Source organism: Aquibium sp. A9E412 (assembly GCF_030398335.1).
In the GTDB taxonomy this organism is placed as follows: domain Bacteria; phylum Pseudomonadota; class Alphaproteobacteria; order Rhizobiales; family Rhizobiaceae; genus A9E412.
This window is the reverse complement of record NZ_JAOAOP010000004.1, coordinates 57093-113167: the sequence shown is the minus strand read 5'-3', so window position 1 is coordinate 113167 and position 56075 is coordinate 57093. Positions and strand designations below refer to the sequence as shown.

Here is a 56075-nt window from a genome sequence, read left to right as displayed (position 1 = left end):
CGGGTTGGCCGCCTTGATCTCGATGTACTGTTCCATCATCGGCGTGGCGGCCGCGGCCGGAGCGGCCTCGGCGCGGGCGCGGATCGTCGTGTCGTCGTTCAACGGCTGCATCCCATGGCGGCTGACAATTCCTGCTTGGCCAATCGTTCGGCGAAAGTGTAGCCTTGTTGCCTCCCCGCCCGCAAAGCTCCACAAGAGACCGCCGAAACCGCCGCCGCGAAGGAACGCAACGCGCCATGTCATCCACAGAAACCAGCCGTCCGGGACCCTCCGTCAGCCCGCAGGAGGCGCTCGATTTCCACGCCATGGGCCGTCCCGGCAAGCTGGAGATCAACCCGACCAAGGCGATGGCCACGCAGCGCGACCTGTCGCTCGCCTATTCGCCGGGCGTCGCGGTGCCGGTGCAGGCGATCGCCGACGACCCGAGCCGCGCCTTCGACTACACGACGCGCGGCAACCTGGTGGCGGTGATCTCGAACGGCACGGCGATCCTCGGCATGGGCAATCTCGGCGCGCTCGCCTCCAAGCCGGTGATGGAGGGAAAGGCGGTGCTGTTCAAGCGCTTCGCCGACGTCGATTCGATCGACCTGGAGGTCGACACCGCCGACATCGACGCCTTCGTCAACTGCGTGCGCTATCTCGGCCCGTCCTTCGGCGGCATCAACCTGGAGGACATCAAGGCGCCGGACTGCTTCATCATCGAGCAGCGGCTGCGCGAGCTGCTCGACATTCCCGTCTTCCACGACGACCAGCACGGCACGGCGATCATCGCGGCGGCCGGGCTGATCAACGCGCTCGACCTCACCGGGCGCGACATGGCCTCGACGCGGCTGGTGTGCAACGGCGCCGGCGCGGCCGGCATCGCCTGCATCGAGCTCGTCAAGTCGATGGGCTTCACGCCGTCCAACGTGATCCTGTGCGACACCAAGGGCGTCGTCTACAAGGGCCGCGAGGAGGGCATGAACCAGTGGAAGTCGGCGCATGCGGTCGACACCGACATGCGCACCCTGGCCGACGCGCTGGAGGGCGCCGACGTCTTCTTCGGCCTGTCGGCGCGCGGCGCGCTGACCTCGGCGATGGTGCAGTCGATGGCCAAGCAGCCGATCATCTTCGCCATGGCCAATCCCGACCCGGAGATCACGCCGGAGGAGGTGGCCGAGATCCGCACCGACGCGATCATGGCGACCGGCCGGTCGGACTATCCGAACCAGGTCAACAATGTGCTCGGCTTCCCCTACATCTTCCGCGGCGCGCTCGACGTGCGCGCCACGACGATCAACGACGCCATGAAGGTGGCCGCCGCCGAGGCGCTGGCGGCGCTGGCGCGGCAGGACGTGCCGGACGACGTGGCGGCCGCCTATCAGGGCAACCGGCCGAAATACGGCCCCGCCTACATCATCCCCGTGCCGTTCGACCCGCGGCTGATCTCGGCCGTGCCGGTCGCCGTCGCCCGCGCGGCGATGGAATCGGGCGTGGCGCGGCGGCCGATCCTCGACATGGAGAAATACACCAACGAGCTGTCGGCGCGGCGCGACCCGATCGCCTCGACGCTGCAGCGCATCTACGACCGCGTGCGCCGCCAGCCCAAGCGCATCGTCTTCGCCGAGGGCGAGGAGGAGCAGGTGATGCGCGCCGCCGTCTCCTACGTCAACCAGAAGCTCGGCACCGCCATCCTGCTCGGCCGCGACGAGCAGATCCGCGAGACGGCGCGCAACGCCGGCGTCGACCTGTCGAAGCCCGGCATCGAGATCATCAATGCGCGGCTGTCGCGGCGCAACGGCATCTATGCCGACCATCTCTACGAGCGGCTGCAGCGCCGCGGCTTCCTGTTCCGCGACTGCCAGCGGCTGATCAACAACGACCGCAACCACTTCGCCGCCTGCATGGTGGCGCTGGGCGACGCCGACGGCGTGGTGACCGGCGTGACGCGCAACTACTCGACCGTGCTCGACGACGTGCGCCGGGTGATCGACGCCCGGCCCGGCCACCGGGTCATCGGCGCCTCGATCGCGCTTTGCCGCGGCCGCACGGTGATCGTCGCCGACACCGCGGTGCACGACATGCCGACCTCGGAGGAGATCGCCGACATCGCCGAGGAGGCGGCCGGCATGGCGCGCCGCATGGGCTACGAGCCGCGCGTGGCGCTGCTCGCCTACTCGACCTTCGGCCACCCGCCCGGCGAGCGCTCCGAGCGCGTGCAGGAGGCGGTCAAGATCCTCGACCGGCGGCGCGTCGACTTCGAGTATGACGGCGAGATGGCCGCCGACGTGGCGCTCAACCCGCGGCTGATGCAGCAATATCCCTTCTGCCGCCTGTCGGGGCCGGCCAACGTGCTGGTCATGCCGGCCTTCCACTCCGCCTCGATCTCGACCAAGATGCTGCAGGAGCTGGGCGGCTCGACGGTGATCGGCCCGCTGCTCGTCGGCCTCAACAAGCCGGTGCAGATCGTCTCGCTCAACGCCAAGGATTCCGACATCGTCAACATGGCGGCGATCGCCGCCTACAACGCCGGGCGCTGAGCCGGCCGCGGCCCGCGTCCCCGCGCCGGCCGCCGCAACCAAGGTTTCACCGCGCCGCGCAAAGCGCGTATGCTGGAGGCGGGCGGCGGCCGGTGCGGCGGGAACATTCCCCGCGGCTTGCGAATTGCGAGGCTGAAGCCCGAGACGCGGTCGAACCGGAGCCTGATGTGCTGATTGCGGCGAGCCTGCTGACGACCCTGCTGGCGGTGGCAACGGTGCTGCCCTACGTGCCCGCCGCGCACGGCCTGGTGCGCATCGGCGACTTTCCGCGCCAGCAGATCCTGGCGCTGGCGGCCGCACTCCTCGTCGCCACGGTCTTCGTCGGCGACGGCGGCGCGGCATGGCGCGCCGTGCAGGCGGTGCTCGTCGCCATGTGCGTGGCCCAGACGGTGCATATCCTCCCCTTCACGCCGCTGTGGCGCAAGCGCTCGGCGCGCTACGTGCCCGGCCGCGACGAGGGCGAGCCGTTCCGGCTGATGGCCTGCAACGTCAAGATGTCGAACCGGCGCTACGGCCTGCTCGCCGGGCTGGTCGAGCAGCACGAGCCGGACATCCTCATCCTGATGGAGGTCGACCGGCCATGGGTCGAGGGGCTGGCCGAGACGCTGGCGCGCTATCCGCAGATCGTCTCGCAGCCGCAGGACAACAGCTACGGCCTGCTGGTCGCCTCGCGCTTCCCGCTCGAGGACACGCAGGTGCGCCACGTGCTCACCGAGGGCGTGCCGTCGATCCTCGCCACCGTCGTGCTGCCGGAAGGACGCCGCTTCCGGCTCTACGCCATCCATCCCGAGCCGCCGGTGCCGCACGCCACCACCGCCGGGCGCGACGGCGAGACGGCGCTGGTGGCGCTGGAGACGCGCCGCGAGACGCTGCCGGTGCTGGTTGCCGGCGACCTCAACGACGTCGCCTGGTCGCGCACCACCGAGCGCTTCCGCCGGCTGAGCCGGCTGCTCGACCCGCGCATCGGCCGCAAGGTGTTCTCCACCTTCGACGCGCGCTACCCCCTGGTGCGCTGGCCGCTCGACCACCTGTTCCACTCGGCGCATTTCCGGCTCGCCGGCATGCACCGGCTGCCGGCCTGCGGCTCCGACCACTTTCCCGTGCTGTTCGAGCTGGCGCTGTGCGAGGACGGACGGGCGCTCAGCCGGCCGGAGGCGGCCGACCGCTCGGACCTCGCCGAGGCGCGCGACCGCATCGCCCGGGCGCGCGCCCGGGACGAGGAGCCGATCGGCACCGACTGGGAAGACTGACGGCGGGCCGGGCGGCGGCCGGGCCGCGCCGGCTCAGGAATGGGCGAAGATGTCCTCGCTCTCCCAGCCCATCAGGTCGAGCCGGGCGCGCGTCGGCAGGAAGGCGAAGCACGCCTCGGCCTCGCGTGTGCGGCCCTCGCGCGCCAGCCGGCCGACCAGCGCCTCGTGCAGCCGGTGCAGGTAGAGCACGTCGGAGGCGGCGTAGTCGCGCTGCTCCTGGCTCAGCGTCTCGGCCGCCCAGTCGGACGACTGCTGCGCCTTGGACAGGCCGACGCCGATCAGCTCGGCGCACAGATCCTTCAGCCCGTGCCGGTCGGTGTAGGTGCGCGTCAGCCGCGAGGCGATCTTGGTGCAGAACACCGGCTCGGCCATCGCGCCGAAGGCGTTCTCCAGGACGGCGAGATCGAAGCGCGCGAAATGGAACAGCTTGACGATCGACGGATCGCGCAGGAGCCGCACCAGGTTCGGCGCCTCGCTCTGGCCCGGCGCGATCTGCACCAGGTCGGCGGTGCCGTCGCCGGGCGAGAGCTGGACCACGCACAGCCGGTCGCGGTGCGGCTTCAGGCCCAGCGTCTCGGTGTCGATGGCGACCGCGCCGACGCGGTAGCGCTCGAGATCGGGCAGGTCGTGCTTGTGCAGCCGGATGCTCATCGCCGACGGTCCTCAGCCGGCCAGCGCAGCGAGAATGCGCGCCCAGGACCGCTGGCCGTGCTGGAACGAGCTCAGGTCGTACTTCTCGTTCGGCGAGTGCACGCGGTCGTCGCCGAGCGCGAAGCCGACGAGCAGCGATTCCATGCCGAGCATGGAGCGGAAGCTGCCGACGATGGGGATCGAGCCGCCCATGGCGATGGTCAGCGCCGGCTTCGGCCACTCGTCGCTCAGCGCGGCCTGCGCCTTTTCCACCAGCGGCGAATCGTAGGTAAGCTGGATCGCCGGCGCGCCGCCATGCGGCGCGAACCCGACCGAGCAGTCGGCCGGAATGCGGGCGCGCACGAAATCGCGGAAGGCGGCGCGGACGGCGTCGGGATCCTGCTCGTGCACCAGGCGGAACGACACCTTGGCCGAGGCCTCGGCCGGAATCACCGTCTTGAAGCCGTCACCGGTGTAGCCGCCGACGATGCCGTTGACCTCGGCCGTCGGCCGCGCCCAGATCAGCTCGAGCACCGAGCGGTCCTGCTCGCCGGAGGGCACCGACAGGCCGATCGGCGCGAGGAAGCTCTCCGCCGTCTCGCCGAGCCCGGCCCACATCTCCAGCACCTCCGGCGGCGTCTCGGCCACGCCCTCGTAGAAGCCGGGGATCGTCACCCGCCCGGCCTCGTCGTGCAGCTCGGCCAGGACCCGGGCCAGGATGCGGATCGGATTGGCGGCCGCACCGCCGAACATGCCCGAATGCAGGTCGCGGTCGGCGGCGCGCACCGTCACCTCCTCGCCGACCAGGCCGCGCAGGCCGACGCACACGGCCGGCGTCTCGCGGTCCCACATGGCGGTGTCGCAGACCAGCGCCACGTCGGCCTTGAGCTCGGCGGCATTGGCCTCGAGGAAGGGCTTGAGCGACGGCGAGCCGGACTCCTCCTCGCCCTCGAGCAGCACGGTCACCCGGCACGGCAGCCGCCCGTGCACGGCCTTGTAGGCGCGGCAGGCCTCGAGAAAGGTCATCAGCTGGCCCTTGTCGTCGGAAGCGCCGCGCGCGCGGATCACCTTGCGGCCGGGCTCGAGCTCGACCAGCGCCGGCGCGAACGGGTCGCTCTCCCACAGCGCCAGCGGGTCGACCGGCTGCACGTCGTAATGGCCGTAGAACAGCACGTGCGGACCCTCGCCGTCGTGGTGGGCGACGACCATCGGATGGCCGGCGGTCTCGCGCACCGAGGCCTCGAAGCCGATCGCCGACAGATCGTCGACCAGCCATTCGGCGGCGCGCCGGCACTCCGCCTTGAAGGCGGGGTCGGTCGAGATCGACGGGATGCGCAGCAGCGCGAAGAGACGGTCGAGGCTGTCGTCGAGCGACTGGTCGAGACGGTCGAGGACGGGAGCGAGCTCAGGCATGGGGCACCCTTGTGACGTGATGCGGAACGGCGACAGGCGCGGCGGTGCGCCGTCGTCTCGTAGCGGCCGGGCCGGGCCGACGCAAGCCGCCGGCCGCGCGGCGGGCGGCGCAACGCAAAAGGGGCCCGGACGGGCCCCTCGCGATGCGGCTTCGACGAACGATCACCAGTAGGGGCAGTCGTTGTCGGTCATGTAGTCGTGCACCTCGATCTTGCCGTCGACGATGTCGGCCTTGGCCTGCTCGACGGCCGCCTTCATCTCGTCGGTGATCAGGCTCTCGTTATGCTCGTCGAGCGCGTAGCCGACGCCGTCCTCGGCGAGGCCGAGATTGTTGACGCCGTAGGAGAAGGCGTCGTTGCGGGCGTCGGCGAAGGCGTCGTAGACGGCGACGTCGACGCGCTTGATCATCGAGGTCAGCACGCTGCCGGGATGCAGGTAGTTCTGGTTGGAATCGACGCCGATGCCGAGCTTGCCGGCGTCCGCCGCCGCCTGCAGCACGCCGACGCCGGTGCCGCCGGCGGCGTGGTAGACCACGTCGGCGCCCTGGTCGATCTGCGAGCGGGTGATCTCGCCGCCCTTGGTCGGGTCGTTCCAGGCCGCCGGCGTGTCGCCGGTGTAGTTGCGGATCACCGTGGCGTCGGCATTGGTCGCCTTGACGCCGCCGACATAGCCGCACTCGAACTTGCCGATCAGCGGGATCTCCATGCCGCCGACGAAGCCGAGCGTGCCGGTCTCGGAGGCCATCGCGCCGAGCACGCCGACCAGGTAGGAGCCCTCCTGCTCCTTGAAGACGACCGAGCGCACGTTGGGCTTGTCGACGACGATGTCGATGATGGCGAAGTCGGTGTCGGGGAACTCGTCGGCCACCTTCTCGAGCGCCGCGGCCCAGGAGAAGCCGGCCATGACGATCGGATTGCGGCCGTCCTCGGCGAAGCGGCGCAGTGCCTGCTCGCGCTGCGCGTCATTGGAGATCTCGAAATCGACGTAGTCGATGCCGGTCTCCTGCTTGAACTGCTCGGCGCCGTTGTAGGCCGCCTCGTTGAACGACTTGTCGAACTTGCCGCCCAGATCGTAGATGATCGCCGGCTGCACCTCGGCGGCGTAGGCGGCCGCGGTCATGGCGGTTGCGGCCATCAGGCCCAGGACAATACGCTTCATGTGCTCCACACCCTGTCGGTTTTCGTTACAGTGCACGCCACCCTGCCGCCGCCGGCCCGGCCGGCCGCGAACCCGGTCGCTGGCGAAAGCTCCCATCTCCCGCCGGAACCGGCACTGTGGCACGGGGCCGGGCAAATTTCACCTGGAAATTTGACCTTTTGGAAAAGGCCTCAGGGGGCCGCCGCGCCCGCCGCGCGCGGCACCGGACAGGCGACCCCCGTGCCCTTCAGGCCGCAGTAGCCGTAGGGATTCTTGGCGAGATACTGCTGGTGCTCGGCCTCGGCATAGTAGAAGGCGGGCGCCGGCGCGATCTCGGTGGTGATGCGGCTCAGCCCGGCATGCCCGAGCGCGGCGCCATAGGCCGTGCGCGAGGCCTCGGCGGCGGCGCGCTGCGCCTCGGTCGTGGTGTAGACGACCGAGCGGTAGGTGGTGCCGACATCGTTGCCCTGACGCATGCCCTGGGTCGGGTCGTGGCTCTCCCAGAACAGCCGCAGCAGATCCTCGAAGGCGACCTGCCGCGGGTCGTAGACGACGAGCACCACCTCGGCGTGGCCGGTCAGGCCGGTGGTCGTCTCCTGGTAGGTCGGGTTGGGCGTGTGGCCGCCGGCATAGCCGACCGCGGTGACGTGGACGCCCTCGGTCTGCCAGAACAGCCGCTCGGCGCCCCAGAAGCAGCCCATGCCGAACAGCGCCGTCTCCAGGCCTTCCGGGAAGGGCGGCTTGAGCGGCCGGCCGCTGACGTGGTGCGTGGCCGCCGTGGCGATCGGCTCGGCCCGGCCGGGCAGCGCCTCGGCCGCGCTCGGCAGCTTGAGCTTCTTGTTCAGCATGTCGCTCAGAAAGAACATGGGCCAATCCTCCGGTGGCGGGTTGCCGGCGCTTTAAGCGCACGCTGCGGCACGCCGGCGAGGCCCGGCCTCGCCGCGCCCGGGCCGGCCGGACAAGCCGGCATGGCCCGCGACGGCCGCGCAGCACCTTGTCACGGTCTAGCGCCGCGCCGCGATGCGCCGCCGGCGCCGCTCGGGCCGGCGGCCGACCGCATAGAGCAGCAGCGCCAGCCCGGCGAAGACGACGAACCCCGGCGCCGCCAGCACGGCGGTCGCCGCCGGATCCCACAGCACGCCGGGAAGATAGGCCGCGCCGCGGGCGCGGGCAAGGTCGAGGCTGTCGGGCGCGACCGCCGCCCAGCTCTCGGCGAGCGGCGTCAGCACCCAGGCCGAGGCGGCGATCGAGCGGGTGGCGTCGATCACCGCCAGCACGACGGCGACGGCGAGCGCCACGAGGGCGGCGAGGCGGAAGACGAAGCGGATCATGCGGGCCCCTGCGCGATGCCGGCCCCTGGGGCCGCTGCGCCTCATCTAGACCAAGTCGCGGCCGAGGGGAATCTCCCTGCGCGGCGCGGCCGGGCGGCGCCGCCGGAACCGCACGGCCGGGCGGCGCAGGCGCAGCCCCGGAGCCGACCGCGGCGCCGATCAAAAAGCGCGCCCGGCGCTTCACATCGCCGGCCAATTCGACTAGATGAGCCCGGCGCGCGGCTTGCCCGCGCGCCTGCGGAGAGGTGGCCGAGTGGTTTAAGGCGCACGCCTGGAACGCGTGTATACGGGAAACCGTATCGAGGGTTCGAATCCCTCCCTCTCCGCCACTTGCCCCAGCGAAAGCGTTCTCCCGGTCCGGCTGCGGCCGGATTTTTCCGTTTTATTCGAGGGTTATGTGGGAAGGGCCGAGCACTGGCCCCTGCGCTAGGAGGCCCGAAAGCGGTCTCTCCGGGCCGATATTCTCCGGACCTCATGACTGCGTAGTTTTGGTGAATTGCCTACAACCGACTGAAATTACAATATTTTATTGGGGGCGCAGCTCCGCACTTCGACGCCGGGGGCGTTCTTGAGAAGGAACAGAAATCGAACCTCCTGCAGGGCGATTTGCGAGAACTGCCTGACCGGGAGTGATCTGATTACAAAAAGACAAGCATTGCGTCGCTTCCTGTCTCGCTCGGAGACTAGTGAGTGAAGACGGCGCGGTTCCTGCTGGTTCCGCAGCGAATACAAAGGGGCCGACGTGGACGACCAAGTACAACAGGAAGGACCGGAAGAGCTCCTGCGGACTGCGACGACTGCCGCTGCCCGAGGCGACCCGATCGGAATGATCGAGGCGCTAACAGCTAGCGGTTTCCTGTTCGGTTTGGTCAGGAGGTTGCAGAAACAGTGGTCCAAGTTGCCGCCAACAGAAGTTGATGACTGTGTCGCAGTGGCGGTGGACTCAGCCTTTGCGGCCGTCTCTGCCGGCCGACCGGTTCGGAACCTAGGTGGTTGGCTTTGGAAGGTTGCGTCGAATGCCGCACAGGATCGTTGGGACGCTGATTTCAGTGAGCGCGCCCGTGGCGAGTTAGAAATCGATGGGATCGCCGGGCCGGAGGTCGAGGACACGGTCCGGCGACGAGAGCGGGAAGCTCTCGACGATCATCGGCGCGCCGAAGCAATCCGCTTAGCGCGAGCGCTGTTGCCGCTTATCGGCGAGGGACAGGTCGTAGACGTCATGGAGCTCGTAATCGACGCCGCCGCGCAAGGGCTTCCCGATCTCCCCTCTGCCGAAATCGCTGAGGCTCTAGGGATCAGCGAAGGGTCGGCGCGGAAGCTGGTCTCACGCGGATTGCAGCGGATGCGACGAGAGGCAGAGCGGGCCGGGGTCGAAATGCCAGAGGATCTGCCTGAAACGCGGATGGACGAAGAAGGAGAAGACGAATGGTGACTGCAAACGAAGTCAGGGCAGACCTGGCACAACTCCTCGACCTTGCGACGGCGATGACGGGAGAATTGGGGGCGACTGTGGGCGAGATCATCCGCGAGGGCCTTGAACAGCCTTTGGATGAGCGTGCTGCGGCCGCTTTGCTTGATCGCGTGATCCGTGTGATGCGGTTCGCTGCCGAGCAACGCGGCGATGCGCGGACAGTTGCAGTTCTCGACCGCGACGCAGAAGAGCTCATGGCCCGCACGGAAGCGATCAGAACTCAGCTTGCCGGCCGGCGAGCGTCAAGCACTGATGCTGGCGAGGGCGATGAACACCCTGACGCTGTTCCTGATGAGGGGCGCCGTCTTCACCTGAGAGCGTACGATGGCATCCAGCCGCAACCAGTGAAACCTAGCCCTGTCTTTCACGAACGTCCAGTTGCCGTCGTGGAAGGCTTCGTGAGAACCCGAGACATCCGACTGTGGGACGCGAACGAACGGCTCGACATCCACCTCAACCAGTTTCAGCAGAAATATGCGCGGCCGCCGAGCCCGGACGAACTCCTCGCGATCATGCAGGGCGAACTGCCCCTGCCGGGCATCGAAGGTTCAGACCAGTTCGCGATCCGGTCGCTCGCCAAGAGCATTGCGGTGAATGGTGTCCGGAAACCACCGATCATCGACATCGATGGTACCCTGCTCGATGGCAACCGCCGTGTGACGGCCTGCTACTACATCCTGAATAGCGAAGAGCAGGAGTTCACGGCTGAGGAACGGCAGCGGGCCGAATGGATTAAGGTTTGGCAGCTGACGGACCACGCAACGGACCAAGAGCGCGAGGCAGTCATCGTCTCCCTCAACTTCGAGCCTGACTTCAAGCAAGACTGGCCGGAATATGTGAAGGCCCAGAAGGTCTATGAACACTATGAGACGTTGGTAACGCTCGAGCCACGGGCCAACCCGACTGCCGCGCGTTTGGCTGATATCCGGCGGGAGATCGCGCGGAAATTCGCACTCTCGATGAACGAAGTCACGCGCTATATCAACATGGTGAAGATCGCCCGTGAGTTCGAGGAATATCACGTTGTTGATCGCTCCAAGGATCAGTATGCGACCAAGCACCGCGCGTCGGACAAGTTCCAGTACTTCGACGAACTCAACAAAGGCAAAAGCGCCGGCGGCGTGAACTGGTCCCTCAATCAGGACGACAGCTTCAAACACTTGGTCTTTGACCTCCTGTTCGACAACAAGTTCACGAACTGGCGTCAGATCAGGGATCTGAAATACGTCGCGCAGAATGAAGACGCACTAGAGGTTCTGCGGAAGGCTCGCGACGAGAGTGACGTCGAAGTCGCTCAGGAGGGCGTCGATGACGCGATCGGAGTGGCCCGATCCGCGCGGGCAGAACAACGGCAGACAGGGGTCAACCCGAGAATCAGAACGTTCACAGAGTGGTTTCTGAACCTGCCTGTCAAAGTATTCGATCCGGCCGAACCTGGGGCTGTCAAAGAAGAGAACCTCCGAGGTCTTGCAGACGCGCTGCGTCTGGTAGAACGCTATCTGGATCCGGACATGACGGAGGCAGGCGACGATGCTGCGTGAATGCCGTCTGCAGCGCGTCGAAGTGCGTGTACCCGAGTCGTTGGACGCGCTCTTCCTCGTCCCTGCGCCGGGCGAAGCACTGACGCTCCTGAAGCTGGTTCGAAGCCGCCTCGGTGCGCAGGGTCAGACGGTGACCCGCTCCACGGAAGGTCTCCGCGTGCCAATGTCGGCTATCCCCTCACTCGGGCAGCTCGAGGACGCAGTCGAGCTGCACTGGACCCCAGAGGCGCAACGGTATGTGGAGAACCGCTTGCTGATAGGAGCCCATCATGCCGAAGTCTTCGCGCGGCTGCGGGAGATCAAGGCAGGCGGCGCGGATCTCGCCACGCGACTGATCGCCGATAGTGATGGACTCGGGGTGCTCGACCGGCATCAAATGGTCAATGTCGCCGCCATGACCCTTCCACGGAGCCCTGGTCTCTGCGTCTTCGATGAACAGGGGGCTGGAAAGACCGTGACCTTCATCTTCGCGCTCGACCTCCTAGTCGAGCGGGATGAAGCCGACCAAGCGATCATTGTGGCACCGAAGAGTATGGTCGGGGAATGGCCCAAGGATCTGACTCGCTTCCGCGGTGACCTCTATCGCACCGTGGTGCTCAGCGGCACTGCGGCAGAGAAGAGAAGGAAGCTGGCGGAGGGCGCCGACGTGTTCGTGACAAACTTCGAGACGGCAGTCTCGATGGAGGGGGAACTGCGCGCTCTCATGCGCGCGCGACCTGGGCGGACAGTGCTGGCGATTGATGAGTCCTTCTTTATCAAGTCCATGGACGCTAAACGGACCCGGGCGCTGCGGCGGCTTCGAGAGTGGGCCGGGCGTGCCTACGTACTCTGTGGGACGCCCGCACCTAACGCGCCGGGAGACCTGGTCCAGCAGTTCAACCTCGTGGACTATGGGTTCTGCTTCGACGGCATCGACGTGCCGGACGATCGCGGTGCGGCCGCGCCAGTAATTCAAGAAGCCATAGAGGCGCGGGGATTGTTTGTCAGGCACCTGAAGGCAGAGGTCCTGCCGGAACTGCCCGCAAAGAGGTTTCAGCGCGTACTTGTCCCGATGGCCACCGATCAGGCGCGCCTGTATCGGACAACACTCGAGGGCTTGGTTCATGACGTCGAGGCCGCAGATGACGCCCAGTTCTCGCGGGAGCGAACGAGCTTCCTAGCGCGGCGGTCGGCACTTCTGCAGATCTGTTCCAACCCGGCGGCTGTTGATTCAGACTACCGGGAGACGCCGGCGAAGCTGGCGGCGCTGGATTCGCTGCTAGAGCGCATCGTGGAACGTGACCGGGAGAAGGTTGTCGTTTGGTCGTTCTACACCGCATCCGTCACTGCGATCGTCGAGCGCTACAAGGCCTATGGTGCGGTTCGGTATGACGGTCTAGTCAGCGATGTCGATGTTCGGCGAGAGGCGGTTCGGCGGTTCCAGGAAGACGACCAAACTATGGTCTTCGTCGCGAACCCCGCAGCAGCGGGAGCTGGTCTGACACTCCATCGTGCTCGGTTCGCGATCTATGAGTCGCTGTCGAACCAAGCCGCCCACTACCTCCAGAGCCTCGACAGGATCCACCGGCGCGGACAGGAGCGTGACGTGGAGTACGTCGTCATGCTTTGCGATGGTTCGCTGGAAACTGCTGAGTACGACCGACTCGTCGAGAAAGAACGCGCTGCTCAGGATCTCTTGGGGGATAGAGTGTCCGAACCAATGACCCGGGAGACATTCCTCGCAGACGTCCGACATGCAGCGGCATTGCTGGGGGCTGTGGTATGAGGCAGTCAGTTCACGACGCTAGGTATCCTTTGCGTATTCCAAGTTTGACCCACGAGGCACGTCGCGCCCACCTCCAGACGCTGGCAGATGTAGCAGGGTTCCGGATTGAGGTTCACTTTCCATCCGATGATCGCCCGGACGTCCTACGGCGCCTCGTGAATGGGCGGGCCGTCTTTCTTGGTGAGGCAAAGTACAGCGAAGGACCCTCTAACATGGCCAGCGTAGCTCGGCTGGACCGCTACCTAGGCTGGCTCCTTCCAGTACAGCAATCTGGTGGATCTGCAGTGCTTGCGGTGGCCCACTCGCCGGGCCTTGAGGCCGCATGGCGTGCGCGGCTGGTATGGTTGGCGGCGGGCCACAGAACTGACGTCAACGTCTGGAGCGCGTCACTAGCCAGAGGAATTGTTGTCAGTGTTCTTGCGCATCGCCAGTCTGTCTGTGAGGGCACGGTAGGAAGCTATGGCGCGCGCTATAGCGTGACTGAATCCTTGCCCCCGCTGACATCGACGGCAGCAGGATAAACAAGAGGTCATCGAGCAATTTATTTCAGTTACTCAGCTGCGGCAAGAGGTGCATCTTTTTCGGGATCGGGATCCCAATTGTCAGACAGACTCGCCACTGGCCCATGCGCTTCTTCCGTCGGTGCAGCCTTTTGAGCTCCTCCTCTCCGTCGACGACCGCCGTCGAGCAGAAACTGAAACTGCTCCTTGAGTTCATTGGGCACATAGTCGACAGCATCCTGACGCATCCTTGGAGCCTCACCGTACCAGTCGGAAAGCGAATTCTCGAAATCGTCTTTCCGCATGCGCGGAGGGTTCACGATCGTCGTGGGACGACGCGAAAGCTTCGCCAGAAGGTCGAGATTGAAGGATTCAAACCGACCCAAGCGTTCGGGGCGAGCGTGGCTGCGCGCGGCCTTTAGCAGAGCTCTCCCGACTGCTGCACCAAGGCCGATAGGGACCGCATTGCCGACCTGCTCATATTTTTTCCGAACGGTCCCCTCGAATACCCAATCGTCAGGAAACTGCTGGATGCGGGCGTACTCTGCGACCGTGAGCGGGCGCAGTTCTGTCGGATGGCACAAAGACGTCGCCTTGCTGTCGGGACGAGTGGTAAGCGCAGGGCTCGGACTGTCGAAAGACAGCCGACGAAAGAACCCTGACCTCCCCCCCCAAGAGTCGTGAGCGCTGCCGAGCGCCTCGCGTTGTACCTCCTTTGGGAGATCTCTCCAATTCCCTCCCTCAGGGACCAATCTCAAGTAGCGCTCCTTGGCTGGGCAGAAGCTGTAATACTCGGATGGATGATCATCGAGCCCTTCGAGGGCTTGTGCTAGTGTGCGCCATGCTGGAAGGCCATTGGTGCCATCAGCGTGATGGGAGGCGGACGGCATGCGGAGCTTCCGTCCATCGCGACTTCCGATGATCACAAGGCGTTGGCGGGTTTGCGGCACACCAAAATCGGCTGCGTTCAGGACGTCGAACACGCAATAGTAGCCGAGTTTCTTCAGGGTCTTGGCGACAACGGCGAAGGCAGATCCCAACTGCTCATCGTCAGCAAGAGGCGGGTAGCCAGGTCCGCGTTCCTTGAGTGGCCGATGTCTGACCGCAGCCGAGAGCAGTCCTCGCACGTTTTCCATCACAAAGAATGCTGGTCGCGTATCCTTGATCACCCGAACGAAGTGGCGAAACATGGTGCTTCGAGGATCATTCAGGGATTTGCGATGCCCCGCCGTACTGAAGACCTGACACGAGGGCCCTCCGACCACGGCGAAAGCCTCGCCTCGCTTCAAACCTGCCGCTGTGAGTATCTCGTCACTCGATACCTGCTCGATTGGGCGATCAATGAGTGGCAGATCTGGGCGATTGCGCCTTATCGTCGATACCGGGAACTTATTGCATTCCAAAGCCATCACGACATCTAGTCCCGCGCTTTCGAGACCGAGGTCAAGCCCCATTGCCCCACTGAACAGCGAGATGACTGGACGGGTTTTTATTCTGTTCTTAGTCATGGCGCGTCAAATCCAATTCAAACTGGCCGCGGTCTATTTCGTCAAATAGCCGCTTAAGTGCGAGCTCAATGACGTAGCGGCGTGGCAACCGAGGCGTTCGCCCGTCAGTTTCTCGATCCAGGCGTTCCGCAAGGTGTTCATCTATCGTCGTGTTGAGACGGCGTGTTTGCGACATCTTGCGGTCCATGGTTGCGCTGGCACACATGCTAGACAGACACACGCCGATACGCAACAGTGCGCATTCATGCGCAGGTCTGAGCCGCCCATCGGTGCGGACGGCGGTCGAAAGGCTGTCGCCCCTCCTCCAAACGAGATCGGTAACTTCATGTGCCGTTGTCATGGCGAAGATCCACCTTGAAGAGTCCAGGCCAATGGAAACGGCTCCAGCAGCCGCGCCAGCGTCACCTCCGGCCCCTGCTTCCCATCCAGGATCGCCTCGACGATATCGGGCGCGAGCAGTGTCAGGCGCAGAACGCGGGTCATGTAGGAGGGCGCGATGCCCTCCCGTTCGGCCAGTTCGGCGATCGTGGCGTATTCGCCCGACTCGAGCATCCGCTTCCATCGGAACCCACGGGCCAGCGCCTTGACGAGAGCGCTGTCCGTCCTGCGAGACTGCGTGGCGCCGTCAGGCAGCTGCATCTCCTTCCGCCCGCCGCGCTTCACGATGCGGAATGGCACGTGGATTGTGACCGTCTCGGGGACCGCCGTCGCACGGGTCATGCCATTGCTCCGATGCTGCCAGACAGCATCTCGCGCGCGAGCCCCCCGAGGCCGTCCATCCGGAGCCGGACCTTCAACCCGTCTGTGCCGATGTCTACGCGCTCGACCAGCAATGTCACGATGCGTGCCTGCTCCGCGGGGAAGAGTTCATCCCACAGCGGGTCGAGCTGCTGCAATGCCGCGCGGACGTCGGCCTCGGAGACGTCGTCGGCGTGGGCACGCGCCGCCTTCCAAGTCCCCGCAACAATCTCTGGCTGCCGGAACACGGCACGGAGTTGGTCGATGACCGCGGCCTCGATCTCCCCTGCTGGCACGCGGCCCACGGGGCATGACCCGGCACAGTGCTTCAGCACTGTCTGGCTGACGTAGTAGCGGTACAGCCTGTCGCCCTTGCGCGTATGGGTCGGCGAAAACGCGGCGCCGTCGGGACCGAAGAGCAGTCCTTTCAGCAGCGCGGGCGTATCGGCGCGAGTCCGGGCGGCGCGCTTGCGGGGATTTTCCTGCAAGATGGCGTGGACGCGGTCCCATGTCGCTCCGTCAATTATCGCGTCGTGCTCGCCGGGATAGCTTTCACCCTTGTGGACCGCCTCGCCGATGTAGGCGCGGTTGCTGAGCATGCGGTAGATGTATTTCTTGTCGACCCGGTTGCCGCGCGTCGTCCGGAGACCCCGGGTGCCGACCTCCCGCGCCAGTTCCGTGCAGGACCCGATCTCGAGGAAGCGGGCGAAGATCCAGCGCACATGCGCAGCGGATTCATCGTCGACGACCAGCTTCCGGCTCTCGACCCGATAGCCGTAGGGCGGCACCCCGCCCATCCACATGCCCTTCTTCCGACTGGCGGCGACCTTGTCGCGGATGCGTTCAGCCGTCACCTCGCGTTCGAACTGGGCGAAGCTGAGCAGGATGTTCAGCGTCAGCCGGCCCATCGACGTGGTCGTGTTGAAGGACTGCGTGACAGAGACGAACGTCACGCCGTTCCGGTCGAAGACCTCGACCAGCTTGGCGAAGTCGCCGAGCGAGCGCGACAGGCGGTCGATCTTGTAGACCACGACCACATCGACCAGTCCGTCCTCAATGTCGGCCATCAACCGTTTAAGGCCGGGGCGTTCCAGCGTCCCGCCCGAGATGCCGCCGTCGTCATACTGATCGCGAACCAGCACCCAGCCTTCGGACCGCTGGCTGGCGATGAATGCCTCGCAGGCCTCGCGCTGGGCGTGGAGGCTGTTGAACTCCTGCTCCAGCCCTTCCTCGGAGGATTTCCGAGTGTAGACGGCACACCGCAGCTTGCGGACAACCTTCGACTTTTCGGGCGGTTTCGTCATGCCCGCCCCCTGTGGTTCTTGAGGCCGAAGAACACCCAGCCATTCCAGCGCGTGCCGGTGATCGCTCGCGCGATGGCGGACAGCGACTTGTACGGCCGACCTTGCCATTCGAAGCCATCGGCAGTGACGGTGACGATCTGCTCGACGCCCTGCCACTCGCGCAGCAGACGCGTGCCGGTGATCGGGCGATCGCGGTCGGCGCGGATGCTCCGTTTCGTCCGGTCGCCGCCGTCCAGTTCCTCGCCGAGCCGTTCGAAGCGCCGGATCGTCTCGGGCTTCAGACCACCATAGGCGAGTTCCTGGATTCGGTAGGCCAGGCGGGACTCGAGGTAGCGGCGGTTGAACGATGGCGGCTCGCTGTCGAACAGGTCGCGCCACTGTTGCTTTAGGTCGGGCGTCGGCGTGGTCTTCAGCGCGGCCAGGCGCGCGGGGATGGGGTCGGGCTTGTTCATGCATCTCTCCGGTGAGTTGGAGTTGCATGACGGCATTGGTCGGGCGGATAGTGTAGGCAACGTTCTCCAGTATCGTCAGATACTTCGCGCCCATCCCGCATCCGCAACCGAACCAGCCCGAGCGCCAGCAGTCCGCACAGCTCGGCGCGACGCTCTGCGGGCGTCATCTGGTCGGGCGGGAGCGGATTGGGGCGTTTCATGCGGGCCTCGGCGCGGTGGTCTCCTCGGGCCTCTACTCACCGTGATCGCGAACCGTCCCACGGCCGCTGGAAGTGCACGGACCGCGCCCATCCGGACTCGACTCAGGGTTGTTTGGAATGATAGAACATAGAGGGAACAATCAAGCTTGAAAGAAAAGGGATTCCGTTGGGCTCCGACATCAAGAAATTCGTCAATCCGAAGTTTCTCAACAGCATCGATGTCGTGCTCATGCGCGATCTCTTCGCGCGCCATTTCAAGGAAGAGAAGCTTCCCCTCGCATTCGACGGTGACATTGCCGAAGTTCGCAAACAGATGGCGGAGTATTTCTCGACGCCGATCACCGACTGGTCGGAAGGGCTGATCGCGGATCTGCATCGGGTCGCCGAACTCGGAACGGGCGAAGGGATGCAGCTCATCCTGAACGAAGCGCGCCGCCGCAGCGTGATCCTCTATCCCGCGCCCGACGCGGAAGATGCCGGTTCCGCGCCGGTGAAGCACGAGGCCAAGCATGTGGCGCTGCACGCCTACCTGCATCATCATCAGATCTTCGAGGCTGCGGCCGATTTCCAGGCGCTTAGGGCGCCGACCGCAATGGCGGAATTTCGCGGCCCGGAGCGCGATGTCGGGGCCGATCTGACGGAGGAAGCGTCGGCGGCATTCAAGGCCGCCATCGTCAAGCTGTTCGCGCAGGATCTGCAGGGCGATTACTGCCGTCTCGGCCCGTACGAGGAAGATGGCGAAATCAACCTCGTCGTCAGCCATGGCGCGCCGGTCACGACCACGCCGGTCGTGGCCGGCGACCGCGAACAGATCATCACCCTGCGCGCGGTGAAATATGCGGCGCTGCGCTACGCACCGAACGAAGGGCTCCTGCGCATCGGCGGCGTGCCAAGGGCGCAGCAGGCCGAAGTGGCGGCGATCTTCGCCGAACACATCCTCGGGCGACCCGGTTTCTTCGCCGGCAAGGACGCGCGCGATCTCTACACCCTCGATCCCATCACGGCTTTCGGCCCGGACTTCGCATTCCAGCATGCGTTCGACGAGAGGATCCTCGAGGTTCGGATCGTGGCGGCAGCGGCCGATTTCTTCGCCGAGGACGAGGATGGCGCATGGCGCTATGTGCGCAGCTGGGAGTCGAAAGACGCATCCGGTGCAGCGCTTCGGCATTTCAAGGCCAGCGAGGTGCGTTTCGGCCGCGGGTGGCGTCTGGGAGAAATCACGTTCCGGGTGTTTTTCAAGAGCGATGCAAAACAGCCCGCCAAGGTGACCGTGCGTTTGAAGCCGCCCGGCACGCTCGCCTTCCGTCGAACCCGGTTCGAAAAGGCGATCCACGCGCTGGTCGCGCGCAACGGGCTCGAGAAGGATCGCGATGCTGATCTGGTTGTGGAAGCGGCTGAGTAACGGCGGGGCGGAGGCGAGTGTCTCCGGCCGGGCGCTGCGCCGCTTCCCTGAGCGGGAGATCGAAAGTCTGCTTCGGGCGCGGGTTCTGATAGAGCAGCGGAAGGCCGACAACTGGTCCGTGTGCGTGCATTGCGACTGCGGGCTCGATGCACGCCCGATCCGCGCCGTAGGAGATCAGTTCCTCGCCTGCTGTCCGCGCGACGTCGCGGCGGACGAGGTGCTGGAGCCGGACGACCTCCGCCGGTTTTGGATCGACGCCGACAAGCTGATCTCGGCCATTGCAGCATCCGGCGGATTGCCGGCGGCGGCCACCGTCGTCGCGGACGGTCTTTGGTTGCTGGGACGGCTGCCGACGGGTATCTGCGTGTTTCTCTGCCGCGACACGCATGTGCTGATGGCGCCTGCTACAGTTCTCGCGACCAGGATGGCCGCCGGATCGGCACCTATCACCGTCATCACCATCGACCTTGACCCGACAACCGAACTGCACTTGCGAGCGGCCGGTATCGAAGCCCGCTCGTTTGCCGAATGCGTCCAGGTGGACGATCGCGGCACGGAGAAAATCGCGTTTGACCGACTTTCGCCGATCGCCGTCACAGCGCCCCGCCTCGTCTTGAGCCGGAGCCGCCAGTCGGCAATGTTCGACGGACGCCGCCTCGATCTCGCGCCGCAGATGTTCGCACTGATCCGGCTTTTCGCGGAACAGGCCGGGCAGCGCGACCCCGTGCTGCGCAAGGAGACCATCGACGCGCAGACCGGGCGCCCGGCGAACGAGATCGTGCGGGATCTGCGTAAGGCCTTGGTCGGCTGCGGCCTGTCGCGGGCGTCCGCCGACGCTCTGATCGTGACCGTGCGAGGCTACGGCTATCGCCTCGGCATCGCTCCCGCCGAGGTCGTCGTCGAGGACTGAGTCCTCCACACACTTTCCGCACACAACAAGCACACGCCAAACACACCGAAGGCGTCGGCGGGTCCGGCAGTCTCGGAACAACAGCAATGATGTTCCGAGGTACGACGACATGCACCCCCCGATTACCCCCGCCGACCTTTCCACGCTGATCGCTGAAGCTGATGCGGCCGCGCGCCGTCTGCGCCGCAAGCTGGCTTTGCCCGTCGCCGATCATGACGATGTCCGCCAGGACCTGCTCGTCGACCTGATCTGTCGACTGCCTGGCTTCGACGCGCGGCGCGGCAGCATCGGCGCCTTCGCCAACATCGTGCTCCACAACCAGTCCTCGCGGATCGCGATGCGCCATCACCGCCAGCGCCGTGCGCAGGGTGGGTCGCTGCTCTCGCTCGAGGTGCCGCTGGCCGGAACCCGCGAGCCGGTCGGCGACACGCTGACCGAGGACGACGGGCTTGCCGCCTGGCACGGCCAACCCTGCTGCGCGGCGGCCGTCACCGAACTGCACCACGGCCTGCAGGCCGCCCTCGCGAGGCTCCCGGCCGAGGATCGCCGGTTCTGCGCGGCGCTGGCGCATCGCCCGGTCACCGCACTCGCGGCCGAGGGTTTCGGGAGCCGGTCCGCGCTCTACCGCCGCCTCGTCGATCTCCGTCACGTCCTCACCGCCCACGGTCTCGGTCCCGCCTGGGACGATCTCGCGGCGGCCTGAGTAGAGGCGAAAGGAGGAGATCATGTTCATGGGCACCACCCCCTTCGTCACGGTCCGCGCCCGCCGACCGCTCACCGAGATCGAGTTCTGCGCCTGGGTGGCGCAGGCCGTGCCGGGCGACCGGCTCGAATATCATCGCGGCTTTCTGGCCCTCGACATCTTCCCGATGTTCGCCCGGTTGCCGGATCGGGAGCGCGCGGAACTGGCCCGGCTCGGGTCGCGCGCCTTCTGGGCGGCCGAACAGGGCCTCGTGCACCTGGTGCAGGAGCGCACGGGCCCCGACCAGTTCGCCTACGTCGCCGTCGCCCGCCCCAAGCCGAAGGCCGCAGCCGTGTCGTTGTCCGCGCTCCTGCTCGCCGAGCAGGAGGCCGCCTGATGACCGCCTTCCAATCCCTTTTTGCCGATCATGGAGACCCTTACATGCCGTTCCCCGCGAACACCCCCACCGTCGACGACCTGACGGGCCTCGGCTTGCAGGACATCGCCCAGCTGCCCGTCGAACTGCTGGCGATCCTGCAGCGCGACGTCGACGAACGCATGGCGCGGACCAAGGCCGCGAAGGCCCGCCTCGATGGCGCGCTGACGGTCCGTTACGCCGCCCGCGCCGCCGAGGAGCGGCAGGCAGCGGGCAAGGACACCGGGACGATCCGCTTCGACGACGGCGATTTCACCGTGATCGCCGACCTGCCGAAACGGGTCGATTGGGATCAGGATCGCCTCGCCGCCATGGTCGAACGCATCCGCGCCGCCGGGGACGATCCTGCGCATTATGTCGACGTCGCCTTCAAGGTGCCCGAGCGCAAATACGCCGCCTGGCCCGATGCGATCCGCACCGGTTTCGAGCCCGCGCGCACCGTCCGGCCCGGGTCGCTGAAGATCGAGATCGTCCCGCAGGGGGCTGATCGATGAGCCTCCCGATCATCAGCGCCGACCAGCGACTGGCCGAGTCGCGGGGTATCAAGGGCTGCATCTTCGGCAAGTCCGGCATCGGGAAGACATCGCTCCTCTGGACCCTGAACGCGTCGACGACGCTGTTCATGGACCTCGAGGCCGGCGATCTCGCCATCGAGGGCTGGGCGGGGGACAGCATCCGGCCGCGGACCTGGACGGAATGCCGGGATTTCGCGGTGTTCATCGGCGGGCCGAACCCGGCGCTGCGCGACGAGCAGCCCTACAGCCCAGCACATTACAAGGCAGTCTGCGACCGCTTCGGCGATCCTACCGCGCTCGACCGCTACGACACGATCTTCGTGGACTCGATCACCGTGGCGGGGCGGCTGTGCTTCGGCTGGTGCAAGGGCCAGCCCGAGGCGCTGTCGGAGAAGACAGGCAAGCCGGATGTGCGCGGGGCTTACGGGCTGCATGGCCGCGAGATGATCGGCTGGCTCACCCATCTTCAGCACACACGGGCCAAGAACGTCTGGTTCGTCGGAATCCTCGACGAGAAGCTCGACGACTTCAACCGCAAGGTGTTCCAGCCGCAGATCGACGGCTCGAAGACCGGCTTGGAGCTGCCGGGGATCGTCGACGAGGTGATCACCATGGCGGAGTTGAAGGCCGATGGCGATCCGTATCGCGCCTTCGTCTGCCAGACGATCAACCCCTGGGGCTTTCCGGCCAAGGACCGCTCCGGCCGTCTGGATCAGGTCGAGGAGCCTCATCTCGGCCGCCTGATGACGAAGATCCGCACTCCCGTCGCGCCAGCGCCCAGGCGCCTGACCTACACCCCGCCGCCCGCCGATGCGGCGGCCGACGCCCCATCCCAACCGCAATCCTGATCAGAAAAGGAGGTTCCCCATGGGTTCCTGGAACGATTTCAACGACGCGCAGAGCAACACCAACCTGATCCCGAAGGGCACGCTGGCCAAGGTGCGCCTGACCATCCGACCGGGCGGCTTCGACGACGCGACGCAAGGCTGGACCGGCGGCTACGCCACGCGCGGCTCGACCGGCGCGGTCTATCTGAACGGCGAGTTCACGGTCACCGAGGGCCAATACGCCCGGCGCAAGATCTTCACCCTGATCGGGCTCTACAGCCCCAAGGGGCCGGACTGGGCGAACATGGGCCGCAGCCTCGTGCGCGGCATGCTGAACTCGGCCCGCGGGATTTCCGACAAGGACATGTCGGCCGAGGCGCAGGCGGCGCGGCGGATCGACGGCTTTGCCGATCTCGACGGGATCGAGTTCATCGCCCGCATCGATATCGGCACCGACGCCAGCGGCGACGACAAGAACGAGATCCGCAGCGCGGTCACACCCGATCACCGCGATTATGCGCAGGTCATGGGGTCTGCGGCGCTGCAGTTCGGCGGACACGGTGCAGCCGGGCATGCCCCGCAGCAGACCGCCCCTGCGGCACCGGCGCATCAGCCCGGCCAGCCCGCGTCCGCCCCCGGGTTCGCCGGGCGGCCGAGCTGGGCTCAGTAAGGGGGGGACCGGCCATGCGCCTGCGCCCCCGCCAGAAGACCTTCGTCGAGCGCAGCGTTGCTGCGCTCGCCTCCCGCGGCAACACGCTGGGCGTGGCGCCCACCGGCGCGGGCAAGACCATCATGCTCTCGGCGGTCACTGGCGAGATGATCGGCGACGGCGCCAGGGCCTGCGTGCTGGCGCATCGCGACGAGCTGACCGCGCAGAACCGCTCCAAGTTCCAGCGCGTGGTGCCGGGCATCGCCACCTCGGTCATCGACGCCACCGAGAAATCTTGGGGCGGCCAGGTCGCCTTCGCCATGGTGCCGACGCTGGCGCGGGCTTCGAACCTCGCCGACATGCCGCGCCTCGACCTGCTGGTCGTCGACGAGGCGCACCATGCCGTCGCCGACAGCTACCGCCGCATCATCGACCGCGTGCGGGAGGCCAATCCCGACGCCCGCATCTTCGGGGTCACGGCGACGCCGAACCGGGGCGACAGGAAGGGCCTGCGCGAGGTTTTCGACAATGTCGCCGACCAGGTGCGGCTGGGCGAGCTGATCGCCTCCGGTCACCTGGTGCCGCCGCGCACCTTCGTCATCGACGTGGGCGTGCAGGACGAACTGCGCTCGGTCCGCAAGACCATGTCGGATTTCGACATGGCGGAGGTGGCGGGCATCATGGACCGCGCCCCCGTCACCGACGAGGTGATCCGGCACTGGAAGGAGAAGACAGGCGACCGGCAGACCGTGGTGTTCTGCTCCACCGTCGCGCATGCCGAACACGTCACCGACGCATTCAGGATGGCGGGCGTTTCCGCCGCGCTGATTCACGGCGATCTGGCGGCCGAGACGCGGAAGGCGATCCTCGCCGACTATGCAGCGGGCAGCATCCGCGTCGTGGTCAACGTGGCCGTGCTGACCGAGGGCTGGGACCATCCGCCCACCTCCTGCGTCGTGCTGCTGCGGCCCAGTTCCTACAAGTCCACGATGATCCAGATGGTCGGGCGCGGCCTGCGCACCGTCGATCCCGAGGAACATCCCGGCATCGTCAAGACCGACTGCATCGTGCTCGACTTCGGCACTTCCAGTCTGACGCACGGCACGCTGGAACAGGATGTCGATCTCGACGGGCGCGTTTCGGCGCCGGGGGAAGCCCCCACGAGAATCTGCCCCGAATGCAAGGCCGAGATCCCGATCGCGGTCACCGAATGCCCGATCTGCGGGTGCGAGCTGCCGCGCGAAGGCGCGGAGCCCATCGACAGCTTCGTCATGACCGAGCTCGACCTTCTCGAGCGATCGAGTTTCGCGTGGGTGGATCTCTTCGGCGACGACGCCGCGCTGATGGCCAATGGGTTTCACGCCTGGGGCGGCGTGTTCTTCCTCGAGGGCCGCTGGCACGCGGTCGGGGGCGCCAAGGGCAAGGCGACGCGGCTCCTGAGCGTGGGCGAGCGCATCGTCTGTCTCGCGCAGGCCGACGACTGGCTTAACACTCATGAGACCGACGAGAGCGCCTTCAAGTCGAAGGGCTGGCTGAAGCAGGACGCGACGGAAAAGCAGCTGAATTGCCTGCCGCCGGAGTTCCGGCGCGATTACGGCCTGACGCGCTATCGCGCCTCCGCGCTGATCTCGTTCCAGTTCAACAAGCGCGACATCCGGCGCCTCGTCACGGCGGCCGAGCCCGAGCGGAGGGCGGCGTGAATCATGTCGCGCAAGTCCCATCCCCGCCCGCAGCGCCTGCGGATTGCCCGGAGCGTATTCGGCTCTGGCGCCCGCGCCTCAAGCCTTGCGCCGTCTGTCTGCGCCCCGCGCGCGGTTTCGGTTTCTTCAACCCCAACAGACCCCGCCCCCGCGAATACCGCTGGTTCTGCTCGATGCACTGCCAGGCATTCTTCGCGGCCCGCCACCGGAAAGGACTGACCATGCAGGGAACGCCCGATGAAGAACGCCTCGCCATAGCGATGGTGATGAAACGGCTGGGCCAGACAATGGACCTGATCGGCTGGGACAAGCGGCTGCGCGATCTCACCGAAACCGATGTCACCGCCCTGATTGAGGAGGTGCTGGAGGGCTATGGCGCCGAGATGTCGCGCATCGCCGCCAGGAGCGAGGTGCCGTTCTGATGCTGGATTTCAACCCGCGCCCCTCCATGGCCGAGCGGATCAACGCGCTGGTCGACGCTGCGCTGATCGCCGAGCGGGAGGCCACGCCGCCACGAACCTATCTCGGCGCGTCCCGTCTGGGGCATGCCTGCGAACGCGCGCTGCAGTTCGAGTTCGCAGGCGCGCCCAGGGATGAGGGCGCGGATTTGAGCGGCCAGACTCTGCGGATCTTCGAGATCGGTCATCAGCTCGAGGATCTCGCGATCCGCTGGCTGCGGGCAGCTGGGCTGGACCTCTACACCCGCAAGGGCAACCGGCCCGACGGGGATCAGTTCGGATTCTCCGTTGCGGGCGGTCGCATCCGTGGCCATGTCGACGGGATCATCGCCGGCGCCCCGGCCGCGCTCGGTCTTCGCACCCCGGCGCTCTGGGAATGCAAGACGATGAACGCGAAGAACTGGCGGGCCTGCGTCAAGGACGGGGTCGCCGTCTCCAAGCCCGTCTATGCCGCCCAGATCGCAATCTACCAGGCTTACATGGAGCCTTCGGTGCCGGGCATTTCCTCGGCCCCGGCACTGTTCACGGCGATCAACAAGGACACGGCCGAACTGCATCACGAGCAGGTCGCCTTCGATGCCGATCTGGCGCAGCGCATGTCCGACCGCGCGGTGCGGATCCTGCAGGCCACCGACGCGGGCGAGCTGCTGCCCCGCATCGCCGCCAGCCGCGACTTCTTTGAATGCCGGTTCTGCGCCCATGCCGAGCGGTGCTGGGGGTTGGCGGCATGAGCGACGACAAGATCATCCACTTCAATCCATGGCGGGATTTCAACGACGCGGCGCCGCTGCCCGATCCCTTCGCCGTGGAACCGGACCCTGCGCAGATCGCGCGCTTCGTCGACGTGGTCTTCGGCTATTCCGAGGGACTGATCCCTGTCCGTGGCTTCGTGGACAAGGGTCAGGGCAAGGACGGCCGGCCCCACAACATCTGGATCGACGCGAACGGCGCGGCGCCCGACAAGCTCGCTACCTTCGCCGCCTGGGGCGCGCGCGAGGGCGCGGCGGTCTATGTCATTCCCGGCACGGTGGCGGAAACCGGACAGGCGCGTGCCGCCGATGTCCTGCAGATGCAGAGCGTCGTCGTCGATCTGGACGCAGGCGACATTCCAGCCAAGCTCGATCACCTCGTCCGCCATATCGGGCGACCGACGCTGATCGTCGAGAGCGGCGGGCGCACAGCCGATGGCGCGACCAAGCTCCATGTCTGGTGGAAGCTGACCGAGCCCGCCGACGGCGCCGAACTCGCGCGGCTTTGCCAGTTGCGGGGCGATATCGCGCTCAAGGTCGGCGGCGACATGCATTTCCGCTCGGCGCACCAGCCGATCCGCGTGCCCGGCACGGTCTATCACAAGGGCGGCCAGGAACGGCTCGTACTGATCCGTGAAGCCAGCGATCTCGAGTTCGATCTGGCCGACATGCTCGAGCGCGCGGCCGAAATGCCGCCCATGCTTGGCGTCGGCATGGCGACGGCCGAGCCGCGCGAGAAACCCGGCTTGGACGCATCCCTGATCACGCCGGTTCGCGAGGGCGGCCAGGATGCCTGGACGCGGTTCGAAGGCGTCAGCATGGCCATCGGACACTATGTCCGCATGGCGCATGAGGGGCGGATGAGCCGGGAGGAAGCCTGGCGCGCGATCGGCGAATACAACGCGGCGATGATCCGGCCGAACTGGCCGGAAGACCGTCTCTGGGTCGAATACGAGCGGCTTTGGGCGCTGCACATCGCGCGGAACGGCCCGCCACTCATTCGGAACGACGGCGCTCCGGCGGCAAGAGAGATCGCCACCTTCACCTTGGGCGCGCTGCTGGACGACGGCACGCCGATGCCCGACGACATCATCGGCCCGCGCGTTCTGACCCCGGGCGGCATGCTTGTGCTCGGCGGCGCGCCCAAGGTCGGCAAGAGCGATCTCGTCATCAGCTGGCTGGTGCACATGGCTGCCGGTGTGCCGTTCCTTGGCTTCACGCCGCCACGGCCGCTGCGCGTGTTCTATCTGCAGGCCGAGATCCAGTACCATTATCTGCGCGAGCGCATGCAGCAGATTGGCCTGCCACCCGAAGTGATGGCCGCCGCCCGCGAAAACCTTGTCGTCACGCCGAAGCTGAAACTGCTGCTCGATGAGGGTGGCAGCGCGCTGGTTGCACAGGCGATCCAGCAGGCGTTCCCGGCCGAGCCTGTCGACATCCTGTGCATCGACCCGATCCGCAACCTGTTCGACGGCGGACCTGACGGCGGTGGCGAGAACGACAACGCCGCGATGATGTTCTTTCTCAAGGACCGGGTCGAGGTGCTTCGCGACCACGTGAACCCCGACTGCGGGATCATCCTGATCCACCACACCAAGAAGCTGAGCAAGCATCAGGTGAAGGAGGATCCGTTCCTCGCGCTTTCGGGCGCCAGCGCGCTGCGGGGCTTCTACACCTCCGGGCTGATCCTGCACCGCCCCGACGAGGACGCGTCACAGCGCAAGCTGGAGATTGAGCTGCGCAACGGCCCCGCGCTGCCCTCGAAGCTGATCGACAAGGTGCGCGGCCAATGGGTCGAGATCAACCCGATGAACGAGCGCCTCGTGCGCGCCGAGGTGGGCGCCAAGCACGACGCCGAGCGCATGCGCAAGAACGACGTCATTCTCGGCCTGCTCTACGAGGAGGCGCGGCTCGGCAAGCTCTACACGTTCGCCCAGTTTTCCGAAGCCTTCGAGAATACCGGCGGCCTCGGCGGGCGGACCATCGTCCACGACCGGCTCAGCGTTCTCGCCACCAAAGGCAAGGTGAAGTTCATCCGCGGTCCTGCCGCCACGCGCATCGGCCTGGCCGCGGAACGGAGCAAATACGGCTATCTCTGCGTCGAGGGAATGCTGCTCGGCACGGGCGGCGAGACCGTCGATCCCGACACGGGCGAGGTCACGCCGGAGCTGATCCCGGCGCTGCCCAGCCACTACAAATGCCCGCAGACCGGGGCCGTCCTGCCCGTCGAGAACCCCTCCGTCTGGGTCTACCAGGAGGAGGACGAGGCATGACAATTCACGCCCTCCCGTGCCGCGAATTCTGGCTCGGCAGCCCCGGATTCTGGCCAGAATCCGCAGATTCTGCTCCCCGCGCGAAATCTGGATTCTGGCTTTTCCGATTTCATTTCAGTGGCTTGGAAGATGTTTTCCAGAATCCGGAAGGCACTTTCCGAATTCTGCTCCGGAGTCTGGAAGTTCTGTTTCGGATCAATGCCTTGGAGCAGATTTCAGAATTCGGAAAACGCCCCCCTAAAGGGGTAGGTGACCTCCCCGCCAAGCGCGGGAGGGTCACCACCTACCCCTGGGCAATCTCAAAGGCTGGATGTCCCGCCCGTCACCCCATCGAGCAGCAACCCGGAAAGGAGCCGATCATGGCCCACGTATCTCTGAACCCGACACCCATGAGCGCCCCGTTCCCCGGCGTGCCTGTCGTTCTCGCCCTCGATCTCGGCACCACGACCGGCTGGGCCCTGCAGGCTGCGGACGGTCTGATCACCAGTGGCACCGTGTCCTTCCGGCCAAGCCGGTACGACGGCGGCGGCATGCGCTACCTGCGGTTCCGGGGCTGGCTCGAGCAGCTGGCGAACGACGCCGGAGCCATCACCGCCATCCACTTCGAGGAGGTGCGCAGGCATGTCGGCACCGACGCGGCGCATGTCTATGGCGGTCTGCTGGCCACGCTGACGTCATGGGCGGAGACCGCGGGCGTCGCCTATCAGGGCGTGCCGGTCGGGACCATCAAGCGCCACGCCACCGGCAAGGGCAACGCGAACAAAGACGCCATGATGGCGGCCGCCCGGGCGCGCGGCTTCTCGCCCGCCGACGACAACGAGGCCGACGCCATCGCGATCCTGCTCTGGGCGCTGGAGACCCGGGGAGGTGTGCAATGAGCGGCATGCGGTTCACGCCCAAGGGCTACGGCGGTCACCGCCGCAATCCCGACGAGGTCAAGCGCGACGGCTGGAAGGAACAGGGCCTGCTGGCTGTCGCCGTCGACGACGACCGCCTGACCTGGCCCGAGCGCGAGCTGGTACGCCAGCTCGGCGAGCGGCTCTACGGCAAGCGGGAACGGGAGGCGCGTCATGGGTGAGTGGACCACAGCACAGGTGCAGGATCGGCTTGAGCTTGCGGCGGGCGTGATGCGGCAGATGCCGGGCGTGATGCCGCAGGGCTTCTTCAACGCATGGCCCGAGTATTTCCACAGCTTCGCCGACAAGGTCGGTCAGGAGCCGAAGATGCGGCGCCCGAGGCCCAGCCCACGCCAGATCACGCAGGCCGAGGAGGCGATGCTCTGGCTGCGCTGGCTGGAGCCCGAGGATGGGCGCCTGGTCTGGGCCCGCGCCGACGGCATGGCGTGGAAGCCGATCTGCTGGCAGTTCGGTCTGTCGCGCACGGCCGCGACCAAGCGCTGGCAGTACGGCCTTGCTGTGATCACCTGGCGGCTGAACGGTCGCGTGCCGTCGCCCCGGCGCTCGCAGCAGTTCGTCATCGAAAACGCCAATCGGCTGTCAAGAAAAATCGTCCTCTGAGGAAATTTTCGGGTGTACATCGCAGGACCTTACACATTTCGACGAGGCCGTTAGAAAACGAATATGCTCGGGAGAGGAGCGCGCAGGCAGAGGTCGCGCCGCTGGCTTCCGGGGTCCAGCGAAGGGTCCAGCCGGGGTCCAATGGGCTAACCCGTTGAGTTCTTGGTTCCTTCCTGGCGACATTCGTATGCTGGCGGGCGAAGCGCGGGACATCGCCAGCGACAGGGCCGGATTTTTGGGAAGCCACCCGGAAGCCGGAAACACTCTCGCGCCCTGCGCAACCACCAATGAACGCTGGCCTTCCGCCCGGACACCGCTGGTAGCCGCTGGACCCCGCTTGGAGTCCAGCTCGGCATCCGGAGTCCGGAAACCACCGGCATCCACCCGACCGAGGAACCTTGCCCACCATGACGCTGAGCTTCGCCCCGGACGCGATCGAGACGTGGCCGCTGGCCAAGCTCCAGCCCTACGCGAAGAACGCGAAGGCGCATGGCGCGGACCAGGTCGCCAAGATCGCCGCCAGCATGGCCGAGTTCGGCTGGACCGTGCCGTGTCTCGTCGCCGAGGACGGCGAGTTGATTGCGGGCCATGGCCGGGTGCTGGCCGCGACGCGGCTCGGGCTGACCGAAGCGCCGGTGATCGTGCTCGGTCATCTGACCGAGGCGCAACGCCGGGCGTACCGCATCGGGGACAACAAGCTGACCGAACTCGGCACCTGGGACGAGGCGCTGCTGTCGGCGGAACTGAACGACCTGTTGGCCGAGGACTTCGACCTGTCGCTCGTCGGGTTTTCCGACGGCGAGTTGGACAAGCTGCTGGCGTTCGTGCCGGAGGGCGACGGCGAGGACGGCGGTGGCGCCAGTGTTCCGCCGGTGACGATCCCCGAACCGCCACGCAATCCAGCGTCGCGGACTGGCGACCTGTGGATCCTCGGTGAGCACCGGCTGCTCTGCGGGGACTCGACTAGCCATGCCGATGTGCGCCGCCTGATGAACGGCGAGCGCGCGGTGCTGTTCGCGACCGATCCGCCGTATCTCGTGGACTATGACGGCTCGAACCATCCGACGCGTAACAAGGACTGGTCTGCGTCTTACGGCACGACCTGGGACGACAGTTCGCAGGGGGCCGAGCTTTACGACGGTTTCATCGCTGCGGCCGTGGCCGAGGCGATCACCGAAAACGCGGCCTGGTACTGTTGGCACGCGTCCCGCCGCCAGGCGATGCTGGAAGCCTGCTGGGAGAAGGCAGGCGCCTTCGTCCACCAGCAGATCATCTGGGTGAAGGACCGGGGCGTCTTGACCCGGTCGCACTACCTCTGGAAACACGAGCCCTGCTTCATGGGCTGGCGCCGTCCGAACCGCCCGCCGAAGGTCGCCGAGCAGACGCTCCCCTCGACGTGGGCGATGCCATCCTTCGCCAAGGACGAGCGCCCCGACCATCCGACGCCGAAACCGCTGGACGCGTTCGGGATCCCGATGCGCCAGCATGTGGCGCGAGGCGAGCTGTGCTACGAGCCGTTCTGCGGTTCGGGTTCGCAGATCATGGCGGGCGAGGCCAACGGTCGCCGCGTCTTCGCGATGGAGATCAGCCCCGCCTATATCGATGTCGCCGTGGAGCGTTGGCAGGCCGAGACCGGCAAGGAGGCATCCCTCGACGGAGACGGCCGCACCTTCGCGCAGGTAAAGACCGAGCGGCTGGGCGACCACTCTGACGCCCCCACCACTGCGTCCGACATTGACGCCGAATCCGAATCCGCGCGAAAGCGCAAGACCGCCGCGTGACATGCATGACCTGGCTCTACATCCCCCCGGACTTGGCTCCGGGGCCGGAGACGCATGCCTCTTCGGCCTCTCCCTCTGTTCCGGCGCAGGCGGGCTCGACCTCGGGCTTACCATCGCCATCCCCGAATATCGTGCTGTGGGCCATGTCGAACGGGAAACCTACGCCGCAGCCATCCTCGTGGCGCGGATGGAAGACGCGTCCCTGGATCAGGCACCTGTCTGGGACGACCTTGCCACATTCGACGGCCGCCCATGGCGCCGCGCGGTGGACATCGTCACTGCGGGCTATCCGTGCCAGCCGTTCAGCGTGGCGGGAAAGCGCCGGGGCGCGGACGACCCGCGCCATCTCTGGCCTCATGTCGCCCGTATTGTCGGCGAGATCGAACCGCCCTTCGTCTTTCTCGAGAATGTCTCCCATCATCTACGCCTCGGGTTCCCCGAAGTCGCCGCAGGATTGGTCGGCTTGGGCTACCGCCTTGCGGCAGGCCTCTTCACGGCGGCGGAAGTCGGCGCGCCCCACAAGCGCGAGCGCCTCTTCATTCTTGCCAGCCGCGAGGGAGACGAGCTGGCCGACCCCGCGCGCCTGCTCCGGGACCCGCTCGAGCGGCGGCAACCGGACGGAAATGCTGCGGCTCTGGCCGACACCGCAAATCGACAGTTTCCGCAGCCGCGGTGGCGAGCGGAAGGACGAGAAAGGTCTGAACCGGATGGCGAGGGACTGGCCGACACCGATGGCGAACGGCGGGTGCAAGCCGAGCGCGGGAAATCGCCGGACGGCCGACCTGACTCATGCGGCGGGGATGTGGATGACGCCAACGGCTCGGGACCACAAGGACGGGGCGACGAGCCTTGCCAACACACCGGTGAACGGCCTGCTTGGCCGCCAGGTCCTGGTGACGCTGATGGCTGGGAGCGATACCTCGCATCCGCGCCGGACCTTGAACCCGCTGTTCGTCGAGGCGCTGATGGGCTGGCCCACCGGGTGGACCGGCTTCGCCTCTGTGGCAACGGCGTGGTCCCCCTGGTTGCAGCGCATGCGCTGCGAACTCTGGCGGTTGAATTGCTGGCCGATGGATGAGGCTGCAGTATGAAGCAATCGCATACCATGTCGCTGGTAGAGTCTCTCGCCAACGTTGTGGTTGGCTTCGGCGTCGCGGTCGTCACGCAGATGCTGATCTTCCCGATCTTCGGGCTGCATACCACTCTGGCGCAGAACCTGCAGATGGGCGCGGTGTTCACCACTGTATCGATCGCCCGTTCGTTCGCCTTGCGGCGGATGTTCGAGGCCATCCGGATGCCGAGCGCCAAATGAGCAAACCGCCGCCCCGGGTAGGACGGCGGTCATCGACTTGTCCGGCTGGGTCTCGTCAATCGGCGGGGAGCTTGTAAACCCGTCCGCGCCCCTCGACCTTCTCCGAGGCAATCTCGAGCCCGAGTTTCTTCTTGAGCGCCCCCGCCATCGCGCCGCGCACCGTGTGCGACTGCCAGCCTGTCGCGGCCATGATCTCCTCGATGGTCGCGCCTTCCGGCGCGCGCAGCATGGCGATCAACGTGGCCTGCTTGGTCCCCTCGCGCGGTGTGCGCGCTTTGGGCGCAGCCTCCGTCTCTGTGGGGGCGTCCGGCGCGGGCTCCTCGGTCGGCGCTTCCGTCGCGCCCGCAGGCGCGGTGTTCGCGTCCTCCGGTGCGATGCCGATGGCAGCGAGCCCTGCGGCGGTCGCGACCAGAGTGACGCCATGACCTTCGCCGGTCTCGCGCCAGACGTGCTCACCCTTGCGCATGTTCGCATCGACCTCTTCGAGGAATCCCTTGGTGAGCATCGCGCCGACCACCTTGGCGGCGGCGCCCCCGCGAAGGCTCTCGGGCAGCGGCAGGGCGATGTGCTCGGGCCGCTGGGCGGCGGCGCTCAGGATCAGCGCCTGGGTGTCGGAAAGCTTGGTCATCGTCGTCTCCCGTATCGGGGCGCGCGGCATGCGGGCCCTTCTACGAGGTCGAGCCCGCCAGTCGGCGGGCCGGACCGGGAGCGGGTCGTCTCACTCGGCGTATTCGCCTTCCTTGAAGGCGCTGTCGGTGATCTCGCGGAGCTTCTCGCGATAGTGGTTCAGTGTGCCAACGTGACCCCAGTTGATCTCGTCGGGGTTGGTCTCGAAGTGGTCCGCGCTGAGGGCGGCGAGCCGCTCCAGCATCGCGTCGATCTCGAACTTGGCGGCGAGGAAGGCGTCGAGGGCATTCGTGTTGTCGGTCGTGCGGCAGGTCATCGGGGTGGCTCCTTGGGTCGAGTTGCATCGCGTCGTCGAAGTGACGTTCGCTCTGCGTGCTATGCTTATCAACTTGATAACCACCTGATTTTGAACGATAATCGGAGCCGTTGATGCAGGGCATGAGCGAGCGCCAGTACGCCGCGCATGTCGGGCTATCGCGTGGTGCGATCCAGAAGGCGAAGACGGCCGAGCGGCTGGTGCTATACGCGGACGGCTCCATCGATGCGGCTGCGTCCGACCGGCGACGGGCCGAGACCACGGATCCGTCGAAGACCAGAAAGCCACCTGCGCCGAGGCTCAAGCCCGTTCCTGAGGCGGCGGTTGCCGCGGTTGGCGACACGCTCCGCGAACAGGGGCTGGCGGTCCCGGCGGTGGGTGGCGGCACGACCTTTCTGCAGGCCAAGACGGCCAACGAGGTTCTGAAGGCGCAGGAGCGACGCATCCGGCTGCAGAAGCTGAAGGGGGAGTTGATCGAGCGGGCACGCGCGTTGGCGCTGGTGTTCCGATTGGCGCGGGAGGAACGGGATTCATGGGTGAACTGGCCCGCGCGTACGGCGGCGCTGATGGCGGCCGATCTCGGCGTGGAGCCCGCCGCGATGCAGAAGGTCCTGGAGAAACATGTACGCGCCCACCTCGACGATCTCGCCGAGGTCCGGCCCGACTTCCGATGAGAGCGGCGATGGCCTGACGGACTTCGACGGCGCGGGAGAGATCCTGCGCGCGTGGGGCAATGGGCTCCGGCCCGACCCGGACCTGACCGTATCGGAATGGGCGGACCGGCACCGGATGCTCTCGGGCCGCGCCTCGGCCGAACCGGGGCGCTATCGCACCGCACGCACGCCCTACATGCGCGAGATCATGGACCGGCTGTCGCCGGGCGACACGATGCAACGCATCGTGTTCATGAAGGCGGCGCAGGTGGGCGCGACCGAGGCCGGGAACAACTGGATGGGCTTCGCCATCCACCAGGCGCCCGGCCCGATGCTGGCGGTCCAGCCGACGGTGGAACTGGCCAAACGCAACTCGCGGCAACGGATCGACCCGCTGATCGACGAGAGCCCGGAACTGCGGGATCGCGTCAAACCGGCACGGTCGCGCGACGCCGGCAACACGATGTTGTCCAAAGAATTCGCGGGCGGCATCCTGATCATGACGGGCGCGAACTCCGCCGTGGGGCTGCGCTCGACCCCGGCGCGCTACATCTTCCTCGACGAGGTCGACGCCTATCCGGCCTCTGCCGACGAGGAAGGCGATCCGGTCACACTGGCCGAGGCGCGTTCGCTGACCTTCGCCCACCGGCGCAAGGTGTTCCTGGTCTCGACGCCTACCATCCGGGGGCTGAGCAGGATCGAACGAGAATATGAGGCATCGGACCAGCGGCGGTTCTTCGTGCCGTGCCCGCATTGCGGCGCGATGCAATGGCTGAAGTTCGACCGGCTGCGCTGGCAGAAGGGCCGCCCCGAGACGGCGGAATATCACTGCGAGGGCTGCGATGCGGCAATCGCGGAACACAACAAGACAGCGATGCTGGAGGGCGGTGAATGGCGGGCGACCGCCACGGCCGCCGATCCTACCACGGTCGGGTATCACCTTTCCGCCCTCTATTCGCCGATCGGCTGGCTGAGCTGGGAGCGGATCGTGCGGGCATGGGACGCGGCGCAGGGGTCGGACGAGGCGATCAAGGCGTTCCGCAACACGGTCCTCGGCGAGACATGGGTCGAGACCGGGGAAGCGCCCGACTGGCAGCGGCTCTACGACCGGCGGGAACGCTGGACATCCGGCAGCGTGCCAGCGGGCGGGCTGTTCCTGACCGCAGGGGCCGACGTCCAGAAGGACCGGATCGAGGTCGATGTCTGGGCCTGGGGTCGCGGGCTCGAAAGCTGGCTCGTCGATCATGTCGTCATCGAGGGCGGGCCCGATCGGCATGACGCGTGGTCGGACCTGACCGCGTTGCTGGACCGGTCCTGGCTGCATGAACGCGGCGCGCATCTCAGGATCGCGCGTCTCGCCATCGACACCGGCTACGAGGCTCCGGCGGTCTATTCCTGGTCGCGGGCGCAAGGAGCTGCGCAGGTGTCGCCGGTGAAGGGCGTCGAAGGGTTCAACCGCTCGAGCCCGGTGTCGGGACCGACATTCGTGGACGCGACCGAGGGCGGGAAACGTCTGCGGCGCGGGGCGCGGCTCTGGACCGTGGCGGTCTCGACCTTCAAGGCCGAAACCTATCGCTTCCTGCGGCTGGAACGGCCGACCGAGGAGGACATGGCCGACGGGGCAGCATTCCCGCCCGGCTCGGTGCATCTGCCGCACTGGGTCGAGAACGAATGGCTGAAGCAGTTCGTCGCCGAACAGCTGGTCACCGTGCGCACCAAGCGCGGCTTCGCCCGGCTGGAATGGCAGAAGCTGCGCGAACGCAACGAGGCGCTGGATTGCCGGGTCTATGCCCGCGCCGCCGCCTGGATCGCGGGCGCGGACCGCTGGCCGGACGAGAAATGGCGCGACCTCGAGGATCAGCTCGGGGCGGCCCCCACTGACAACGATCCCGCCGGGCAGATCAACCGGCCGGGACAGGCCCCGCAGGGCAAGCGCCGCTCCGACTGGCTCGGACGGCGCGGAGGATGGTTCTGAGCATGACCGACTGGACGGAAACCGAACTCTCGGCGCTGCGCCGGGCCTATGCCAGCGGCACGACCCGGGTCAGCTATGACGGCAAGTCGGTGGACTATGGCTCGGCCGAGGACCTGCTCGCCCGCATCCGCACCATCGAGCGCGCCATCGCGGGGACGACCCGGCCGCTGCCGATCGCCGGGCTGGCGGGCTTCTCGCGCGGGGACCGGTGATGTCGGCGAACTGGTTCGATCACGCCATCGCATCGGTGGCCCCGCGCATGGCCGCCCGGCGTGTGCTGGCGCGGCAGGCCTTCGAGACCTTGACGCGTGGCTATGACGGGGCGGCGCGAGGGCGGCGGACGGAGGGATGGCGCGCGCCGGGTTCTTCGGCCGACACCGAGATCGGCGCCGCCGGGGCGCTCTTGCGCGACCGGATGCGGGATCTCGTGCGCAACAACCCGCATGCGGCCAAGGCCGTGGCGGTGCTGGTCAACAACATCATCGGCGCGGGCATCATGCCGCGCGCCGCCAGCGGCGACGACACGCTTGATCGGAAGGTCGACGCGCTGTTCGAGCGCTGGACGGCGGAGTGCGACGCCGATGGCCAGCTCGATTTCTACGGTCTGCAGACGCTGATCTGCCGCGAGATGGTCGAGGCGGGCGAGGTCCTGGTGCGCCGCCGTCTGCGGCGCGCGAGCGACGGCCTGCCGGTGCCGCTGCAACTGCAGGTGCTGGAGGCCGACTTCCTCGACGCCGCGAAATCCGGGGCCATCGGTGCAGGACGGCTGGTCCAGGGGATCGAGTTCGACCCGGTCGGCAAGCGCCGGGCCTATTGGCTCCATGCCGAACATCCCGGCGACGCCTATGGCGCCTTGCAGAACGGATTGCAGAGCCGCCCGGTCCCTGCGAACGAGATCGCCCATGTCTACGAGAAGCAGCGCACGCAGGCGCGCGGCGTGCCCTGGGGTGCGCCGGTAATCAGATCCCTGCGCGACCTCGACGATTACGAGGTCGCCGAACTGGTCCGCAAGAAGACCGAGGCCTGCGTCACCGCCATCGTCTTCGGTGACGACGAGGCGCAACAGGGCATCGCACCCTCCGTGGTCGATGCCGACGGCAACCGGGTCGAGCAGTTCGAGCCGGGGCTGATCGCCTATGCCCGCGGCGGAAAGGACATCCGGTTCAACCAGCCATCGGCCAACGGCGGCTATGGCGAATACAAGCGGGCGAGCCTGCACACGATCTCGGCCGGGTTCCGGGTGCCCTACGAGTTGCTCACCGGCGATCTCAGCCAGGTGAACTATTCCTCGATCCGGGCGGGACTCGTCGAGTTCCGCCGCCAGATCGACGCGGTGCAGTGGCAGCTCTTCATCCCGATGTTCTGCGCGCCGGTCTGGCGTTGGTTCACGGAAGCCGCGTGGGCGGCGGGCCAGATCCCGTCGCCGACCGTGCCGGTCGAATGGTCGCCGCCGAAGTTCGAGGCGGTCGATCCGCAGAAGGATGCGATGGCCAACCTGCTGTCGATCCGCTCCGGTACCATGACGCTGGCCGAGGTGATCGCCCGGCAGGGTCGCAACCCGGACGCCGTGCTGGCCGAGATCGCGGCGACCAATGCCAAGCTCGACGCGCTCGGGCTGGTGCTCGACAGCGACCCCCGGCGCGTCACGAAGACCGGCAGCGCGCAGACGGGCGATCCGGCGACCGATCCGGCCGACGACGAACCGGACACCGACGACCCGGCCGCCGACGCGGACAATGACCCGGCGCAGGCCGACCAGCAGGACTGACCTTCATGGACACGATGATCGAACTGCCGGCCATGCGCCGGTCGGCGGAGCTTGCGCCGAACACGGCCGATGCCGACAGACGCACCGTCGAGGTGGTCTGGTCGGCCGGGGCCCGCGTCCGCCGCGCGACCTTCTTCGGCGAGCCCTATGATGAGGAGCTCAGCCTCGACCCGGCCCATGTCCGGCTCGACCGGCTGAACGCGGGTGCGCCGTTCCTGAAGGTGCACGAGCTCGACACGCTCGATGCGGTGATCGGTTCGGTCGTGCCGGGCTCGGCCCGGATCGAGAACGGGCGCGGCATCGCGCTGGTGCGGATCAGCGAGCGTGCGGACGTCGAGCCGATCTGGCGTGACATCCAGGCGGGCCACATCCGCGCGGTCTCGATCGGCTACCAGGTCCACCGCTTCGAGGTCTCCAAGCCCGAGGCCGCCCGCGAGCTTTGGCGCGCGGTGGACTGGACGCCGTTCGAGGTCTCCGCCGTCGCGGTCGGCGCCGACCCCGCCGCCGGTTTCCGCGCCCAGCACCCCCTTCAGGACTGCGTCCTTCACCGCCGGGACGCCCCTTCCACTACGAAAGGACCGATCCCGATGACGGACAAGACCGAAACCCCGGCAAGCGACGCCGCACCCGCCACCACCCAGCCGACCGCGCCGGTCGCAACCGAGGAGACCCCCATGACCGAGCCGAAAGCCGCTGCGCCCGACCCGAAGGTCGCGGCCAGCGATACGCGCAGCCAGCCGAAGACGCAGGCCACTCCCGCGCCCGACACCGAGGCGGTCGCCACCCGCGCCCGCGAGGCCGAGCGCGACCGCGTCTCCACGATCTACGATCTCGCGGGCCGCCTGAACCTCGAGCGCGGCTTTGCCGAGGATCTGGTCAAGCGCGGCGTCAGCGTGGACGAGTCCCGCCGCCTGATCCTCGATCAGGTCGCCGCGAAATCGGACGAGACCCGGACCTTTCCCCATGTCTCCGTCCCCCTCGGCGGCCGGGACGAGCGCATCACCCGCCGCGACGCGGTGGCGAACGCGCTGCTGCACCGCTACAGCCCGACGCTGTTCCAGCTGGAAGACGCCGCGCGCCAGTACCGCGGCATGACGCTGCTGGAGCTCGCCCGCGAAAGCCTCGGCAATGCCGGGGTGAACACGCGCGGCCTGTCGCGCGACGAGGTGGCGACGCGCGCCCTGCATTCGACCTCCGACTTCCCCGAGATCCTGTCGGCCGTCACCAACAAGACCCTCCGGCAGGCCTACGAGGCCTATCCCCGCACCTTCATGCTCTTCTGCCGCCAGGTGCTCGCCACGGACTTCAAGGCCATGCATCGGGTGCAGCTCGGCGAAGCGCCGCAGCTGCTCGAGGTCGGCGAGAGCGGCGAGTTCAAGCGCGGGACGCTGGGCGAGAGCAAGGAGAGCTACAAGGTCAAGACCTATGGCCGGGTGGTCGCCATCACCCGCCAGACACTGATCAACGACGATCTCGACGCCTTCACCCGCATCCCGGCGATGTACGGCAATTCCATCGCCCAGCTGGAGTCGGACGTGGTCTGGGGCATCATCACCGCCAACCCGGCGATGGCCGACGGCAACGCGCTGTTCCACACCAGCCACAAGAACCTCGCGGGCACCGGCGCGGCGCTGGCCGTCGAGGCGGTGGGCGCGGCGCGCGCGGCGATGGCCAAGCAGACCGGCCTCGACAAGAAGACGGTGCTGAACGTCCGGCCCGCCTTCCTGATCGTGCCCGCCTCGCTGGAACTGAAGGCCGAGCAGCTGGTCGCGCAGAACCTCGTGCCTGCCGCGACGTCCAGCGTGGTGCCGCAGTCGATCCGCACACTCGCACCGATCAGCGAACCCCGGCTCGATGCCGCCAGCGAGACCGCCTGGTATCTGGCGGCAAGCCCGAACCAGATCGACACCATCGAGTACGCCTACCTCGAGGGCCAACAGGGCGCCTACATCGAGACGCGCAACGGCTTCGACGTCGACGGGGTCGAGATCAAGTGCCGCCTCGACTTCGGCGCCAAGGCCATCGACTGGCGCGGCCTCTACAAGAACCCGGGCGCGTAAGGCGCACCCCATCCTGAGCCCTGACACACGGGCGGTCCTCATGGGCCGCCCTTTGTCTTTCCCAAAGGATCCTCCCCATGAAAAACTACGTTCAGCCCGGCAACACCATCACCCTGACCGCGCCCTATGCCGTCGCCTCGGGCGATGGCCTGCTCGTCGGCTCCATCTTCGGCATCGCCTCGGGCGCGGCCGCGCTCGGCGAGCCCGTCGAGACCGCGCTCACCGGCGTCTTCGACATCACCAAGGTCGGCTCCCAGGCCTGGACCGTCGGCTCCAAGGTCTATTGGGACGACACCAACAAGCGCTGCACCACGGTCGCCACCGACAACACTCTTGTCGGCGTGGCCGTCGAAGCGGTGGCCAGCGGCGCGGGCGACACCATCGGGCGGGTGCGCCTGAACGCGGCGTTCTGATGAGCGCCTTCGCCGCCGCCGTTGGCGCGCTCTTCGCCGATCAGAACATCGGCCGGGACGCGGTCTACATCGCCGACGGCGGCGCGCCCGTCCTGGTGCGCGTGATCGCCCGGCGTGCCGATGCGATCACGGACTTCGGCGATACGCGGCTCTGGTCCGAGACCACCCGGATCGACCTGCGCGCCGCAGAGGTGGCGAACCCGCGCCCCGGCGACCGGATCGAGATCGAGGGCGAGGCCTTCCTCATTCAGGGCGAGCCGGTCCGCGACGGCGAGCGGCTCGTCTGGACCGTCGATCTGAGGCCCGCGTGATGGCCATGAAGCTGAAGCTCGACATCGATCCCGACATCGTCGCGATGATGGCCGCCGAGGTCGCGGCGGGCGAACGCGCTGTGACCGCCGCCATGCGCGAGGCCGGGACCGGGCTGAAGACCGCATGGCGGTTGCAGATCACCGGCGCGGGGCTCGGCGCCCGGCTGGCCAACTCGATCCGGAGCCAGAACTTCCCCAAGTCGGGCGAGAGCCTCGACGCCGCGGCGCTGGTCTGGTCGAAGGCGCCGGTCATCGTCGGCGCCCACGACACCGGTCCGCTGATCCGCTCGAAGGACGGGTTCTGGCTGGCGATCCCGCTGCCCGCAGCGGGCAAGTCCCTGCGCGGCGGGCGGATCACCCCCGGCGAATGGGAGCGGCGGCGCGGCCTGCGCCTGCGCTTCGTCTATCGCCGGACGGGGCCGAGCCTGCTGGTGGCGGAGGGCCGGCTGAACACCAAGGGTCAGGCGGTGGTGTCGCGCTCGAAGACCGGGCGCGGAAAGGTCACTGCGCTGATCTTCCTGTTGGTGCCGCAGGTCAAGCTGCCGAAGCGGCTTGATCTGGCGAGGGATGCCGAGCGGGCGCACGACGCGGTACCGGGACTGATCGTGGCGAATTGGGTGGAGGCGAAACTATAGTCGGACGCGCCGGAAAAAGGATCTGGAGCCCTGACAGGCCCCGTCTATCTCGGCGGCCGAGAGATCGTATTCTGGTCCTGATGCCGCCTGCACGGTCCGGCGCCCGAAGCCCGGTGACCGGCGTGGCCTCACGTGGCCACCCGCAAATCGGCCCGCGCGTCGCGGATGATCGACCACGAGGATTGCAGAAACAGCCCGGCGATCACTGCCGCTACAACGAGGTCGGGCCATGCCGTGTTAGTCCAGGCGACCAGACCCGCTGCCACGACGACCGCTGCATTGCCGATGGCGTCGTTGCGCGAGAACAGCCAGACGGCCCGAACGTTGGCATCTCCGGCCCGGTGGGGCAGCAACGGCAGAACGGCAACCACGTTGACCACGAGCGCGATCACGGCGAACAGGCCCATCAGTTCAGCTTCAGGCTGCTGCTGAACCAGTACGCGGTAGGCCGTGTTGGCGAGGACCCCGAGACCGAGCGCCCCGAGAAACAAGCCTTGGATCAGAGCGGAACGGGCTCGCCAGACCAGGCTCCAGCCGATCGCCAGAACCCCAAGGAAGGTGATCAGGCCATCGCCGAGGAAATCGAGCGCATCGGCTTTCAGGGCCTGCGATCCGGAAATGAAGCCGCCAACCATCTCGATGAGGCCGTAGCCCACGTTCAGCACGATCACGATCCACAGCGCACGCCGGTAGGCCGGGGTGATATGGCTCAAGTCCTTCGGAAGATCGTCGATGTCTCCCTCGTGATCAGCTTCGGGTCCGCCCAGCCGATCCAGTCGGTAGCCGATGCCCGACACCGCACGCTCCACTTCGGGCAGCTGCAAACTCAGGTCGGATACATGCACCGTCATGATCTGCGTGGCAGTCGAGACCTTCACGTCCTCGACCCCGGCCGACCGCACCGCCTTCTCGATCTTCGCGGCGCATGACGGGCAGTCCATGCCGGTGACTCTGTAGCGCGCGTGCTCAGCGTTGCTCATTGTGGCCGTTTCGCTCATTACGATCTTCCGTGGACAGACGAGGCTATATATCATTGCAGACTGATATGTCGAGCGAGACCGGAATCCTTCAGCAGGCTGATGCTCAAGTCGTCGAGTTGCGGGCGAAGCTTTTCCGCGGCTTGGCTGACTTCTCGCGCATGTCGATTTTGGCCGCTCTGCGTGACGGCCCGCTTTCGGTTGGGGAGATCGTTGGCGCCACCGGCCTGTCGCAGTCGAACGCCTCAAACCACCTGCGGTGCCTGAGCGAATGCGGGCTGGTTGTCGGAGAACCGGACGGTCGGTTCGTCCGGTATCGGTTGAGCGATCCGCGCTTGGACGAACTGATGAGGCTGGCCGACGACCTCCTGGCCGGGACCGCTCGGGGCGTTGACTCGTGCGAGAATTTCAAAGGAACGGGCACGGTCTGATCGACGGCGGACGTCCGCCGTCGTTGGCCTACGATCAAGACCGGGCGACGACGCCCGGTGCTGTGCCATTCGGATTTTCTTCGGTGACATCATGCCCAGTACACGCGAGGCCACGCTGGCGGCGCTGCACGCACGTCTTTTGACGGTGCCTGCCACAACCCTGCGCGGCGAGGTTCTGCCCGAGCGCGTGCCCGCCGCCGGGCTCCTGATCCTGCGGGACGGCGAACCGGGCGAGCCGGAGGTGACGCTCTCGCCTCTGCGCTACCACTACCAGCACCGCGCCGAGATCGAAGCGGTCGTGCAGGGCGCCGATCGGGACGCCGACTTCGACAGGCTGACCGCCAGCATTGGCGCGGCGCTCGCCGCCGACCGCACGCTTGGCGGGCTCTGCGACTGGGTCGAGGCGGAAGCCCCGCGCCCCGTAGACCTGCCGGTCGAGGGCGCCGCGAGCCTGAAGGCCGCCGTGATCCCGGTGGTGCTGCACTATTCCACTGCCGACCAGTTGGCCTGACCCCGACAACCCGAGGAGAACACCATGGCACGAGCCCAGGGGGCGCGGGCGTTGATGGCGCTTGCGTTCGAGACGACCTATGGAACGCCGCCCGTGGGCGGCTTCACCCGCATGCCCTTCGCCAGCACGTCGCTCGGCGCAGAGCAACCGCTGCTGAACTCGGAACTGCTGGGCTACGGTCGTGATCCGCTGGCGCCGATCAAGGATGCGGTGACGGCCGACGGCGATGTCGTCGTGCCGCTCGACGCGGAGGCCTTCGGCTTCTGGCTGAAGGCGGCCTTCGGCGCGCCGACGACCACGGGCGCGGAAGCGCCGTACAGCCACGAGTTCCAGTCGGGGTCGTGGACGCTGCCCAGCATGTCGATCGAAACCGGCATGCCGGAGGTTCCGCGCTATGCGATGTATTCCGGCTGCGTGCTCGACCAGATCACCTGGCAGATGCAGCGCTCGGGCCTGCTGACTGCAACGGCGCGGCTGGTGGCGCAGGGCGAGACGGTCGGGACCACGACCAGCGCCGGGACACCCGCCGCGCTGGAGCTGAAGCGTTTCGGCCATTTCAACGGGGCGATCACGCGCAACGGCTCGGCTCTCGGCAATGTGGTCTCGGCCGAGATCACCTATGCCAATAATCTCGATCGGATCGAGACCATCCGCTCGGACGGGCGCATCGATGGTGCGGACCCGTCCATCGCGGCGCTGACCGGCCGGATCGAGGTGCGGTTCGCCGACCAGACACTGGTGACGCAGGCGATCAACGGCGAGGCCTGCGAGATGGAGTTCGCCTACGTCCTGCCCTCGGGCGAGAGCTTCACCTTCACCGTGCACGCCGTCTACCTGCCGCGTCCCCGCATCGAGATCTCCGGGCCGCAGGGCGTGCAGGCCACCTTCGACTGGCAGGCCGCCCGCGACAGCGTCGTCGGCCGGATGTGCACCGCAACCCTCGTGAACGATGTGGAGACGTATTGATGCTGATGCTCGACCTGACCAACGCGCCGCGCTGGCACGACCTCGCCCCCGGCGTCCAGGTGCAGCTACGCCCGCTCACCACTGCCCTGATGGTGGCGACCCGCAGCGATCCCGCTGTCGAGGCGGTCCCCGAGGAGGCCTCGGACGAGGAACGCGCGGTCGCCTTCGCCAAGGCGCTGGCGCGGCGGGCGGTGCTCGGCTGGGAGGGCATCGGCGATGCTGCCGGCAAGCCCATCGACCCGAGCCACGAGGCCATCGACGCACTGCTCGATATCTGGCCGATCTTCGAGGCCTTCCAGCTGACCTACGTCTCCAAGGGCCTGCTGCTGGAACAGGAAAAAAACGGCTCCGCGCTCTCGCCGAATGGTCCTTCGGCGGGGGCGAGCGCTACTGCGAAGCCTGCGCGCAAGCCTGCCCGGACTGCCCGGCGCGACTGAACCGTCCGGAAACGCCGGAGGGTTGGCAGGTCTGGGACCTGGTCGGCCGTCTCGGTGGCCAGCTGCGCGTGCTTCCCGGCGCCGTGATCGGCTGGGATATGTCGGCGGCGCTGGCGCTCGGTGAAGCCCTAAGCGTGCCGCCCGTCGTCATGGCCGAACTGCTGCCCGTCATCGAAGCGGTGATGGTCGCCAAGCTCAACGAACAGATGGATCACTCCCATGGCGGAAAAACGGGTTAGCGTCCGCCTCGCGGCCGTGGGCGGACGGCAAGTGCGCGCTGAACTGGAAGGCGTGGGCGAGGCCGGGGCGCGCGGCTTCGGACGGCTGAGCCGGGAGATGGAGGCAGCGAACGCTCGGCTCGCGGCTTTCTCGCGGCAGGTGGGGGTGGCCGCTGCTGCCGCCGTAGCGGCCGCTGCCGCCGCCGGTGTGGCGATGGTGCGTTCCGGCCTGCAAACGGTGGATGCGCAGGCGAAGCTGGCGCAATCCCTCGGCACCACCGTCGCCTCGATCCAGACGCTGGAGCGCGCGGGCGAACTGGCGGGCGTGTCGATGTCCGGCATCGAGCAGGCCACCAAGGATCTGACGCGTCGGCTCAGCCAGGCGGCCGCCGGCACCGGACCCGCGGCAGACGCGCTGGACCGGCTCGGGCTCTCGGCCAACGAGCTGATCGCGCTGCCGCTGGACCAGCGTGTCGGTGCGATCAACGCGGCCATCGAGAACTTCGTGCCCGCAGCTGAGCGCGCGGCGGTCGCGGGGCAACTCTTCGGCGAGGAAGGCTCCATCGCCATGTCGCGGATCGACACTGCGACGCTGCGCCAGGCGACGGAGGACGTCCTTGCCTTCGGGGTCGTCGTCTCGGAGCAGGATGCCGACCAGATCGAGCGGACGAACGATGCGATCTCCCGGCTCGGGCTGATCTGGCGCGGTCTGTCGAACCAGCTCGCTGTCGCCGCCGCACCGGCACTGGAAGCCGTCGCTGACGCTATGGCGGCGGTCGCCAGCCGCACCGGCCCGCTCGGCATCGCGATCCGGGGTCTCTTCGACAACATCGGCCGCTTGACCACCTACGCCGCGACCTTCGCGGCCTTTCTCGCGGGCCGCTGGGTGGCTGGCATGGCCGCCGCCGCACTCTCCGTCCGTGGCCTCGCCACGGCGCTGGTCGTCCTGCGCGGCGCGCTGATCCGCACCGGCATCGGCGCGTTGATCGTCGGCGCGGGCGAGCTGGTCTATCAGTTCACCCGCCTCGTGTCCGGCGCGGGCGGCTTTGGCGAGGCCATGTCGCTCCTGAAGGACCTCGCCGTCGAGGTCTGGCAACGCATCAGGATGGGCGCGGCTGCGGCGGGCGCGGCCGCCACGGCGATGTTCTTCGACCTGAAGGCCGATGCGGCGTCGGGCATGCAGAGCGCCATCGAGAATGTCGTCGGTTTTGGCAACACGGCCGCGAACACGTTCGAGGGGGCTTACGAGGCGATCAAGGCGATCTGGGGCCTGCTGCCCGCCGCCATTGGCGATCTGGCGTTCCAGGCGGCCAACAGCCTGGTCGACGGCGTAGAGGCGATGCTGAACGGCGTGGTCTCGCGCATCAACGGCTTCATTGGTGGCATCAACCAGGGGCTGGAAGCGCTCGGGTCTGATCGCCGCATCTCGCTGGTGCCTGACCTCGACCTCGGCGAGATCGAGAACCGCTTCGAGGGCGCGGCCAGTGCCGCCACGACGGCGGCGCAGGCGGCGTTCGACCGGGCCTTCGAGGACAACCCGCTCACCGCGCCCGATCTCGGCCTGACCGACGCTGCGAACCGCGCACTTGAGTCCGCGAACGTCTACCGGGGTGTCGCGCGCGATCTGGCCGAAGGGGCCCGCGCCCCGCTCGAAAGCTGGCAGGCCCTGCGTGATGCGGTCCGCGGCACCGATGAGGCGAGTGCGGATGCGCTGACCGAGGCCACGGGCGCGGCCGAGCGGCTGGAGACCGCGCTTGGCGATGCCGGGCGCGCTGCGACGGGTGCAGGCGCAGCCGCCGAGGCTGCAGCCGCTGCGGCAGAGCCCGCGACCGAGGCTGCCGTCACCGGTTGGCAGGCCGTCACGGCGGCGCTGTCGGGCTACGCCAGCAAGGCGCGCGAGATCGGTGGCGACATCGGCCAGAGCCTCGTCGGCGCCTTCCAGTCGGCCGAGAACGCGGTGGGCCAGTTCGTGAGGACCGGCAAGCTCGCCTTCCGCGACATGGTCACGTCGATGATCGCCGACCTCGCCCAGCTCGCGGCGCGGCGGTTCATCCTCGGGCCGATCGCCAATGCGCTCTCGGGCGTGTTCTCAGGGGCGGGCGGCATCTTCGCCAACGTCCTGCATGCGGGCGGGACGGTGGGGTCCGCGGGGCCCTCGCGCATGGTCCCGGCCATGGCCTTTGCCGCTGCCCCGCGCATGCATGGCGGCGGAACGGCCGGCCTCCGCCATGACGAGGTGCCCGCGATCCTGCAGCGCGGCGAGCGGGTGCTGTCGCGGCGGGAGGCGCAGAGCTACGGCGCAGGCGGCGGCGTCAACGTCACCATCATGGCCCGCGACGCCGAGAGCTTTCGGCAGTCCCGCACACAGGTCGCGGCCGACATCGCCCGCGCCGTGTCGCTCGGCCGGAGGGGCATGTGATGGCGTTCCACGAGGTCCGGTTTCCCGACAACATCAGCCGCGGCGCGCGGGGCGGGCCGGAACGGCGCACGCAGATCGTCGAGCTCGCCTCGGGCGACGAGGAGCGCAACGCCAGCTGGGCCAATTCGCGCCGCCGTTATGACGTCGCCTATGGCATCCGCCGCGCCGATGACCTGGCGGCGGTCGTCGCCTTCTTCGAGGCGCGCAACGGGCGGCTCCACGGCTTCCGGTTCAAGGACTGGGCCGATCACAAGTCCTGCCTGCCGTCGGGCACGCCATCGCCCACCGATCAGTCGATCGGCACCGGCGACGGCGCGACCACCGCCTTCCAGCTGGTGAAGCGCTACGCCTCGGGTGCGCAATCCTGGACGCGCGCCATCGCCAAGCCGGTGACCGGAACTGCGCGCATCGCGCTCGCCGGGGTCGAGCAGCCCTTCGGCTGGTCGGTCGACACCGCCACCGGCGTCGTCACCTTCAGCGCCGCGCCGGGCGCTGGCGTCGCGATCACCGCGGGGTTCGAGTTCGACGTGCCGGTCCGCTTCGACACCGACGCGCTCGACGTGACGCTCGACCTCGAGCGCCTGGGCTCGATCACATCCATCCCGCTGCTGGAACTCCGCCGATGAAGACCCTCGACCCTGACCTGCAGGCCCATCTCGACGAGGGCACGACCACACTCGCCTGGTGCTGGCGGATCACGCGCTCCGACGCCGTGAGCTTCGGCTTCACCGACCACGACCGAACGCTCAGCTTCGACGCGACGGATTTCGAGCCCGAGAGCGGGCTGACAGCCTCCGAGGTGCGCTCGGGATCGGACCTGTCCGTCGATGCGCAGGACGCCGAGGGCGTGCTGACCTCGGACCGGATCACCGAGACCGACATCCTCGACGGCCGCTGGGACAACGCGGAGGTCGAGGTCTGGCGGGTGAACTGGTCTGATCCCGGCCAGCGCGTGCTGATGCGGCGGGGCGCCATCGGCCAGATCCCGCGCGGGCGGCTCGCCTTCGTCGCCGAGGTTCGCTCGCTCGCCCACGTCCTCGGCCAGACGGTCGGGCGGACCTTCCAGGCGACCTGCGATGCGGCGCTTGGCGACGCGCGCTGCGGCGTCGATCTGGAGGGCCCCGCATACAAGGGGACGGGCGCCGTCATCGATCTCCTCCGGGACCGGGCCTTCACCGCCTCGGGGCTCGGCGGGTTCGAGGACGGCTGGTTCACCTTCGGCACGCTGGACTGGACGAGCGGCGCGAACGCCGGGCGGCGCACCGAAGTGCTGGGCCATGACGTCGCGGATGGCATCGCCGTACTGACGCTGCTCGAAGCGCCGGTGCGCGCGATCGCCGAGGACGACGGCTTCACCATTCGCGCGGGCTGCGACAAGCGGATGGAGACCTGTGGTGCGAAGTTCACGAACACCGCCAACTTCCGCGGGTTCCCGCACATCCCCGGCCAGGACGCCGTTCTCCGCTACGCCACGAAGGACGGCGGCCACGAAGGGTCCGTGCTGTGAACGCCGATCCGAAGCGCGTCATCGCCATCGCACGCTCGTGGCTCGGCACGCCCTACCACGACCAGGCCAGCCTTCGAGGCGTCGGCTGCGATTGCCTCGGGCTCGCCCGCGGCGTCTGGCGCGAGGTCGTCGGCCCCGAGCCGTTCCCGCTCCCGCCCTACAGCCGGGACTGGGGCGAGACCGGCCCGCGCGAGGTGCTGGCCGAGGGCGCACGACGCATGATGAACGAGGTGTCGCCCGCCGAGGCCGGTCCCGGCGCGCTGGTGCTGTTCCGCATGAAGCCCCGCGCGATCGCCAAGCATGTCGGGATCCTGACCGCTCCCGACACCTTCCTCCACGCCTACGAGCGGCTCGGCGTGATCGAGGAACCGCTCACCCCATCCTGGCGGCGGCGCATCGCCTTCGCCTTTCTCTTCCCGCAACGCTGAGACCCCGACATGGCCACCCTCGTTCTCGGTGCCGCTGGCGCCGCCATTGGCGGTTCGATCGGCGGCGCGATCCTCGGCGTCAGCGCCGCCACCATCGGCGGCTTCGTCGGCTCCACCATCGGCTCGGTGGTCGACAGCTGGATCATCTCGTCGCTGGCGCCGACGCAGCGCATCGAGGGCGCGCGTCTCGACACGCTGCGCATCACTTCGGCCACCGAAGGCGCGGTCATCCCGCGGCTCTACGGGCGCATGCGGATGGGCGGCAACATCATCTGGGCGACCGATTTCCGCGAGGAGACGAAGACCACCACCCAAGGGGGCGGCAAGGGCGCCGGCGGCGGCAAGGTCAAGACGACCGAGTATCTCTACTACGCCAGCTTCGCGGTGGCGCTCTGCGAGGGCCCGATCACCGGGATCGGGCGCATCTGGGCCGACGGCAAGCCGATGGACCTCTCCGGCGTCACCTGGCGCTGGTATCCCGGCGATGAGGCGCAGACCGCCGATCCGTTCATCGCCGCGAGGATGGGCGTGGCCGGCACGCCTGCCTATCGTGGTACGGCCTATGTGGTCTTCGAGGAACTGGCGCTCTCGACCTATGGCAACCGTCTGCCGCAGCTCTCCTTCGAGGTGTTCCGCCCGCTCGCCGATCCCGACACCGCCGAGGGGCTGACCCGCGCCGTCACCATGATCCCGGCCTCCGGCGAGTTCACCTACGCGACGCAAGCGATCCGCAAGACCGACGGCGGCGCGACGGTGCCGGAGAACCTGAATGCGCTGGCCGACTCCACCGACATGGTGGAGGCGCTCGACCGGCTGCAGGCCATGGCCCCTGCCGTTGAGAGCGTCAGCCTCGTGGTCGCGTGGTTCGGCGACGATCTGCGCGCGGGATCGTGCAAGGTGCGGCCGGGCGTCGAGGTGTCCGCGAAGTCGACCACGCCCGCCAGCTGGTCGGTGAATGGCGTCAGCCGCGCCGGCGCCTTCCTCGTCAGCCGCGACGATCAGGATCGCCCGGTCTATGGCGGCACGCCGTCGGACTTCGCAGTGGTTCAGGCGATCCAGGAGATGAAGGCGCGCGGGCTGCGCGTCACCTTCTACCCGTTCATCCTGATGGACGTGCCGCCCGGCAACAGCCTCCCGAACCCCTATTCCGACAACGCCGCCGAGATCGGCCAGCCTGCCTTCCCGTGGCGGGGGCGGATCACCTGTTCGCCTGCCGCTGGTTTCGCGGGGACCGTGGACAAGACCGCCACGGCGGCCGCGCAGGTCGCGGCGCTGTTCGGCGCGGCGACGCCTGCGAGCTTCAGCGTGGCGGGCGAGAGCGTGAGTTGGACCGGCCCATCCGGCGACTGGGGCCTGCGCCGCATGGTGCTGCACTACGCCCATCTCTGCGCAGCGGCGGGCGGGGTCGACGCCTTCCTGATCGGCACCGAGATGCCGGGGCTGACGACCGTCCGCTCGGGGCCGTCCAGCTATCCGGCGGTGCAGGCGTATCGGGATCTGCTCGCGAATGTGCGCTCGATCCTCGGGTCCGGCACCAGGATCGGATACGCGGCGGACTGGTCGGAATATTTCGGGCACCAGCCGGGCGACGGCTCGGGCGACGTGTTCTTTCACCTCGACCCGCTCTGGGCCGATCCGGAGATCGACTTCGTCGGGATCGACAACTACATGCCGCTGTCGGACTGGCGCGACGGGTTCGAGCATCTTGACGCGGCCGAGGGCTGGCCCGCGATCTACGACCGGGCCTACCTGCAGGGGAACATCGCGGGCGGCGAAGGCTTCGACTGGTTCTATGCCAGCGCAGCGGATCGCTCCGCGCAGGTGCGGACCCCGATCACCGACGGTGCTGCGGCCAAGCCGTGGGTCTTCCGCTACAAGGATCTGCGCGCCTGGTGGTCAAACGCGCATTACGACCGACCGGGCGGGGTGGAGAGCGGCACGCCGACGGCATGGACGCCCGAGTCCAAGCCGATCTGGTTCACCGAGCTCGGCTGTCCCGCCATCGACCGGGGCACGAACCAGCCGAACGTGTTCTTCGATCCGAAGTCGTCCGAGAGCTTCACGCCGCATTTCTCGCGGGGCTGGCGCGACGACGCGATCCAGCGCGCCTATCTGGAGGCGACGTATCTCTGGTGGGGCGACGCGGCGAACAACCCGGTGTCCTCGGTCTACGGCGGGCCGATGGTGCATGTGCCCGAATGCGCCGCCTGGACCTGGGACGCGCGGCCCTATCCGTTCTTTCCGGCGCTGACCGACGTCTGGACGGACGGGGCGAACTGGCGGCTCGGGCATTGGCTGACCGGACGGCTGGGGGCAGTGTCGCTGGCCGCGCTGGTCCGGCATCTCTGCCTGCGCGCCGGGCTGCCCGAGGCGCGGGTCGACGTCTCCGGCCTCTGGGGCGCGGTCGAGGGTTACGCCATCACCGCGCTGGAAAGCCCGCGCGCGTCGATCACGACGCTGTCGCGGCATTTCGGCTTCGACGCGGTCGAGACCGAGGGCGCGATCCGCTTCGTCATGCGCGGCCGCGCCTCCGTCGCCACCCTCGCGCCCGACGATCTTGTTGCTCCTCGCGAAGGCGACGTGCTGGAGCTCACGCGCGGCCAGGAGACCGAACTCCCGCAGGCGTTGAAGTGGCAGATCGCCCGCGCCGATGAGGACTACGACGCGGCCCTCGTCGAGGCGCGGCGCATCACCGTGGACACGACCCGCATCGCCTCCGAGTCCTTCCCGATGGCTGTGCCGCCCGAGGAAGCGGAACGGCGTTGCCGCCGCGCCCTGATGGAGGCGTGGGTGGGGCGCGAGACGGCGGCGTTCCGTCTGCCGCCCTCGCGGCTCGCGCTCGACCCGGCCGACGCGATCCGGCTCGCGCATGACGGGCGGCTGGTCGATCTGCGGGTCGTCTCCATCGCCGACGCGGAGGCGCGCGGGATCGAAGCGGTCCGCCAGGACCGCGCGACCTACGATCTGCCGCCCGGCGATCCGCGCGCGGCGTCGCTGACGCGGGCCGTGGTGTTCGGCGCGCCGGACGCGGTGCTGATGGACCTGCCGCAGCTGACCGAGGACCAGCCCGCGCATCGGCCCCTCATTGCGGCGCACGCGGTTCCCTGGCACGGCGAGATGGCGGTGTTCCGCAGCCCCTCCACGGATGGCTTCGAGCTGCTGACCACGTTCGGCAGCCGCGCCCGGATCGGGGCGCTGATCTCGGGCCTCTACGCGGGCCCCACCTCGCGCTTCGACCTCGGTAATGCGCTGGTGGTCGATCTGCTGACCGGCACGTTGGAAAGCGTCACCGACCTGACCCTGTTCGGAGGCGCCAACGCGCTTGCCATCGAGAGCGCGCCTGGGGTCTGGGAGATCGTGCAGGCGGGCGCGGCGGAACTCCTGGCGCCGGGCCGGTATCGGCTGACCCGCTTGCTGCGGGGTCAGCGCGGCAGTGAGGGCGCGATCAGAAATCCGGCTCCGGCTGGCGCGCGGGTCGTCATGCTGGACACCGCACTTGCGTCACTGCCGATCACCGAAGCCGATCTCGGGATACCGTGGAACTGGCGCATCGGCCCAGCGAGCCGCCCGGTCAGCGACGAGACCTATGTCGCGCAGCCCTTCACGCCCGAGGGCGTCGGTCTGCGGCCGTTCTCGGTCGCCCATGTCGAGCAGCCGTGGCGGACTCCGCGCACGCCCGGCGATCTGGCGATCCGCTGGACGCGACGATCCCGCGCGCTCGCCGCCGACAGCTGGGGCGCGGTCGAGGTGCCGATCGCCGAGGAGACCGAAGCCTACGAGGTCGAGATCCTCGACGGTGCCACCGTCAAGCGGGTCCTGTCCACGTCCACCACCAGCGCGGTCTACACCGCCGCAGACCAGACCACCGATTTGGGCGCGCCGCTCGGACCCGGCGACACGCTCGACATCCGTATCTACCAGCTCTCCGCCCTCGTTGGGCGGGGCGCACCCAAGACCGTTACGCTCACGTTCTGAGGCCATCCCATGTCCGACGCCACGACCCATCTCTTGCTGCCCTACATCCTGGCGGCGCAAGCGCAGAAGCACATCACCCATAACGAGGCACTGCGGATCCTCGACGGGCTGGTCCAGCTCTCGGTGCTCGACCGGAATCTGGCGGCGCCGCCCGGCAGCCCCGCTGACGGCGACCGCTACATCGTCGGCTCCGGCGCGACGGGCGACTGGGCCGGCTGGGACCTGAACGTCGCGCTCTGGGCCGATGGCGCCTGGCTGCGCCTGCCGCCACGGACCGGCTGGCGGGCGTGGGTCGAGGACGAGAGCCTGCTGCTCGTCTACGACGGGTCTGGTTGGATCGGTACGACGCCCGCGGCGCTGCAGAACCTCGCACTCCTGGGGCTCGGCACGACGGCGGATGGGTCGAACCCGTTCTCGGCCAAGCTGAACGCCGCGCTCTGGACCGCCAAGACCGTGGCCGAGGGCGGCACGGGCGACCTCTTCTACACGATGAACAAGGAGGCTGCGGGCGACGACCTCGGGCTGACGCTCCAGACCGGCTTCGTGACCAAGGCGCTGGTGGGGCTGTTCGGCTCCGACCGGTTCCGGCTGGCAGTTTCGGCCGACGGCAGCACCTTCTTCGACGGGCTCAGCGTGGACAACGCGAACGGCATCGTCGACCAGCCGCGGCTGCCGCGCTTCAAGGCGTACACGAACTACGACAACTACGTCGGTGTCGGCACATGGACGAAGATCGGCCTGAACAACACCGACTATAACGATCAGGGTGCGTTCGACGCCGCGAACAACCACTTCGTGGCGCCCGTCGACGGCACCTACCTCTTCGGCGCGACGCTTCTCTACAAGATCAACGCCAGCGCCACGGCCCGCATGCGCGGGCGGCTGGTCCTGAACGGCTCCACCGAAATCCGCGGCTCCCTCGGAGAAATCTCCGCCACCCACGTCTCGCTCGCCACCGCGATCTGGCTGCAGACCATGGTGCCGCTGACGGCAGGCGATACCGTCGAGCTGCAGGGGTATTTCCGGGTGGCGGACGGCTACTTCGCGGCCGACCACACGTCCTTCTGGGGCTGCAAGGTCGGCTGAGCGGCGGGAGGAGGATCCGATAACACCACCCCGATCCGAGGGCTTCGTGCGCATGCCCGATGCCGAGTTCGAGGCGATCCTGACACGCGCTGCCGAGGAAGGCGCGAAGCGCGCGCTCGCCGATGTCGGGCTCGATGGCGACGAGGCGGCGCTCGACATCCGCGATCTGCGCTCGCTCGTCGACTGCATCCGGCTGGTGCGCCGCACCGCCATGCAGACAGCCGTTCGCATGATCACCACCGGCGTCATGCTGGCGCTGCTCGCGGGCATCGCCATCAAGCTCAAGATCTTCGGCGGCGGCCCGTAGCCGCGCCCCATCTCCCATTCATCAGCCCAACCGCACCCGCCCTTGAGGCGGGTTTTTCGTTTTCGGAGGCCCCCCATGACGCCGACCTTCCACCGCCATTGGCGCGACGTACCCGAGAGCGGCTGGCGCTGGCCCAACTTCTCGCCCGCCGAGATCGCCTGCCGTGGCACCGGCAAGTTGCTGATCAACGAACCGGCGCTCGACAAGCTGCAGGCGCTGCGCGACCGGCTGGGCAAGCCGCTGATCGTGCGTTCCGCCTATCGCAGCCCCGAGCACAACCGCGCCGTGGGCGGCGCGACCCGCTCCAAGCACCTCGACGGCGCCGCCTTCGACATCGCCATGGCGAACCACGATCCGGTGGCCTTCGAGGCGGCGGCGCGGGAGGTAGGGTTCCTCGGCTTCGGGTTCTACCCGCGATCGGGGTTCATCCATGTCGACCTCGGCCCCGCGCGTCAGTGGGGCGAGCGGTTCCCGGTCCGGGCGACCGCATTCGCAGCCGAGACGCCGCCCGCGCGCGAAGTGCTGGCCGACAGCCGCACCATGAAGGGCGGCGGGGCCGCCGGTGTGGCTACGCTGGGCGCCGCGGGCGTCGAGGTCGCGCAGAGCGTCTTGGCGGAGACCCAATCCGCAATCCTGCCGCTTGTGCCGTATCTCGACACCCTGCGCTGGGTGTTCATCGCCGTGGCTCTCGGCGGTATCGCGGTCACGATCTACGCCCGGCTCGACGATTGGAAACGGGGGCGGCGGTGATCGCCGTGCTCCTCGCCACGCTCGCCGGATCGGCATGCGCGCGCACCGCAATCCGCTACGGCGTCACCGCACTCGCGGTCCTTCTGTTGCTGCTGGCCTTCCGCCGCTCGGGCGAGCGCGCCGGCCGGCTGGCTGAACAGCTCGAGACCATGGAGAAGGCCAATGACGTCCAACGACGGATGCTCGAGGCGGCGGCGCGTCGCCCTCATTCTCGCGACGAGCTTGCTGAGCGGCTGCGCGACGGTCGGTTCTGACGGCGGTGGGCTCGGGGCCTGTCCGCCCGTCGTGGAGTACAGCCGGGATTCTCAGGCGCGGGCGGCCGAGGAACTGGAGCT

Annotated in this window: 57 protein-coding genes and 1 tRNA gene (1 of these 58 only partly in view); 45 read left to right on the top strand and 13 right to left on the bottom strand. The window is 67.8% G+C overall.

Annotated elements, in window-relative coordinates:
* Positions 1 to 39 carry the 5' end (the start) of a DNA mismatch repair protein MutS gene (gene mutS / locus N1F89_RS03620; RefSeq protein ID WP_290081559.1) on the bottom strand. Its footprint begins 2616 nt before the window's first position, so only the first 39 of its 2655 coding nucleotides appear in the window; its start codon is at positions 37 to 39; its stop codon lies off the left edge, out of view.
* Positions 40 to 236: 197 nt separating this feature from the next.
* Between mutS and N1F89_RS03615 the strand changes: the two genes are divergently transcribed.
* A complete protein-coding gene (locus N1F89_RS03615; protein WP_290081531.1) occupies positions 237 to 2519 on the top strand; it encodes an NADP-dependent malic enzyme in 2283 nt (760 codons plus the stop codon).
* A gap of 167 nt (positions 2520 to 2686) precedes the next feature.
* The gene (locus N1F89_RS03610; RefSeq protein ID WP_290081530.1) at positions 2687 to 3769 is read left to right on the top strand and encodes an endonuclease/exonuclease/phosphatase family protein; all 1083 of its coding nucleotides are present in this window, start codon (positions 2687 to 2689) and stop codon (positions 3767 to 3769) included.
* Between the two features lie 33 nt (positions 3770 to 3802).
* Here N1F89_RS03610 and N1F89_RS03605 read toward each other — a convergent pair whose 3' ends face one another.
* The 5 genes from N1F89_RS03605 to N1F89_RS03585 all read right to left on the bottom strand — a co-directional run bounded on the left by N1F89_RS03605 (position 3803) and on the right by N1F89_RS03585 (position 8280).
* Positions 3803 to 4420 carry a ribonuclease D gene (locus N1F89_RS03605; protein ID WP_290081528.1) on the bottom strand — a complete coding sequence of 206 codons (618 nt, stop codon included), beginning with the start codon at positions 4418 to 4420 and terminating at the stop codon, positions 3803 to 3805.
* A gap of 12 nt (positions 4421 to 4432) precedes the next feature.
* A complete protein-coding gene (locus N1F89_RS03600; RefSeq protein WP_290081527.1) occupies positions 4433 to 5812 on the bottom strand; it encodes a M20/M25/M40 family metallo-hydrolase in 1380 nt (459 codons plus the stop codon).
* A 162-nt stretch (positions 5813 to 5974) separates the two neighbouring features.
* Entirely contained in the window at positions 5975 to 6970 is a 996-nt protein-coding gene (locus N1F89_RS03595) for a BMP family ABC transporter substrate-binding protein (protein WP_290081525.1), read from the bottom strand.
* A gap of 170 nt (positions 6971 to 7140) precedes the next feature.
* A complete protein-coding gene (msrA, locus tag N1F89_RS03590; protein WP_290081523.1) occupies positions 7141 to 7815 on the bottom strand; it encodes a peptide-methionine (S)-S-oxide reductase MsrA in 675 nt (224 codons plus the stop codon).
* 138 nt (positions 7816 to 7953) lie between these two features.
* On the bottom strand, positions 7954 to 8280 hold the full coding sequence (locus N1F89_RS03585) for a hypothetical protein (protein WP_290081521.1): 327 nt from the start codon (positions 8278 to 8280) through the stop codon (positions 7954 to 7956).
* A gap of 239 nt (positions 8281 to 8519) precedes the next feature.
* Here N1F89_RS03585 and N1F89_RS03580 point away from each other — a divergent pair.
* From N1F89_RS03580 to N1F89_RS03565, 4 genes are all read left to right on the top strand, one after another.
* Positions 8520 to 8609 (top strand) — tRNA-Ser (locus tag N1F89_RS03580).
* 413 nt (positions 8610 to 9022) lie between these two features.
* Positions 9023 to 9712: a sigma-70 family RNA polymerase sigma factor gene (locus N1F89_RS03575; RefSeq protein ID WP_290081520.1), complete on the top strand. Its 690-nt coding sequence runs from the start codon at positions 9023 to 9025 to the stop codon at positions 9710 to 9712.
* Positions 9706 to 11292: a hypothetical protein gene (locus N1F89_RS03570; protein WP_290081519.1), complete on the top strand. Its 1587-nt coding sequence runs from the start codon at positions 9706 to 9708 to the stop codon at positions 11290 to 11292. The genes N1F89_RS03575 and N1F89_RS03570 overlap by 7 nt, the downstream gene beginning before the upstream one ends.
* Positions 11282 to 13057, top strand: a complete 1776-nt coding sequence (locus N1F89_RS03565; protein ID WP_290081517.1) for a DEAD/DEAH box helicase — start codon at positions 11282 to 11284, stop codon at positions 13055 to 13057. The genes N1F89_RS03570 and N1F89_RS03565 overlap by 11 nt, the downstream gene beginning before the upstream one ends.
* Before the next feature lie 550 nt (positions 13058 to 13607).
* Here N1F89_RS03565 and N1F89_RS03560 read toward each other — a convergent pair.
* The 4 genes from N1F89_RS03560 to N1F89_RS03545 form a co-directional block, all read right to left on the bottom strand.
* On the bottom strand, positions 13608 to 15065 hold the full coding sequence (locus tag N1F89_RS03560) for a DNA cytosine methyltransferase (protein WP_290081516.1): 1458 nt from the start codon (positions 15063 to 15065) through the stop codon (positions 13608 to 13610).
* A 336-nt stretch (positions 15066 to 15401) separates the two neighbouring features.
* Positions 15402 to 15785, bottom strand: a complete 384-nt coding sequence (locus tag N1F89_RS03555) for a hypothetical protein (RefSeq protein ID WP_290081515.1) — start codon at positions 15783 to 15785, stop codon at positions 15402 to 15404.
* Complete coding sequence (locus N1F89_RS03550; RefSeq protein ID WP_290081514.1) at positions 15782 to 17107, bottom strand: recombinase family protein; 1326 nt, start codon at positions 17105 to 17107, stop codon at positions 15782 to 15784. The genes N1F89_RS03555 and N1F89_RS03550 overlap by 4 nt, the downstream gene beginning before the upstream one ends.
* A complete protein-coding gene (locus N1F89_RS03545; protein ID WP_290081512.1) occupies positions 17104 to 17559 on the bottom strand; it encodes a DUF2924 domain-containing protein in 456 nt (151 codons plus the stop codon). Before N1F89_RS03545 ends, N1F89_RS03550 begins: the two co-directional genes overlap by 4 nt.
* Positions 17560 to 17925: 366 nt before the next feature.
* On the opposite strand from N1F89_RS03545, the gene N1F89_RS03540 reads away from it, so the two are divergent.
* The 17 genes from N1F89_RS03540 to N1F89_RS03460 all read left to right on the top strand — a co-directional run bounded on the left by N1F89_RS03540 (position 17926) and on the right by N1F89_RS03460 (position 32970).
* Entirely contained in the window at positions 17926 to 19161 is a 1236-nt protein-coding gene (locus tag N1F89_RS03540; protein WP_290081511.1) for a hypothetical protein, read from the top strand.
* Positions 19130 to 20071, top strand: coding sequence for a hypothetical protein (locus N1F89_RS03535; protein ID WP_290081509.1), 942 nt, complete (start codon positions 19130 to 19132; stop codon positions 20069 to 20071). The genes N1F89_RS03540 and N1F89_RS03535 overlap by 32 nt, the downstream gene beginning before the upstream one ends.
* A gap of 109 nt (positions 20072 to 20180) precedes the next feature.
* Positions 20181 to 20774, top strand: coding sequence for a hypothetical protein (locus tag N1F89_RS03530; protein ID WP_290081507.1), 594 nt, complete (start codon positions 20181 to 20183; stop codon positions 20772 to 20774).
* 22 nt (positions 20775 to 20796) lie between these two features.
* A complete protein-coding gene (locus N1F89_RS03525; RefSeq protein ID WP_290081505.1) occupies positions 20797 to 21150 on the top strand; it encodes a hypothetical protein in 354 nt (117 codons plus the stop codon).
* The gene (locus tag N1F89_RS03520; protein WP_290081503.1) at positions 21150 to 21683 is read left to right on the top strand and encodes a hypothetical protein; all 534 of its coding nucleotides are present in this window, start codon (positions 21150 to 21152) and stop codon (positions 21681 to 21683) included. Before N1F89_RS03525 ends, N1F89_RS03520 begins: the two co-directional genes overlap by 1 nt.
* Positions 21680 to 22552, top strand: coding sequence for an ATP-binding protein (locus tag N1F89_RS03515; protein WP_290081501.1), 873 nt, complete (start codon positions 21680 to 21682; stop codon positions 22550 to 22552). The genes N1F89_RS03520 and N1F89_RS03515 overlap by 4 nt, the downstream gene beginning before the upstream one ends.
* A 19-nt stretch (positions 22553 to 22571) precedes the next feature.
* Positions 22572 to 23201, top strand: coding sequence for a hypothetical protein (locus N1F89_RS03510; RefSeq protein ID WP_290081499.1), 630 nt, complete (start codon positions 22572 to 22574; stop codon positions 23199 to 23201).
* Positions 23202 to 23215: 14 nt separating this feature from the next.
* Positions 23216 to 24880 (top strand): DEAD/DEAH box helicase, encoded by a 1665-nt coding sequence (locus N1F89_RS03505; protein WP_290081497.1) that lies wholly within the window; start codon positions 23216 to 23218, stop codon positions 24878 to 24880.
* Entirely contained in the window at positions 24877 to 25302 is a 426-nt protein-coding gene (locus N1F89_RS03500; protein ID WP_290081496.1) for a DUF6511 domain-containing protein, read from the top strand. Before N1F89_RS03505 ends, N1F89_RS03500 begins: the two co-directional genes overlap by 4 nt.
* Positions 25302 to 26069, top strand: coding sequence for a hypothetical protein (locus N1F89_RS03495; RefSeq protein WP_290081494.1), 768 nt, complete (start codon positions 25302 to 25304; stop codon positions 26067 to 26069). Before N1F89_RS03500 ends, N1F89_RS03495 begins: the two co-directional genes overlap by 1 nt.
* Positions 26066 to 28360 carry an AAA family ATPase gene (locus N1F89_RS03490; protein WP_290081492.1) on the top strand — a complete coding sequence of 765 codons (2295 nt, stop codon included), beginning with the start codon at positions 26066 to 26068 and terminating at the stop codon, positions 28358 to 28360. The genes N1F89_RS03495 and N1F89_RS03490 overlap by 4 nt, the downstream gene beginning before the upstream one ends.
* A 389-nt stretch (positions 28361 to 28749) precedes the next feature.
* Entirely contained in the window at positions 28750 to 29238 is a 489-nt protein-coding gene (locus tag N1F89_RS03485; protein ID WP_290081557.1) for a hypothetical protein, read from the top strand.
* Positions 29235 to 29438 carry a hypothetical protein gene (locus N1F89_RS03480; RefSeq protein ID WP_139084974.1) on the top strand — a complete coding sequence of 68 codons (204 nt, stop codon included), beginning with the start codon at positions 29235 to 29237 and terminating at the stop codon, positions 29436 to 29438. Before N1F89_RS03485 ends, N1F89_RS03480 begins: the two co-directional genes overlap by 4 nt.
* On the top strand, positions 29431 to 29877 hold the full coding sequence (locus tag N1F89_RS03475; RefSeq protein WP_290081489.1) for a DUF6362 family protein: 447 nt from the start codon (positions 29431 to 29433) through the stop codon (positions 29875 to 29877). The genes N1F89_RS03480 and N1F89_RS03475 overlap by 8 nt, the downstream gene beginning before the upstream one ends.
* Positions 29878 to 30284: 407 nt before the next feature.
* A complete protein-coding gene (locus N1F89_RS03470; RefSeq protein ID WP_290081488.1) occupies positions 30285 to 31658 on the top strand; it encodes a ParB N-terminal domain-containing protein in 1374 nt (457 codons plus the stop codon).
* Between the two features lies 1 nt (position 31659).
* Entirely contained in the window at positions 31660 to 32736 is a 1077-nt protein-coding gene (locus tag N1F89_RS03465; protein ID WP_290081487.1) for a DNA cytosine methyltransferase, read from the top strand.
* A 9-nt stretch (positions 32737 to 32745) separates the two neighbouring features.
* Entirely contained in the window at positions 32746 to 32970 is a 225-nt protein-coding gene (locus N1F89_RS03460; protein ID WP_290081486.1) for a hypothetical protein, read from the top strand.
* A 55-nt stretch (positions 32971 to 33025) separates the two neighbouring features.
* Here N1F89_RS03460 and N1F89_RS03455 read toward each other — a convergent pair whose 3' ends face one another.
* Together N1F89_RS03455 and N1F89_RS03450 are read right to left on the bottom strand one after the other, a co-directional pair.
* Positions 33026 to 33598 (bottom strand): DUF3489 domain-containing protein, encoded by a 573-nt coding sequence (locus N1F89_RS03455; protein WP_290081485.1) that lies wholly within the window; start codon positions 33596 to 33598, stop codon positions 33026 to 33028.
* Positions 33599 to 33688: 90 nt separating this feature from the next.
* A complete protein-coding gene (locus N1F89_RS03450) occupies positions 33689 to 33913 on the bottom strand; it encodes a hypothetical protein (protein WP_290081484.1) in 225 nt (74 codons plus the stop codon).
* Positions 33914 to 34026: 113 nt separating this feature from the next.
* Here N1F89_RS03450 and N1F89_RS03445 point away from each other — a divergent pair, with 113 nt between their 5' ends.
* From N1F89_RS03445 to N1F89_RS03410, 8 genes are all read left to right on the top strand, one after another.
* Entirely contained in the window at positions 34027 to 34587 is a 561-nt protein-coding gene (locus N1F89_RS03445; protein ID WP_290081483.1) for a hypothetical protein, read from the top strand.
* Positions 34535 to 36541: a phage terminase large subunit family protein gene (locus N1F89_RS03440; protein ID WP_290081482.1), complete on the top strand. Its 2007-nt coding sequence runs from the start codon at positions 34535 to 34537 to the stop codon at positions 36539 to 36541. Before N1F89_RS03445 ends, N1F89_RS03440 begins: the two co-directional genes overlap by 53 nt.
* A 2-nt stretch (positions 36542 to 36543) precedes the next feature.
* On the top strand, positions 36544 to 36753 hold the full coding sequence (locus N1F89_RS03435) for a hypothetical protein (protein ID WP_037207673.1): 210 nt from the start codon (positions 36544 to 36546) through the stop codon (positions 36751 to 36753).
* Complete coding sequence (locus N1F89_RS03430) at positions 36753 to 38309, top strand: phage portal protein (protein WP_290081479.1); 1557 nt, start codon at positions 36753 to 36755, stop codon at positions 38307 to 38309. Before N1F89_RS03435 ends, N1F89_RS03430 begins: the two co-directional genes overlap by 1 nt.
* A gap of 5 nt (positions 38310 to 38314) precedes the next feature.
* Positions 38315 to 40369 carry a prohead protease/major capsid protein fusion protein gene (locus tag N1F89_RS03425; RefSeq protein WP_290081477.1) on the top strand — a complete coding sequence of 685 codons (2055 nt, stop codon included), beginning with the start codon at positions 38315 to 38317 and terminating at the stop codon, positions 40367 to 40369.
* A gap of 77 nt (positions 40370 to 40446) precedes the next feature.
* Positions 40447 to 40782 (top strand): DUF2190 family protein, encoded by a 336-nt coding sequence (locus N1F89_RS03420; protein ID WP_209336189.1) that lies wholly within the window; start codon positions 40447 to 40449, stop codon positions 40780 to 40782.
* Positions 40782 to 41093, top strand: a complete 312-nt coding sequence (locus N1F89_RS03415) for a hypothetical protein (RefSeq protein WP_209336188.1) — start codon at positions 40782 to 40784, stop codon at positions 41091 to 41093. The genes N1F89_RS03420 and N1F89_RS03415 overlap by 1 nt, the downstream gene beginning before the upstream one ends.
* Complete coding sequence (locus tag N1F89_RS03410) at positions 41093 to 41728, top strand: DUF6441 family protein (RefSeq protein WP_290081476.1); 636 nt, start codon at positions 41093 to 41095, stop codon at positions 41726 to 41728. The genes N1F89_RS03415 and N1F89_RS03410 overlap by 1 nt, the downstream gene beginning before the upstream one ends.
* 128 nt (positions 41729 to 41856) lie before the next feature.
* On the opposite strand, the gene N1F89_RS03405 is transcribed toward N1F89_RS03410, so the two are convergent.
* Positions 41857 to 42726 (bottom strand): cation transporter, encoded by an 870-nt coding sequence (locus N1F89_RS03405; protein WP_013654509.1) that lies wholly within the window; start codon positions 42724 to 42726, stop codon positions 41857 to 41859.
* Positions 42727 to 42773: 47 nt separating this feature from the next.
* Between N1F89_RS03405 and N1F89_RS03400 the strand changes: the two genes are divergently transcribed.
* From N1F89_RS03400 to N1F89_RS03335, 14 genes are all read left to right on the top strand, one after another.
* A complete protein-coding gene (locus N1F89_RS03400; RefSeq protein WP_013654510.1) occupies positions 42774 to 43136 on the top strand; it encodes a metalloregulator ArsR/SmtB family transcription factor in 363 nt (120 codons plus the stop codon).
* A 91-nt stretch (positions 43137 to 43227) separates the two neighbouring features.
* Entirely contained in the window at positions 43228 to 43647 is a 420-nt protein-coding gene (locus N1F89_RS03395; RefSeq protein WP_209336187.1) for a hypothetical protein, read from the top strand.
* 24 nt (positions 43648 to 43671) lie between these two features.
* Complete coding sequence (locus N1F89_RS03390) at positions 43672 to 44613, top strand: phage tail tube protein (protein ID WP_290081473.1); 942 nt, start codon at positions 43672 to 43674, stop codon at positions 44611 to 44613.
* A complete protein-coding gene (locus tag N1F89_RS03385) occupies positions 44613 to 45050 on the top strand; it encodes a hypothetical protein (RefSeq protein ID WP_290081471.1) in 438 nt (145 codons plus the stop codon). The genes N1F89_RS03390 and N1F89_RS03385 overlap by 1 nt, the downstream gene beginning before the upstream one ends.
* Before the next feature lie 68 nt (positions 45051 to 45118).
* Positions 45119 to 45289 carry a hypothetical protein gene (locus N1F89_RS03380; RefSeq protein ID WP_290081469.1) on the top strand — a complete coding sequence of 57 codons (171 nt, stop codon included), beginning with the start codon at positions 45119 to 45121 and terminating at the stop codon, positions 45287 to 45289.
* Positions 45270 to 47687 carry a phage tail tape measure C-terminal domain-containing protein gene (locus N1F89_RS03375; RefSeq protein ID WP_290081468.1) on the top strand — a complete coding sequence of 806 codons (2418 nt, stop codon included), beginning with the start codon at positions 45270 to 45272 and terminating at the stop codon, positions 47685 to 47687. Before N1F89_RS03380 ends, N1F89_RS03375 begins: the two co-directional genes overlap by 20 nt.
* A complete protein-coding gene (locus tag N1F89_RS03370) occupies positions 47687 to 48313 on the top strand; it encodes a DUF2460 domain-containing protein (protein WP_290081467.1) in 627 nt (208 codons plus the stop codon). The genes N1F89_RS03375 and N1F89_RS03370 overlap by 1 nt, the downstream gene beginning before the upstream one ends.
* Positions 48310 to 49194, top strand: coding sequence for a DUF2163 domain-containing protein (locus N1F89_RS03365; protein WP_290081466.1), 885 nt, complete (start codon positions 48310 to 48312; stop codon positions 49192 to 49194). The genes N1F89_RS03370 and N1F89_RS03365 overlap by 4 nt, the downstream gene beginning before the upstream one ends.
* Positions 49191 to 49622 carry an NlpC/P60 family protein gene (locus N1F89_RS03360; RefSeq protein WP_290081464.1) on the top strand — a complete coding sequence of 144 codons (432 nt, stop codon included), beginning with the start codon at positions 49191 to 49193 and terminating at the stop codon, positions 49620 to 49622. The genes N1F89_RS03365 and N1F89_RS03360 overlap by 4 nt, the downstream gene beginning before the upstream one ends.
* A 9-nt stretch (positions 49623 to 49631) precedes the next feature.
* Complete coding sequence (locus N1F89_RS03355; RefSeq protein ID WP_290081462.1) at positions 49632 to 53597, top strand: glycoside hydrolase TIM-barrel-like domain-containing protein; 3966 nt, start codon at positions 49632 to 49634, stop codon at positions 53595 to 53597.
* A 9-nt stretch (positions 53598 to 53606) separates the two neighbouring features.
* Positions 53607 to 54683, top strand: a complete 1077-nt coding sequence (locus N1F89_RS03350; protein ID WP_290081460.1) for a DUF2793 domain-containing protein — start codon at positions 53607 to 53609, stop codon at positions 54681 to 54683.
* Between the two features lie 19 nt (positions 54684 to 54702).
* Positions 54703 to 54990, top strand: a complete 288-nt coding sequence (locus N1F89_RS03345; protein ID WP_023851444.1) for a DUF6127 family protein — start codon at positions 54703 to 54705, stop codon at positions 54988 to 54990.
* 75 nt (positions 54991 to 55065) lie between these two features.
* Complete coding sequence (locus tag N1F89_RS03340) at positions 55066 to 55740, top strand: D-Ala-D-Ala carboxypeptidase family metallohydrolase (RefSeq protein ID WP_290081457.1); 675 nt, start codon at positions 55066 to 55068, stop codon at positions 55738 to 55740.
* Positions 55737 to 55994 carry a hypothetical protein gene (locus tag N1F89_RS03335; protein ID WP_290081455.1) on the top strand — a complete coding sequence of 86 codons (258 nt, stop codon included), beginning with the start codon at positions 55737 to 55739 and terminating at the stop codon, positions 55992 to 55994. The genes N1F89_RS03340 and N1F89_RS03335 overlap by 4 nt, the downstream gene beginning before the upstream one ends.
* The last annotated feature ends 81 nt before the right edge of the window (positions 55995 to 56075 follow it).

Bases quoted from the DNA above. Each gene is read 5' to 3' on its own strand.
- N1F89_RS03615 (WP_290081531.1), top strand. From the start codon at position 237: ATGTCATCCACAGAAACCAGCCGTCCGGGACCCTCCGTCAGCCCGCAG.
- N1F89_RS03605 (WP_290081528.1), bottom strand. From the start codon at position 4,420: ATGAGCATCCGGCTGCACAAGCACGACCTGCCCGATCTCGAGCGCTAC.
- N1F89_RS03600 (WP_290081527.1), bottom strand. From the start codon at position 5,812: ATGCCTGAGCTCGCTCCCGTCCTCGACCGTCTCGACCAGTCGCTCGAC.
- N1F89_RS03595 (WP_290081525.1), bottom strand. From the start codon at position 6,970: ATGAAGCGTATTGTCCTGGGCCTGATGGCCGCAACCGCCATGACCGCG.
- msrA (WP_290081523.1), bottom strand. From the start codon at position 7,815: ATGTTCTTTCTGAGCGACATGCTGAACAAGAAGCTCAAGCTGCCGAGC.
- N1F89_RS03585 (WP_290081521.1), bottom strand. From the start codon at position 8,280: ATGATCCGCTTCGTCTTCCGCCTCGCCGCCCTCGTGGCGCTCGCCGTC.
- N1F89_RS03570 (WP_290081519.1), top strand. From the start codon at position 9,706: ATGGTGACTGCAAACGAAGTCAGGGCAGACCTGGCACAACTCCTCGAC.
- N1F89_RS03565 (WP_290081517.1), top strand. From the start codon at position 11,282: ATGCTGCGTGAATGCCGTCTGCAGCGCGTCGAAGTGCGTGTACCCGAG.
- N1F89_RS03560 (WP_290081516.1), bottom strand. From the start codon at position 15,065: ATGACTAAGAACAGAATAAAAACCCGTCCAGTCATCTCGCTGTTCAGT.
- N1F89_RS03555 (WP_290081515.1), bottom strand. From the start codon at position 15,785: ATGACCCGTGCGACGGCGGTCCCCGAGACGGTCACAATCCACGTGCCA.
- N1F89_RS03550 (WP_290081514.1), bottom strand. From the start codon at position 17,107: ATGACGAAACCGCCCGAAAAGTCGAAGGTTGTCCGCAAGCTGCGGTGT.
- N1F89_RS03545 (WP_290081512.1), bottom strand. From the start codon at position 17,559: ATGAACAAGCCCGACCCCATCCCCGCGCGCCTGGCCGCGCTGAAGACC.
- N1F89_RS03535 (WP_290081509.1), top strand. From the start codon at position 19,130: ATGCTGATCTGGTTGTGGAAGCGGCTGAGTAACGGCGGGGCGGAGGCG.
- N1F89_RS03530 (WP_290081507.1), top strand. From the start codon at position 20,181: ATGCACCCCCCGATTACCCCCGCCGACCTTTCCACGCTGATCGCTGAA.
- N1F89_RS03525 (WP_290081505.1), top strand. From the start codon at position 20,797: ATGTTCATGGGCACCACCCCCTTCGTCACGGTCCGCGCCCGCCGACCG.
- N1F89_RS03520 (WP_290081503.1), top strand. From the start codon at position 21,150: ATGACCGCCTTCCAATCCCTTTTTGCCGATCATGGAGACCCTTACATG.
- N1F89_RS03515 (WP_290081501.1), top strand. From the start codon at position 21,680: ATGAGCCTCCCGATCATCAGCGCCGACCAGCGACTGGCCGAGTCGCGG.
- N1F89_RS03510 (WP_290081499.1), top strand. From the start codon at position 22,572: ATGGGTTCCTGGAACGATTTCAACGACGCGCAGAGCAACACCAACCTG.
- N1F89_RS03505 (WP_290081497.1), top strand. From the start codon at position 23,216: ATGCGCCTGCGCCCCCGCCAGAAGACCTTCGTCGAGCGCAGCGTTGCT.
- N1F89_RS03495 (WP_290081494.1), top strand. From the start codon at position 25,302: ATGCTGGATTTCAACCCGCGCCCCTCCATGGCCGAGCGGATCAACGCG.
- N1F89_RS03490 (WP_290081492.1), top strand. From the start codon at position 26,066: ATGAGCGACGACAAGATCATCCACTTCAATCCATGGCGGGATTTCAAC.
- N1F89_RS03485 (WP_290081557.1), top strand. From the start codon at position 28,750: ATGAGCGCCCCGTTCCCCGGCGTGCCTGTCGTTCTCGCCCTCGATCTC.
- N1F89_RS03480 (WP_139084974.1), top strand. From the start codon at position 29,235: ATGAGCGGCATGCGGTTCACGCCCAAGGGCTACGGCGGTCACCGCCGC.
- N1F89_RS03475 (WP_290081489.1), top strand. From the start codon at position 29,431: ATGGGTGAGTGGACCACAGCACAGGTGCAGGATCGGCTTGAGCTTGCG.
- N1F89_RS03470 (WP_290081488.1), top strand. From the start codon at position 30,285: ATGACGCTGAGCTTCGCCCCGGACGCGATCGAGACGTGGCCGCTGGCC.
- N1F89_RS03465 (WP_290081487.1), top strand. From the start codon at position 31,660: ATGCATGACCTGGCTCTACATCCCCCCGGACTTGGCTCCGGGGCCGGA.
- N1F89_RS03460 (WP_290081486.1), top strand. From the start codon at position 32,746: ATGAAGCAATCGCATACCATGTCGCTGGTAGAGTCTCTCGCCAACGTT.
- N1F89_RS03455 (WP_290081485.1), bottom strand. From the start codon at position 33,598: ATGACCAAGCTTTCCGACACCCAGGCGCTGATCCTGAGCGCCGCCGCC.
- N1F89_RS03450 (WP_290081484.1), bottom strand. From the start codon at position 33,913: ATGACCTGCCGCACGACCGACAACACGAATGCCCTCGACGCCTTCCTC.
- N1F89_RS03445 (WP_290081483.1), top strand. From the start codon at position 34,027: ATGCAGGGCATGAGCGAGCGCCAGTACGCCGCGCATGTCGGGCTATCG.
- N1F89_RS03440 (WP_290081482.1), top strand. From the start codon at position 34,535: ATGTACGCGCCCACCTCGACGATCTCGCCGAGGTCCGGCCCGACTTCC.
- N1F89_RS03435 (WP_037207673.1), top strand. From the start codon at position 36,544: ATGACCGACTGGACGGAAACCGAACTCTCGGCGCTGCGCCGGGCCTAT.
- N1F89_RS03430 (WP_290081479.1), top strand. From the start codon at position 36,753: ATGTCGGCGAACTGGTTCGATCACGCCATCGCATCGGTGGCCCCGCGC.
- N1F89_RS03425 (WP_290081477.1), top strand. From the start codon at position 38,315: ATGGACACGATGATCGAACTGCCGGCCATGCGCCGGTCGGCGGAGCTT.
- N1F89_RS03420 (WP_209336189.1), top strand. From the start codon at position 40,447: ATGAAAAACTACGTTCAGCCCGGCAACACCATCACCCTGACCGCGCCC.
- N1F89_RS03415 (WP_209336188.1), top strand. From the start codon at position 40,782: ATGAGCGCCTTCGCCGCCGCCGTTGGCGCGCTCTTCGCCGATCAGAAC.
- N1F89_RS03410 (WP_290081476.1), top strand. From the start codon at position 41,093: ATGGCCATGAAGCTGAAGCTCGACATCGATCCCGACATCGTCGCGATG.
- N1F89_RS03405 (WP_013654509.1), bottom strand. From the start codon at position 42,726: ATGAGCGAAACGGCCACAATGAGCAACGCTGAGCACGCGCGCTACAGA.
- N1F89_RS03400 (WP_013654510.1), top strand. From the start codon at position 42,774: ATGTCGAGCGAGACCGGAATCCTTCAGCAGGCTGATGCTCAAGTCGTC.
- N1F89_RS03395 (WP_209336187.1), top strand. From the start codon at position 43,228: ATGCCCAGTACACGCGAGGCCACGCTGGCGGCGCTGCACGCACGTCTT.
- N1F89_RS03390 (WP_290081473.1), top strand. From the start codon at position 43,672: ATGGCACGAGCCCAGGGGGCGCGGGCGTTGATGGCGCTTGCGTTCGAG.
- N1F89_RS03385 (WP_290081471.1), top strand. From the start codon at position 44,613: ATGCTGATGCTCGACCTGACCAACGCGCCGCGCTGGCACGACCTCGCC.
- N1F89_RS03375 (WP_290081468.1), top strand. From the start codon at position 45,270: ATGGCGGAAAAACGGGTTAGCGTCCGCCTCGCGGCCGTGGGCGGACGG.
- N1F89_RS03370 (WP_290081467.1), top strand. From the start codon at position 47,687: ATGGCGTTCCACGAGGTCCGGTTTCCCGACAACATCAGCCGCGGCGCG.
- N1F89_RS03365 (WP_290081466.1), top strand. From the start codon at position 48,310: ATGAAGACCCTCGACCCTGACCTGCAGGCCCATCTCGACGAGGGCACG.
- N1F89_RS03355 (WP_290081462.1), top strand. From the start codon at position 49,632: ATGGCCACCCTCGTTCTCGGTGCCGCTGGCGCCGCCATTGGCGGTTCG.
- N1F89_RS03350 (WP_290081460.1), top strand. From the start codon at position 53,607: ATGTCCGACGCCACGACCCATCTCTTGCTGCCCTACATCCTGGCGGCG.
- N1F89_RS03340 (WP_290081457.1), top strand. From the start codon at position 55,066: ATGACGCCGACCTTCCACCGCCATTGGCGCGACGTACCCGAGAGCGGC.